Source organism: Kribbella antibiotica (assembly GCF_004349055.1).
Taxonomy (GTDB): domain Bacteria; phylum Actinomycetota; class Actinomycetes; order Propionibacteriales; family Kribbellaceae; genus Kribbella; species Kribbella antibiotica.
The window spans coordinates 1-48740 of record NZ_SMKX01000056.1; the positions used below are offsets into that span (position 1 = coordinate 1).

At 66.9% G+C, this 48740-nt stretch carries 45 protein-coding genes; 18 read left to right on the forward strand and 27 right to left on the reverse strand.

Features of this window, described 5'->3' with window-relative positions:
• Positions 1 to 296 precede the first annotated feature (296 nt).
• From E1263_RS20020 to E1263_RS20055, 8 genes are all read right to left on the reverse strand, one after another.
• Complete coding sequence (locus tag E1263_RS20020; RefSeq protein WP_238161340.1) at positions 297 to 1919, reverse strand: hypothetical protein; 1623 nt, start codon at positions 1917 to 1919, stop codon at positions 297 to 299.
• A 140-nt stretch (positions 1920 to 2059) separates the two neighbouring features.
• A complete protein-coding gene (locus E1263_RS20025) occupies positions 2060 to 2920 on the reverse strand; it encodes a carbohydrate ABC transporter permease (protein WP_420323385.1) in 861 nt (286 codons plus the stop codon).
• 35 nt (positions 2921 to 2955) lie between these two features.
• Entirely contained in the window at positions 2956 to 3855 is a 900-nt protein-coding gene (locus E1263_RS20030) for a carbohydrate ABC transporter permease (protein WP_132169545.1), read from the reverse strand.
• Between the two features lie 43 nt (positions 3856 to 3898).
• Positions 3899 to 5176: an ABC transporter substrate-binding protein gene (locus tag E1263_RS20035; RefSeq protein ID WP_132169547.1), complete on the reverse strand. Its 1278-nt coding sequence runs from the start codon at positions 5174 to 5176 to the stop codon at positions 3899 to 3901.
• Between the two features lie 208 nt (positions 5177 to 5384).
• A complete protein-coding gene (locus tag E1263_RS20040; protein WP_132169549.1) occupies positions 5385 to 6416 on the reverse strand; it encodes a zinc-dependent alcohol dehydrogenase family protein in 1032 nt (343 codons plus the stop codon).
• 9 nt (positions 6417 to 6425) lie between these two features.
• Entirely contained in the window at positions 6426 to 6944 is a 519-nt protein-coding gene (locus tag E1263_RS20045) for a flavin reductase family protein (protein WP_132169551.1), read from the reverse strand.
• 32 nt (positions 6945 to 6976) lie between these two features.
• Positions 6977 to 7180: a DUF397 domain-containing protein gene (locus E1263_RS20050; RefSeq protein ID WP_132169553.1), complete on the reverse strand. Its 204-nt coding sequence runs from the start codon at positions 7178 to 7180 to the stop codon at positions 6977 to 6979.
• Positions 7177 to 8067 carry a helix-turn-helix domain-containing protein gene (locus E1263_RS20055; protein ID WP_132169555.1) on the reverse strand — a complete coding sequence of 297 codons (891 nt, stop codon included), beginning with the start codon at positions 8065 to 8067 and terminating at the stop codon, positions 7177 to 7179. The genes E1263_RS20050 and E1263_RS20055 overlap by 4 nt, the downstream gene beginning before the upstream one ends.
• 172 nt (positions 8068 to 8239) lie before the next feature.
• Between E1263_RS20055 and E1263_RS20060 the strand changes: the two genes are divergently transcribed.
• Together E1263_RS20060 and E1263_RS20065 are read left to right on the forward strand one after the other, a co-directional pair.
• Positions 8240 to 8515, forward strand: a complete 276-nt coding sequence (locus tag E1263_RS20060; RefSeq protein ID WP_132169557.1) for a hypothetical protein — start codon at positions 8240 to 8242, stop codon at positions 8513 to 8515.
• Between the two features lie 110 nt (positions 8516 to 8625).
• Positions 8626 to 8985: an acetate and sugar kinases/Hsc70/actin family protein gene (locus E1263_RS20065; RefSeq protein ID WP_132169559.1), complete on the forward strand. Its 360-nt coding sequence runs from the start codon at positions 8626 to 8628 to the stop codon at positions 8983 to 8985.
• A gap of 23 nt (positions 8986 to 9008) precedes the next feature.
• Here the strand turns inward: E1263_RS20065 and paaN are convergent, their stop codons facing one another.
• Complete coding sequence (gene paaN, locus E1263_RS20070; protein WP_132169561.1) at positions 9009 to 10679, reverse strand: phenylacetic acid degradation protein PaaN; 1671 nt, start codon at positions 10677 to 10679, stop codon at positions 9009 to 9011.
• Between the two features lie 76 nt (positions 10680 to 10755).
• On the opposite strand from paaN, the gene paaI reads away from it, so the two are divergent.
• The 3 genes from paaI to paaK are packed head-to-tail and all read left to right on the forward strand — an operon-like array spanning position 10756 to position 13689.
• Positions 10756 to 11181 carry a hydroxyphenylacetyl-CoA thioesterase PaaI gene (paaI, locus tag E1263_RS20075; RefSeq protein WP_132169563.1) on the forward strand — a complete coding sequence of 142 codons (426 nt, stop codon included), beginning with the start codon at positions 10756 to 10758 and terminating at the stop codon, positions 11179 to 11181.
• Positions 11178 to 12383 carry a 3-oxoadipyl-CoA thiolase gene (gene pcaF / locus E1263_RS20080; protein WP_132169565.1) on the forward strand — a complete coding sequence of 402 codons (1206 nt, stop codon included), beginning with the start codon at positions 11178 to 11180 and terminating at the stop codon, positions 12381 to 12383. Before paaI ends, pcaF begins: the two co-directional genes overlap by 4 nt.
• A gap of 10 nt (positions 12384 to 12393) precedes the next feature.
• Positions 12394 to 13689, forward strand: coding sequence for a phenylacetate--CoA ligase PaaK (gene paaK, locus E1263_RS20085; protein WP_132169567.1), 1296 nt, complete (start codon positions 12394 to 12396; stop codon positions 13687 to 13689).
• 16 nt (positions 13690 to 13705) lie between these two features.
• Here paaK and E1263_RS20090 read toward each other — a convergent pair whose 3' ends face one another.
• On the reverse strand, positions 13706 to 14155 hold the full coding sequence (locus tag E1263_RS20090; protein WP_132169569.1) for an Lrp/AsnC family transcriptional regulator: 450 nt from the start codon (positions 14153 to 14155) through the stop codon (positions 13706 to 13708).
• A 78-nt stretch (positions 14156 to 14233) separates the two neighbouring features.
• Between E1263_RS20090 and E1263_RS20095 the strand changes: the two genes are divergently transcribed.
• The 4 genes from E1263_RS20095 (at position 14234) to E1263_RS20110 (ending at position 16624) form a co-directional block, all read left to right on the forward strand.
• Positions 14234 to 14644 carry a DUF2000 domain-containing protein gene (locus E1263_RS20095; protein ID WP_132169571.1) on the forward strand — a complete coding sequence of 137 codons (411 nt, stop codon included), beginning with the start codon at positions 14234 to 14236 and terminating at the stop codon, positions 14642 to 14644.
• Between the two features lie 186 nt (positions 14645 to 14830).
• The gene (locus E1263_RS20100) at positions 14831 to 15361 is read left to right on the forward strand and encodes a DinB family protein (protein WP_132169573.1); all 531 of its coding nucleotides are present in this window, start codon (positions 14831 to 14833) and stop codon (positions 15359 to 15361) included.
• Entirely contained in the window at positions 15358 to 15870 is a 513-nt protein-coding gene (locus tag E1263_RS20105) for a DinB family protein (protein WP_132169575.1), read from the forward strand. Before E1263_RS20100 ends, E1263_RS20105 begins: the two co-directional genes overlap by 4 nt.
• Positions 15871 to 15997: 127 nt before the next feature.
• A complete protein-coding gene (locus E1263_RS20110; RefSeq protein WP_132169577.1) occupies positions 15998 to 16624 on the forward strand; it encodes a TetR/AcrR family transcriptional regulator in 627 nt (208 codons plus the stop codon).
• Here the strand turns inward: E1263_RS20110 and E1263_RS20115 are convergent.
• Positions 16611 to 19856 (reverse strand): AfsR/SARP family transcriptional regulator, encoded by a 3246-nt coding sequence (locus tag E1263_RS20115; RefSeq protein ID WP_165956687.1) that lies wholly within the window; start codon positions 19854 to 19856, stop codon positions 16611 to 16613. The two genes, E1263_RS20110 and E1263_RS20115, sit on opposite strands and share 14 nt — an antisense overlap.
• A 73-nt stretch (positions 19857 to 19929) precedes the next feature.
• Between E1263_RS20115 and E1263_RS20120 the strand changes: the two genes are divergently transcribed.
• A complete protein-coding gene (locus E1263_RS20120) occupies positions 19930 to 21279 on the forward strand; it encodes a serine hydrolase domain-containing protein (protein ID WP_132169581.1) in 1350 nt (449 codons plus the stop codon).
• Positions 21280 to 21482: 203 nt separating this feature from the next.
• Here the strand turns inward: E1263_RS20120 and E1263_RS20125 are convergent, their stop codons facing one another.
• From E1263_RS20125 to E1263_RS20140, 4 genes are all read right to left on the reverse strand, one after another.
• Positions 21483 to 22292: an ABC transporter permease gene (locus tag E1263_RS20125; protein WP_132169583.1), complete on the reverse strand. Its 810-nt coding sequence runs from the start codon at positions 22290 to 22292 to the stop codon at positions 21483 to 21485.
• Positions 22289 to 23275, reverse strand: a complete 987-nt coding sequence (locus E1263_RS20130; RefSeq protein ID WP_132169585.1) for an ATP-binding cassette domain-containing protein — start codon at positions 23273 to 23275, stop codon at positions 22289 to 22291. Before E1263_RS20130 ends, E1263_RS20125 begins: the two co-directional genes overlap by 4 nt.
• Before the next feature lie 98 nt (positions 23276 to 23373).
• The gene (locus E1263_RS20135) at positions 23374 to 24690 is read right to left on the reverse strand and encodes an MFS transporter (protein WP_132169587.1); all 1317 of its coding nucleotides are present in this window, start codon (positions 24688 to 24690) and stop codon (positions 23374 to 23376) included.
• Entirely contained in the window at positions 24687 to 25388 is a 702-nt protein-coding gene (locus E1263_RS20140; RefSeq protein WP_238161342.1) for a GntR family transcriptional regulator, read from the reverse strand. Before E1263_RS20140 ends, E1263_RS20135 begins: the two co-directional genes overlap by 4 nt.
• 295 nt (positions 25389 to 25683) lie before the next feature.
• On the opposite strand from E1263_RS20140, the gene E1263_RS20145 reads away from it, so the two are divergent.
• Positions 25684 to 27135 carry a S8 family peptidase gene (locus E1263_RS20145; RefSeq protein ID WP_132169589.1) on the forward strand — a complete coding sequence of 484 codons (1452 nt, stop codon included), beginning with the start codon at positions 25684 to 25686 and terminating at the stop codon, positions 27133 to 27135.
• A gap of 45 nt (positions 27136 to 27180) precedes the next feature.
• On the opposite strand, the gene E1263_RS20150 is transcribed toward E1263_RS20145, so the two are convergent.
• The 7 genes from E1263_RS20150 to pdhA all read right to left on the reverse strand — a co-directional run bounded on the left by E1263_RS20150 (position 27181) and on the right by pdhA (position 37699).
• Positions 27181 to 28011 carry an EamA family transporter gene (locus E1263_RS20150; RefSeq protein ID WP_202868970.1) on the reverse strand — a complete coding sequence of 277 codons (831 nt, stop codon included), beginning with the start codon at positions 28009 to 28011 and terminating at the stop codon, positions 27181 to 27183.
• 44 nt (positions 28012 to 28055) lie between these two features.
• Positions 28056 to 28847 carry a hypothetical protein gene (locus E1263_RS42790; protein ID WP_165956688.1) on the reverse strand — a complete coding sequence of 264 codons (792 nt, stop codon included), beginning with the start codon at positions 28845 to 28847 and terminating at the stop codon, positions 28056 to 28058.
• 65 nt (positions 28848 to 28912) lie between these two features.
• On the reverse strand, positions 28913 to 31324 hold the full coding sequence (locus E1263_RS20160; RefSeq protein ID WP_132169591.1) for an NPCBM/NEW2 domain-containing protein: 2412 nt from the start codon (positions 31322 to 31324) through the stop codon (positions 28913 to 28915).
• A gap of 158 nt (positions 31325 to 31482) precedes the next feature.
• Entirely contained in the window at positions 31483 to 33789 is a 2307-nt protein-coding gene (locus E1263_RS20165) for a M4 family metallopeptidase (RefSeq protein WP_132169593.1), read from the reverse strand.
• A 443-nt stretch (positions 33790 to 34232) separates the two neighbouring features.
• Positions 34233 to 35558 carry a dihydrolipoamide acetyltransferase family protein gene (locus E1263_RS20170; protein ID WP_202868971.1) on the reverse strand — a complete coding sequence of 442 codons (1326 nt, stop codon included), beginning with the start codon at positions 35556 to 35558 and terminating at the stop codon, positions 34233 to 34235.
• A complete protein-coding gene (locus E1263_RS20175; protein ID WP_132169595.1) occupies positions 35558 to 36535 on the reverse strand; it encodes an alpha-ketoacid dehydrogenase subunit beta in 978 nt (325 codons plus the stop codon). Before E1263_RS20175 ends, E1263_RS20170 begins: the two co-directional genes overlap by 1 nt.
• 3 nt (positions 36536 to 36538) lie before the next feature.
• The gene (gene pdhA, locus E1263_RS20180) at positions 36539 to 37699 is read right to left on the reverse strand and encodes a pyruvate dehydrogenase (acetyl-transferring) E1 component subunit alpha (RefSeq protein ID WP_238161343.1); all 1161 of its coding nucleotides are present in this window, start codon (positions 37697 to 37699) and stop codon (positions 36539 to 36541) included.
• Positions 37700 to 38084: 385 nt separating this feature from the next.
• Here pdhA and E1263_RS43715 point away from each other — a divergent pair, with 385 nt between their 5' ends.
• The 3 genes from E1263_RS43715 (at position 38085) to E1263_RS20190 (ending at position 40149) form a co-directional block, all read left to right on the forward strand.
• Positions 38085 to 38453, forward strand: a complete 369-nt coding sequence (locus E1263_RS43715) for an EamA family transporter (RefSeq protein ID WP_238161344.1) — start codon at positions 38085 to 38087, stop codon at positions 38451 to 38453.
• A gap of 3 nt (positions 38454 to 38456) precedes the next feature.
• Complete coding sequence (locus E1263_RS43720; RefSeq protein ID WP_238161345.1) at positions 38457 to 39032, forward strand: EamA family transporter; 576 nt, start codon at positions 38457 to 38459, stop codon at positions 39030 to 39032.
• Positions 39033 to 39540: 508 nt separating this feature from the next.
• Positions 39541 to 40149 carry a hypothetical protein gene (locus tag E1263_RS20190; RefSeq protein WP_132169599.1) on the forward strand — a complete coding sequence of 203 codons (609 nt, stop codon included), beginning with the start codon at positions 39541 to 39543 and terminating at the stop codon, positions 40147 to 40149.
• Between the two features lie 185 nt (positions 40150 to 40334).
• On the opposite strand, the gene hisC is transcribed toward E1263_RS20190, so the two are convergent.
• Positions 40335 to 41414, reverse strand: coding sequence for a histidinol-phosphate transaminase (gene hisC, locus E1263_RS20195; protein WP_132169600.1), 1080 nt, complete (start codon positions 41412 to 41414; stop codon positions 40335 to 40337).
• Between the two features lie 133 nt (positions 41415 to 41547).
• Here hisC and E1263_RS20200 point away from each other — a divergent pair, with 133 nt between their 5' ends.
• Entirely contained in the window at positions 41548 to 42420 is an 873-nt protein-coding gene (locus tag E1263_RS20200) for a dimethylarginine dimethylaminohydrolase family protein (RefSeq protein ID WP_132169602.1), read from the forward strand.
• Positions 42421 to 42424: 4 nt separating this feature from the next.
• Here E1263_RS20200 and E1263_RS20205 read toward each other — a convergent pair whose 3' ends face one another.
• Complete coding sequence (locus tag E1263_RS20205; RefSeq protein WP_132169604.1) at positions 42425 to 43039, reverse strand: PEGA domain-containing protein; 615 nt, start codon at positions 43037 to 43039, stop codon at positions 42425 to 42427.
• Positions 43040 to 43052: 13 nt separating this feature from the next.
• The gene (locus tag E1263_RS20210) at positions 43053 to 44690 is read right to left on the reverse strand and encodes a phage tail tip lysozyme (protein ID WP_165956689.1); all 1638 of its coding nucleotides are present in this window, start codon (positions 44688 to 44690) and stop codon (positions 43053 to 43055) included.
• 144 nt (positions 44691 to 44834) lie between these two features.
• On the opposite strand from E1263_RS20210, the gene E1263_RS20215 reads away from it, so the two are divergent.
• Positions 44835 to 45512, forward strand: coding sequence for a GntR family transcriptional regulator (locus E1263_RS20215; RefSeq protein ID WP_132169606.1), 678 nt, complete (start codon positions 44835 to 44837; stop codon positions 45510 to 45512).
• Here E1263_RS20215 and E1263_RS20220 read toward each other — a convergent pair.
• Entirely contained in the window at positions 45509 to 46723 is a 1215-nt protein-coding gene (locus E1263_RS20220; protein WP_132169608.1) for an enolase C-terminal domain-like protein, read from the reverse strand. The two genes, E1263_RS20215 and E1263_RS20220, sit on opposite strands and share 4 nt — an antisense overlap.
• Entirely contained in the window at positions 46710 to 47399 is a 690-nt protein-coding gene (locus tag E1263_RS20225; protein WP_132169610.1) for a FadR/GntR family transcriptional regulator, read from the reverse strand. Before E1263_RS20225 ends, E1263_RS20220 begins: the two co-directional genes overlap by 14 nt.
• A 102-nt stretch (positions 47400 to 47501) precedes the next feature.
• On the opposite strand from E1263_RS20225, the gene E1263_RS20230 reads away from it, so the two are divergent.
• On the forward strand, positions 47502 to 47888 hold the full coding sequence (locus tag E1263_RS20230) for a phage holin family protein (RefSeq protein ID WP_132169612.1): 387 nt from the start codon (positions 47502 to 47504) through the stop codon (positions 47886 to 47888).
• Positions 47889 to 47902: 14 nt separating this feature from the next.
• On the forward strand, positions 47903 to 48325 hold the full coding sequence (locus tag E1263_RS20235; RefSeq protein ID WP_238161346.1) for a low molecular weight protein-tyrosine-phosphatase: 423 nt from the start codon (positions 47903 to 47905) through the stop codon (positions 48323 to 48325).
• Positions 48326 to 48740: the final 415 nt, after the last annotated feature.

A 48740-nucleotide genomic window follows, 5' to 3' on the forward strand; every position in this document is an offset into this window, starting at 1 on the left:
CCATCCGGCCGCCACCTCCGCCCCCCACCATCTCAGGGGCCAACCCCTCAGATGGTGGGTTGCACCAGCAGAATCCGGTGGTGCAACCCACAAGCTCAGGGGTTGACCCCTCAGACGTTCAAGACCCGGCGACCGAACAACGGCCGGATCACGGGAATCCGCACGCCACCCCATGCCTGCTGGTGCAACCCACAAGCCCAGGGGTTGACCCCTCAGATGGTGGGTTGCAGCAGGAGAATCCGGTGGTGCAACCCACAATCTCCGGGGTTGACCCCTGAGACGTTGGCGGGTGCGGGCTAGGTGAGGGTGGGGAGGATTAGCGTGTCGGTCAACAGCTTGGCGGTTTTGCGGAGGGTGGCGGGGGACGACGCCAGGTCCGCGGCCAACGAGTACGGGGTTAGCGTTTCGCCGGGGCCTACTAGGCGATGCCGATGCGCGAGGAGCCAGACGATGGCTCGGGGCCAAGTCGAGAGGCGGGCTTTGGCCAGGAGGTCGGGGGCTTCGCGGACTAGGCGTTCGGCGATGTCGAAGGCGTCGGGGGCGTAGGCGTTGCCTAGGGTTTCGCCGGCCATGAGCCAGGCGTGGGGGGCCAGGACCGAGAGGGTTGCGGCTTGGGACTTGTCCAGGCCTTGGAGGTCTGGCTGGGGTGGGGTGCCTAGGCCGGAGAGGGCTCGGTAGGCGTCTTCCAGGTCGCTGGTGGTGTCGTCGAGGAGGACGCGTTCGCCGACGGGGTCGATGATGGCGGCGGCTTCGAGGGCTGGGCTCCAGACGTCGACGGCGTCGACGGCTTCTTCGACGACGTCGAGGGCCAACTGGGTGCGGTCACCGGCGTAGGCGAGCCAGGCTTTGACGACAACCGGTACGGCGGCGAAGTAGGTGCTGTCGGCAAGGACCTTGCGGGGGAGCCAGTGGGCGAGGAAGAGCTCGACCAGTACGGCGCTCACTCGCAGCGGACCGCCGACAGTGTGGTCGACGGCGTGGTCGATCCAGAGGCGGACGATGTCGGCGGCGTCGTCGGGGAGGCCCGCGGTGGAGTCGAGGAAGTCGTCGACCAGCTTGTCGCGCTGACGCGGGGACAGCAGCGGGCGGATCGGCGGACGGATGGGGCGCTCGGGCAACTGGGTGAGGCGATTCACCAGCAGGGCCGAGAAGAATTCGAAGTCCTCGGTCACCGGTGGGTCGTCGTAGTCGTTGGTTTCGCCGAGGGCCTGCAGGATGATTCCGGCGGCGGTCGGCGGGCGCACGGTCCTGATCGTGACGCGGCCGCCGCGCTGATAGGCGTCGAGCACGCGATCGACGGGCGGGCCGACGAAGACGTCTTTCACGATCGCGCCGATGTTGTTGTCGATGAAGACGACGACGGTGTGCGGATGCTGCTCGTCGTCATAATCCAGTACGACGCTCAGTCCGTCGCCGGTGATGTCCTCGGACACGATGGCGCTGGTGAGCCGGAATCCGGCGATCCGGGTGACCCAGTCCGGCACCTCGTCCTCGGTGCGCAACCGGGACAGGTGGGCCCGCTGCAAGGGCAGTCGGCCGGCCGGACCGACCGTACGGGCCAGGGAAGTCAGCAGGTGGAACGACTCGGGATCACGGCGCTCACCGAGCACGCGGGCGGCGTCGGCCCAGAAAAAACGTTCGACCTCACCGATTTCGTCGGGGCGCCCGGCCGGCCAGAGCTGGTCGGCGAGCATCGCGGCCGACCGCGCCACCGAGGCTTCGGCGATCACCGGGTGCAGGCTGCGCGGAGCGGCGGCGAGGTCGAAGATCAGGGTCTCGAGCAGGGTTTCGAGCACGGCGACACTCGGCGTGGTGTCGACATCGACGCCGGCCGCTGGTGCCTGGGTGGGGTCAGGGTTCGAATCGACGAGGCGCAGGTGATTGCGCCGTCCGTCTCGCCCTCGGGGTGACTTGGTCACCTTCGTGAGGTTACCGCCCGCCGCCAGCCCACCGCAGGCCCCCAGGCGCGTCCTGTGGACAACTGTTTGGACACACCGTGAACAAATAACCACGGCCTGTGCATTCCGGCGCTCCGGGATACACAGGCCGTGACGAACGATCAGCCCTTGAGGGCTCCGGCCATCAGTCCACCGATGAACCAGCGCCCGAGCAGGATGTAGACGAGCAGCGTCGGGAACGACGTGATCAGCGCTCCCGCCATACTGGCCGCGTAGTCGACTTTCTGCCCACCGGACAGTGCCGCGAGCCCGAGTGTCACCGGGCCGTTGTTCTGCTGGGTGAGGAACAGCGCGAACAGGAAGTCGTTCCAGACCGAGGTGAACTGCCAGATCAGCGTCACCACGAAACCGGAGATCGAGACCGGCAGGATGATCCGGAGATAGGTCTGGATCAGCCCGGCGCCGTCCACCCGCGCCGACTCGATGATCTCGGTCGGGATCACCGTCGCGTAGTAGTTGCGGAAGATCAGCGTGCAGATCGGGATGCCGTAGATGCAGTGCGCCAGGATCAGCGTCGGCACTCCGCGGGTGACGTCCAGCGCGGTGAACGTCGTCCGCAGCGGCAGCATCACCGCCTGGTAGGGGATGAACATCCCGAACAGGATGAACGCGAACACCAGGTTCGCGCCGGGGAACCGCCATCGAGCCAGCACGAACCCGTTCGCCGAGCCGATCAGCGAGGCGATGATCGCGGCCGGCACCGCCAGCGTGAGCGAGCGGATCATGTACGGCTGCAGGACCGTCCAGGCCTTCTGCCACGGCTCGATCGTCCACGTCTGCGGCAACGACCACTGCGCGGCGGCGGTCGTGTCCTGCGACGTCTTGAAGCTCGTGATCACGACGACGTACACCGGCGTCAGCACGAACAGGAGGAACAACAACAGCAGGATGTAGCGAACCGTCCGGCTCCTGCGAGTCGACCCGTCCGCGATCACCCCGCGACTCTTCGGCGTACGACGGATTGCCGCCGCGGCCGAACCAGTTGCATCTGCGGCGCTCACTCGTCTGCCTCCTGCCGAACGGTGTAGGCGACATACGGAATCACCAGGACAGCAACAACGGCTAGCAGAACGATCGCGATCCCAGCCGCTTTCGCCTGATCACTCCGTAGCAGCGTGTTCCACATATAGACCGCTGGAACCTCGGTACGGAACTGGTTCGGCCCCGTGATCGCGTAGATCAGGTCGAACAGTTTCAGCGACATGTGCCCCAGGATGATCAGCGCCGAGAGCGCGATCGGGGACAACTGCGGGAACAGCACGTACCGGTACAGCTTGAACTCCGAGGCGCCGTCGACCCGGGCCGCTTCGCGCAGCTCGGCGGGGATACCGCGGAAGCCGGCCAGGAACAGCGCCATGATGTAGCCCGACAGCTGCCAGACCGCAGGGAGTGCGATCGACATCATCGTGGTCCACCGACTGCCGGCGGTCCACCACGGGTTCTCGAGGAAGTTCAGGTGCAGGATCGAGAACAGCCGGTTCAGGCCGCGCGCGTCCTCACCCTGGGACGGGTTCAGCAACCAGCTCCAGACCACACCCGAGGCGATCATCGAGACCGCCATCGGGAACAGGAAGACCGACCGGAAGATGCTCTCCCCCGGGACGCCCTTCTCCAGCAGCAGGGCCCAGAGCAGGCCGAAGATCAGCGTGCCCACGATGAAGGCCACCGTGAGCACGCCGAGGTTCTTCAGCGAGTTGACGAACCGTTCCTCACCGAACAGATTCGCGTAGTTCTCGAAGCCGACGTAATCGACCGGGCCCTTGCGGGCCGTGTGCCGAGCAGTGAGCGACGTGTTGAACGTCCACGCGATCAGCCCGTAGACGAAGTAGCCGAGCAGCAGCACGGTCGGCAACAGCACCAGGGCGCCTGGGCCCCAGGTCCGGATTCTTCCGTGCATGCTCAGCTCACCGCCTCGAAGCCGGTCCCCAACTCGCGCCGCATCAGCTCGTCTTCAGCGCGGTGCCGAGAGCCGTCTGCAGCTTCGCGACGTCCTGCGCACCACTGAACTGGCTCAGCGCGGACAGGATGTCGTTGTTCTGACCGGCGGAGCAGGCCGAGCCGTGGGCGCAGGAGCCCGCGATCTTGTCCTTCTTCCAGTCGGCCATCGCAGCCTGCTGGTACTTCGGGTAGTCCGCCGCAACAGCGTCGGACCGGGCCGGGATCGAGCCCTTCTTGGTGTTGAACGCCTTCTGGCCCTCGGCCGAGCCGACGGTCTTCAGCCAGCACTTGGTGCCTTCGGGGTTCTGCCCGTTGGTCGGCAGCGTGAAGGAGTCCGCCAGGAACTGGAAGGTGCCCGCGGTGCCCGGGGACGGCCAGTAGGTGTAGTCGGCTTCCTTCACACCATCGGCCAACTGCTGCGCGGCGACCCAGTCACCCATCAGCGTGTAGCCGGCCTGGCCCTTGTTCACGTACTGCAGCGCATCCGGCCAGTCGATCGACTCACGGTCGACGTTGGTGAAGCTCAGCAGCGTCTTGTACTTGTTCAGGGCGGCGGTGACATTCGCGCCGGCCCAGTCGGTCTTGCCGTCCCACAGACCGTTGAACGCGTCCGTGCCCAGCTCGCCGAGCAGCACGGCCTCGACCAGCATCTCCTGGGCGAAGCCCTTGGACACGGCCAGCGGTGCCTTGACCCCAGCGTTCTTCAGCTTGGTCAGGTCCGCGATCCAGGCGTCGACGGTGGCCGGAGCCTTGGTGCCGTCGATGCTTGCCTTCTCCAGGACCTTCGGGTTCGCCCACACCACGTTGGCGCGGTGCACGTTGGCCGGGATCGAGTAGATCTTGCCGTCGACGGTCAGCTGGTCGATCAGGTTCTTCGGGAACGCCGTGTCCAGACCGAAGTCCTTGTACAGCGAGCTGACGTCGTCGACCTGACCGGCGTTGATGTAGTCCTTCAGCTCCGCACCCGCGTGCGCCTGGAAGGTGGACGGCGGCTTGCCGGCCTGCAGGTCGTTGGCCAGCACCTGCTTCGCGTTCGCACCGGCACCACCGGCGACCGCGGAGTTGACGAAGTTGTAGTCCTTGCAGTCGGTCTTGAACACCGACACCAGACCGTCCAGACCGGCCTTCTCACCACCGTCGGCCCACCAGGTGAAGACGGTGACGTTCTTGGTGGCGGTGTCCCCACTGCCACCGCCGTCACCGCTGTTACCGCAGGCGCTCACCGCGAGAAGACCCGCTGCGCTCAGCACCGCGAAGGTCTTGCTCAGACCACCACGCATTTTGCACTCTCCGATCAAGCAGTTGTGGCGCCGCCGTTGACAACGATGCCCCCTTGACACCGCCCCACTCTGGGCACGACCGACTCGTGTGTCAACGATGTAAGCAAGCGCGTTGCGCAACCGTCATCGCACCGCGCGGGGGCGATGAGAGCGCGCACATTCGATCGGTTATGAGCGTTTATGTGTGTTACGGACCGCCCACTCAGCGTTACGGACGGAGCATGACCTTGATCGCCCGGCGCTCGTGCATGGCCTTGTAGCCGTCGGCCACCTCGGCCAGTGGCAGGTCCAGATCGAAGACCTTCCCGGGGTTGATCTCCCCGGCCAGTACGGCGTCCATCAGCTCCGGGACGTAGGCCCGGACCGGCGCCATCCCACCGGCCAGCCCGACGTTGCGCCGGAACATCTTCCCGATCGGAACCTCGACCCCGTGCGGTACGCCGACGAACCCGACCGTCGCACCGGGCCGTGCAACGTCGAACGCGGTCTCCATCGACTGCCCGGTCCCGACACACTCCAGTACGGCGTCCGCCCCGACCCCACCGGTCAGTTCCAGTACGGCCTCCCGCGCCTCTTCACCGCGTTCGGAGACGATGTCCGTGGCGCCGAACTCGACGGCCAGCTTCTGCCGCGACTCGTGCCGCGACAGCGCGATGACCCGCTCGGCGCCCATTCGCGCCGCAGCCAGTACGCCGGACAGCCCGACCGCACCGTCACCGACCACAACCACCGTGTCGCCGGCCTTCACCCGCGCGGACCGAGCGGCGTGCCAGCCGGTCCCCATCACGTCGGACAGCGTCAGCAGCGACGGGATCATTGCCTCGTCCGGCAGCTCCGGAGTCGCGACCAGCGTGCCATCGGCGTACGGGAGTTTCACGTACTCGCCCTGGCCGCCGTCGGCGCGGCTGCTGCCGTAACCGACCAGGTTGTCGCAGGCGGTCTGGAACCCGGCCCGGCAATGCGGACAGGTCCCGTCACTGACCACGAACGGCGCGATCACGAAGTCACCCGGCTTGACCGTGCGGACGTCGGCGCCGATCTCCTCGACGATCCCGACGAACTCGTGCCCGATCCGGCTGCCCGGCTTGATCTTGTTCTCACCCCGGTAGGGCCACAGGTCCGACCCACAGATGCACGAGGCAACAACCCGCACCAGGGCGTCGGTCGGCCCGTCGATCTTCGGATCCGGAACGTCACTCAGCTGAATGTCGTACGGCGCGTGAATCGTGGTTGCTCGCATAAACCCACCTTAGATCGTGCTGTACCGCCCACGGCGATGAACCAGCGCCGGTACGTCGTCCGTTCCGAGCTCCACGTGGGCGATCTCCAGCTGGACTTGCAGGGCCCAGCCAACTTCGGGCGGGTCGGGGGTGACGAGGGTGCAGCCGGCCCACGTGCTCACCCCGACCGGAGCTGGGCCCCAGTCGGTGTCGGTCCAGTCGAGCATCCGGAACGGACCGCCGGGCGCAGGCGCGACGTAGCCGAAGGCGTCGGCCAACTGCTGGTGCGGTTGGCCGAGCAGGGCGACGACAGCGGTCTTTGCCTTGTGCAACGTTTCCCAGAGGTCCGAGTCCGGGTCGATCAGCCCGATCACGAACCCGGGCTCCCCGTCGGCCACGAGCATCGACGAAACGGTCAGGCCGGCCCGCTTACCGCCGCACGACGTGGTCCACAGGCCGACAGGCGATGGCAGTCGCCCGCGCAGCCGGCGTACCGGACTGCGCTCGGACTCGGGCGGCAAGAACGGATGATCGCCATGGATCGTCATACCTGCACGGTACTTATTCCACCGGCTTGGGCCTAACGGTCGAACTCTCCATCCTTCACACCCAGGATGAAGGCATTCCACTCGCCAGGCGTGAACCGCAGAACCGGGCCGGTTCCGCTGTCCTTGGTGTCGCGGACAGCCACGCGTCCGTCGTCAAGGAACGCGACCTCGATGCAGTTCCCGCCGCCGTTGCTCCGGATGCTCTTGCGCCACGCTGCTGCGTCCAGGTCACTCATGCCAGTTCCTTGCCTATCTTCGTGATGAAGTTCTGTGAGCTCTTCACATCGAGGGCGGCCGCCCAGATGTCCGTCCAGGCTGCTTCATACCGCTCGATCTCCTGCGGCTTATCCAAATAGAGCATCCCGAGAAACCCTTCGACATAGACGGTCGGTGGTTCAGCCAGCCGTCCGCTCCCGTTCGATGGATAGCACAAGATCGAGAACGAGCCCGACCCCACTCCACGGTGATTGCTCGCCTCGAGTGGCACGACTCTGATCTCCACGTTGGACAGCTCACTCAGTTCTAGCAGGTGATCGAGCTGCTCGGCCATCGCCTTTCTCCCGCCGATCGGACGACGAAGCGCAGCCTCACCGAGCACCGCCCTGACCGCCAGCGGCGCCGTGGGACGGGTCAGGAGAATCCGGCGTGCGAGCCGCATTTCGGTGATCCGATCGATCCTCTCAGCGGTCAGCAACTCGGCCTCTGGGTGGCTGGCAGCGATGACCGCGCGAGCATAGGCCTCGGTCTGGAACAGACCGTCAATCAGGTCGGTCTGGTATGCCGACAGATCCGAAGCGGCCGACTCAAGGCCAACATAGACAGCGGCGTTCTCGCTGACTACATCCAAGTAGGAATGCCACCAGCCCTTGGATTTCGTCTCGCGAGCGAGAGCGGCCATCGCCTGGGTGAGATCGTCCGGGGCACCGTAGATCTGACACATACGTTCAACTTCGAGGGAACGCATCGGCACATCGCCGGCTTCCATCCTGAACAGCTTTGCCTCAGAGAAATCCATGGCCTGGGCCGCGGCCTTTGCCGTCATCCGGGCTTGGTTCCGCAACTCCCGCAGTTGCCGTCCAAGTTGTCGCCTCGGGACCGTGGAACCGCTTCTGGCCTGGGTCATGCCGTCGCCACCTCTCTTGATGCGCGGACTTTAACACTCACCGTGCGAGTGCCACTCGCCCATCGTCGCATTAGGCAAGTTCACTTGGGGATATGAGGCGTCGTGCGAGCTTGCTTCTTGCGATGACGCATGTTTCACTCTCTCGTATTCCACTTCGAGGAGTGATGGCGTCGTGACTGAACTGACCAGTGGGGCGGGGTTCCTGGGTCTGCACGCGGGGATCGACCGCGTCGTACGCCTCAAACCAGTGACGGGCGGAACAGGAATGTCGGAACCTCCGTCGCTGACCGAGCGAGAGATCCGGATCTACGTGGAGCGGTGCCCTGAGCCGCAGCAGCCGGCATTCGAGGGGTGGCTGCGCGGGACGCACCACCTGGACGGCGAGCTCATCGCCGCGGAGGTCCCGCCGCGCGATGGATCGCAGCAGAAGAGAGATCGCACCATTTGAGCCAGTGGGCGGGCGTACCGGTTTCCCTGCGCCTGCGCCCGCCCGCTGATCCACATCGCAGCTCAGCAGATGCGAGCCGACTCCCCGGCTGGCGTGAAAAGGAGGCACCGATGCCAGAGGAACCGCTTCACCTGCCGCGGTTGCGGATTTACGGATACCTGCTCGAATCGCTCCTGAAGACTGCAGACGCGTTCGATGTGCCGATGCACTTTGCCGAGTTCGCCGAGCAGCGTGGATACGACTTGAGCTGTATCTATCTAGAGCGACCAGCCACGATGCCGGCGGCGATCAATGCATTGCTCGACGAACTCGACGGGCTGCCATCGGGTACCGCGGTCGTCGCTGTGCCGACCTTCAGCCATCTGGCTCTGCCAGGCTGGGACCACCGCCACCTCGCCGAGCAACTACGCGAGGCGACGGGACTGCCTGTCATTCTCGCCGGATACGCATCATCCGCCGCGATGACCTGACAGTTGCGGCAATCTAGAGAACGTCAGGCATGACGCCTAGATTGGATGACCCGGAAGCGACTCGCAACGTATGCGCCGTCGGTATAGGTCGAATTCGCCGCCGGATTGGCGCCAGTGCCGTGAAAATCACTGAACGCAGCCGACTGGTTCACAAAAACGGGTCCGGTCAGGTTCTCCGACAGCGCGACCCCGGCGTCGAGCGCGGCGTCGCGGGTCTGGTCGACGACACCGGCATCGGTCGAGTAAAGGCCCGCGGTCATCGCGCCGCCCTCGATCACGGTCTGCTGGAACAGCGCGATCGACTCCGCGGTGCCGGCGGTCTTGATCAGGAACGAGACCGGCCCGAAGCACTCCCGGCCGTACACATCGCTGTCCTTGGCATCGAGCGCGACCAGCAGCGGCGTCCGGACGACAGCCTCCGGGAAGGCCGGGTGCTTGATCTCCCGCGACTCCAGTACGACGTCGCCGTACTCGCCGGCGAGGTCGAGGCGGCTGATCACGGCGTTGTTCACGATGCCGCCGAGGATCTCGACCGCTCGCGCGTCGTCGCCGAGCAGCTTGCTCATCGCACCGGCGATCCCGGCCCCGACCTCGTCGAAGGACTTGTGTCCCTCGTCGGTCTCGATCCCGCCGGCCGGGATGAAGATGTTCTGGGTGGTGGTGCACATCTGGCCCGAGTACAGCGCCAGCGTGAAGGCGAGGTTCCCGGTCAGCGCCTTGAAGGCGTCGGTGGAGTCGATGATGACCGCGTTCACGCCGGCCTTCTCGGTGAAGACCGAGGCCTGCGTCGCATTCTGCTCCAGCCAGTCACCGAACTCGGTGCCGCCGGTGAAGTCGATCAGCTTCACCTCGGGCCGCGTGGCCAGCGGCTTGGCGAGGCCGTCACCGGCCTTCTCGACGGCCAGGGTGACCAGGTTCGGGTCGAAACCGGCCTCGGCGAGCACCTCGCGGAAGACCTCGACGGTCATCGCCAGCGGCAGCACCGCGCCCGGGTGCGGCTTGACGACGACCGCATTGCCGGTCACCAGCGAGGCGAACAGGCCCGGCCAGGAGTTCCAGGTCGGGAAGGTGTTGCAGCCGATCACCAGCGCGACGCCGCGGCCGGTGACGGTGAAGGTCTTCTGCATCCGGATCGGCTCGCCCTTGGCCGGCTTCTCCCACAGCGCGTCGGCCGGGTAGCGGCTCATCTCCTCGTGCGCGTAGGCGACTGCCTCCAGCGCCCGGTCGAGCGCGTGCGCGCCACCGGCCTGGAACGCCATCACGAACGCCTGGCCGCTGGTGTGCTGCACCGCGTTGGCCAGCTCGAACACCCGCTTGTGCAGCCGGTCGAGGATCTCCAGTACGACGCCGGTCCGGCCGTCCACTCCGGCGTTACGCCAGCCGGTCAGCCCCTTGCGTGCCGCCTCGAGCAGTTCGTCCAGACCGGCCTCGACCGTCCGCGGGTACGACACGTCCAGCTTGATGCCGAACGGCGACTCCTCGGTGATGACCGTGCCGCGGGACCCGGGGGTCTCCACGGCGTACGTCGTACCGAGGTGGGCCTCGAACGCGGTCTGGCCGTCAGCGGCCGCCGTCTCGCCGTACACGCGCGGGCTGGGGGACTCCGGGAACGCGGAGTGGTAGCCGCGGGACCGGATCGCGGTCAGTGCGGCGTCGAGACGGTCACGGTGAGCTGCGAGCAGGTCCGAGGTCATGACCCTGATGTTACAGTCATTGTCGTAATCGGGGCTAGAGTGTCACATCACCTCTTCACGAAGGGGCAATTTCGGCATGGGCGACGATCTGGCGAACCGCGTGGCCGCGGCGATGTGGGCGGACGATGCTGCCTCCGCCGCGCTCGGCATGCGCCTAGTGGCCGTCGCGGAAGGTCTGGCCTCCGTCGAGATGACGGTGCGCGACGACATGGTGAACGGGCACGGGATCGCGCACGGCGGCTTTGTCTTCACGCTGGCCGACTCCGCGTTCGCCTTCGCGTGCAACTCGCGGAATCAGGTGACCGTCGCGCAGGCCTGCGACATCGTCTTCGTCGCACCTGCCCAGCGCGGTGACCTGCTGACCGCTACCGCGACGGAGCGCACGACCTTCGGCCGGAACGCGATCTACGACGTGACGGTCCGCCGCGGCGACGACGTGATCGCCGAGTTCCGTGGCCGTAGTCGCCAGTTGTCCGGAAAAATTGTGGAGGAGCACGCATGACGCGCGAGGCGTTCTTGGTTGATGGAGTCCGGACGCCGATCGGCCGGTACGGCGGTGCGCTGGCGACCGTCCGCCCGGATGATCTGGCCGCGCACGCGATCCGCGCGCTGCTCGCTCGGCACGCATCTCTCGACCCGGCGCTGATCGACGACGTCATCCTCGGCTGCGCCAATCAGGCAGGCGAGGACAACCGCAACGTCGCCCGGATGGCCGTGCTGCTGTCCGGTCTCCCGGTCGAGGTCCCCGGTACGACGATCAACCGGCTCTGCGGGTCCGGTCTCGACGCACTCGCGTATGCCGCCCGGTCGATCATTGCTGGGGACAACGACGTACTGATTGCCGGTGGCGTCGAGTCGATGTCGCGAGCACCTTTTGTGATGCCCAAGGCAACTACTGCATTCTCCCGGCAGGCCGAGGTGTTCGACACGACCATCGGCTGGCGATTCGTGAACCCGGCATTGCAGGCGCAGTACGGGATCGACTCGATGCCGGAGACCGCGGAGAACCTGGCCGCCGACTTCAACATCTCCCGCGAAGACCAGGACCTGTTCGCACTGTGCAGTCAGCAGCGCGCCGCCAAGGCTCAGGCGAACGGGCGGCTGGCTGAGGAGATCATTCCGGTCGAGGTCCCGGGGAAGCGCGGTGCCGTGACGGTCGTCGACACCGACGAGCACCCGCGCGAGACGACCCTCGAAGCGCTCGCTGGCTTGCGGACACCGTTCCGCACCCCGGGCACGGTCACCGCAGGCAACGCTTCCGGCGTGAACGACGGCGCAGCCGCCCTGCTCGTGATGAGCGGCGCGATGGTTGAGCGCCTGGGCGTCACGCCGCTGGCTCGGATCGTCGGTACGGCGACTGCCGGCGTACCGCCTCGGATCATGGGGATCGGGCCTGCGCCCGCTACCCGCAAGCTGCTTGACCGTACTGGGGTCGCTTTGGCGGACGTCGGTGCGATCGAGCTGAATGAGGCGTTCGCCTCGCAGTCGTTGGCAGTGCTGCGCGAGCTCGGGCTTCCCGACGACGCGGAGCACGTCAACCCGAACGGCGGCGCCATCGCTCTGGGTCACCCCCTGGGGATGTCCGGCGCCCGTCTCGCTCTCACCGCCGCCTTGGAGCTTCGCCACCGCGATGCCGGGTACGCGCTGGCCACCATGTGTATCGGCGTCGGACAGGGCATCGCGACCCTGCTCGCCAAGCCTTAGGAGTACTTGGATGCTCGGTGATGCGTGCCCCGAGGAGTTGCTGGACGCCGGCGAACGACTGTCGGTGGACGAACTCCGGTCCCGGCAATTGTCGTTGCTGCAGGCAACTGTTGCGACGACGTACGAGAAAGTGCCGCACTATCGGAAGGCGCTGGACGAGGTCGGGTTCGCCCCCGGCGATCTGAAGGAGCTCTCCGACCTGAGCCGGTTGCCGTTCACCGGCAAGAAGGATCTGCGGGACAACTACCCGTTCGGGATGTTCGCCGTACCGCAGTCCGAGGTGTCGCGCGTGCACGCCTCGTCGGGCACGACGGGCCGGCCGACAGTGGTCGGCTACACCAAGCAGGACATCGACACCTGGGCCAACCTGATGGCGCGGTCGATCCGGGCCGCCGGTGGGCGTGCGGGCGATACCTGCCATGTCGCCTATGGCTACGGCCTCTTCACCGGCGGGCTCGGCGCGCACTACGGAGCCGAGCGGCTCGGATGCACCGTCGTACCGATCTCCGGTGGGATGACCGAGCGTCAGGTCGATCTGATCCGCGACTTCGGAGCCCGGATCATCATGGTCACCCCGTCGTACTTCCTCGCCATCATCGACGAGATGGAACGCCGCGGGCTGGACCCGCGCGACACGTCGTTGCGGATCGGCATCTTCGGCGCGGAGCCGTGGACCGAGCAGATGCGCACCGAGGTCGAGCAGCGCACCGGCATGCACGCCGTCGACATCTACGGCCTGTCCGAGGTGATGGGCCCCGGCGTCGCCCAGGAGTGCGTCGAGACCAAGGACGGCCTGCACATCTGGGAGGACCACTTCTACCCGGAGATCATCGACCCGGTCACCGGCGAGGTCCTCCCCGACGGCTCCGAAGGCGAGCTCGTCTTCACCACCCTCACCAAACAAGCCTTCCCCGTCCTCCGCTACCGCACCCGCGACCTGACCCGCCTCCTCCCCGGTACGGCGCGCCCTGGCATGCGCCGGATGGAGAAGATCACCGGCCGCACCGACGACATGATGATCGTCCGCGGCGTCAACGTCTTTCCCACCCAGATCGAAGAACAGATCCTCGGAGTCGAGGGCCTCACCCCGCACTACCTCTGTGTCCTCACCCGCCCCGGCCGCATGGACGAACTCACCGTCCAGGTCGAAGCCGCCCCCGACCTCACCGACCGCCCGACGGCCGCCGCCGCATTGTCCCGCCGCATCAAGGACCGCGTAGGCGTCACCGCCAAGATCGAGATCGTCGACCCGCACGCCCTCGAACGCTCCCTCGGCAAAGCCAAACGCATCAAAGACAACCGCTAGCCCCGCCCCGCCGTGCTCACAGCGGAAGGACGGTTGTGCGGTGCTGGTGCTCGAAGACCACCGAGCTGCGGATATCCGCGATCTCCTGCCGTTTGGCGAGGTCGAGGACCAGGTCTCGCAGTGCCTGGGCATCCTTGACCGCGACGTGGGCCAGGAAGTCGGAGGCGCCGGACACCATGAACATGTCGAGTGTCTGCGGGAGCTGCATCACGTAGTCCTGGAAGGCGGTGGCGACGGCCATCGCCTGGGGGCGCAGTTTGATCGAGATGATCGCCTGCATCGCGCGATCGATCGCCTTCAGGTCGACAGCGGCGTGGTAGCCGCTGATCACCCCACGCTCGCGGAGAGTGCGGATTCGCTCCAGGCAGGTGGACGGCGCGATGCCAAGCTCGGCGGCCATGTCGCGGTTGGTGCGGCGGGCATCGTTCTGCAGAATCCGCAGCAACGCCGTATCAAGTTCGTCCATGTGCACAATTTTCGCAGATCTGCCGAACGATGTTCGGTAGACGACGTGAGGTCTTGTACGTCGGGCTAGGTTTCCGAGGTGCTGACGAACAAGATCGTGGTCGTGATTGCGACCGACGCCCCGATCGGGGTCGCCCTCAACACCGCCGCACTGCTCGGCGTCGGCCTCGGCCACCGGCACGCCGAAACAGTCGGCGCCGACACCGTGGACGCCGGCGGAAATCCGCACACCGGCATGTCGGCGTACCCGATCCCTGTCCTCAAGGCGACGCCGGAACGGCTGCATGAGCTGCGGGCGCAAGCCGCGGCCCGCGACGACGTGATCGTGCACGACATGAATCAGATCGCCCAGCAGGCCAGGACGTACGAGCAGTTCAGCGACACCTTGGCCGGCACCAAGCCGGAGGACGTCGAGTACCTCGGACTCGCGATCCACGGTCCCCGCCAGGCCGTCGACTCCCTGACCGGGGCACTCGCGCTGTACCGCTGACCAAGCCATCTTTGTGCACCCACCAGTCGCATTTCGTCGGCGGAAATGGTTGGTGCGTTCTCAAAGATGCGTAGTACGGTGCTGCTCTACGCGGAAGGAGGTGAGTGCGATGTTGTACCGAACCGTCGTGCTGCCCTTCTGCCGTGCCTGCGGCTGAGGGCAGCTCCCAGCACCAGGAGCTCTCGTATGACCGCAGTACCGCGTCCCGCACTGTCCGCGCCTGAGCGTGAGCAGTTGATCGGATGGCTGGATCACCAGCGATCCTTCGTCCGGATGAAGTGCACCGGACTGTCCGAAGAAGATGCCCACCGCAACGTCGTACCGACGTCGCCGTTGATGACGCCGGCCGGGCTTGTCGCTCACCTGCGCTGGAACGAGTACGGCTGGTTCCAGCAGAGCGTGCTCGGGGTCCCCGACACCGGCCAGACTCCGTGGACCGAAGACGGCCACCCCGATGCCGAGATGCTCGTCGACGACGTACCGATCGCTCAGCTGCTCGACGAGTACGACGCCGAGTGCGCGCGCTCGAATGCGGCGATCGCCGACCTCTCGCTCGACGCACTGGAAAAGGGCACCGGCCAAGGCGAACCCGCCTCGCTGCGCTACGTGCTCTGCCACATGATCGAGGAGACCGCCCGGCACGTCGGGCACCTCGACATCATTCGTGAATTGATCGATGGCCGCACTGGCTACACCAAACTTGAGGAGACTGCATGAGACCATCCCTGACCGGTGACGAGCGTGAGCAGCTTGTCGGCTGGCTCGACCACCTTCGGTCGCTCGTCCGCGTGAAGTGCGAGGGCCTGACCGAGGAGGACGCGCATCGCGTCGTGCTCCCCACCTCGCCGCTCACCAATGTCGCCGGCCTGGTCGCGCATCTGCGCTGGGTGGAGTACAGCTGGTTCCAGCAGAACCTCGCGGGTGTCCCCGACACCGGGCAGACCCCATGGACGGCGGATGGTCATCCGGACGCCGAGATGCTGGTGGACGACGTACCGCTGGCGCAGCTGCTCGACGAGTACGAGGCCGAGAATGCGAGATCGAATGCGGTCGTTGCCGCAATGGACCTCGGGGACCTCGAACAGGCCGTCGTACGGGAGAGTGGGCGGGCCTCCGTGCGGTACGTGCTGTGTCATCTGATCGAGGAAACGGCCCGGCATCTCGGGCACCTCGACATCGTCCGCGAGCTGCTCGACGGCGGGGTCGGCTACGAGTCGATGAGCTGACTGTTTGCGAACCGGCTGGCCGGTTGTCGTGGCGGGTCTCCGTCACGGCGACCGGGCCGGTTCCGGCGCCGCCAAGGGGTGGATAGGATGTCCGGGATCTGGCACGGGGTAGCCGACAAGAGGTGCAATGAGGGAACCCTCCGTACGCCGCTATTCCGGGCGATCGGTCGAGGAGTGGAAGGCTGCGCGCCGGGAACGATTGCTGGCCGCGGCATTGGAGTTGTTCGGGACCGAAGGGTATCCGGCGACATCGGTGGAACGCCTGTGTACACAGGCGAAAGTGTCGACACGGCACTTCTACCACGAGTTTCAGAACAAGGAAGCCGTACTGCTCGCGGTGCACGCGCAGGTGATCGAGCTGACCGTCCGGAACACCGGGGATGCGATCCGGCAGACCGATGGCCGGCCGGTCCGGGAACGCATCGTCGCGGCGGTCGACAGCTACCTGAAAACCATCATGGCCGATCTACGGCTGGCGCGGATCTCGTTCGTCGAGGTCGTCGGCACGAGTCCGGCGGTCGAGGAGCAGCGGCTCGCGTTCCGGGATCTGCTGATCGCAGGGGTGCGCGACCTCGGTGACAAGGCCGCGGCCACGGGGGAGATCGAGCGCCGGGACTTCCGGTTCGTCGGTCTCAGTTTCTTCGGCGCGGTCAACGCGGTCGTCTACGACTGGATGCTCGCCGAGCCGCGGCCGCCCGAGCAGAAGGTGCAGAATTCCCTGCGGGAGCTGGCGGTTCAGCTCATGACGGGCTGAATCGCTTCCGCAGTTCGTCGAGGGCGTCGTCCCGCGTCAGCGCCGCACCAGCGGCGTACGCCGTTTCGAATGCGTCGGCACCGAGTTGCTCTCGTAGCTGCTCGGTGACGGCGCGGACGTCGGCGTCCGGCATGCTGCGCATACCCCGCAACGCGGCCGCGAGACCGAGGGTGCGCGCACCGAGCTCCGCGTCGCCGTCCGCGAGAGCGATCTCGGCCGCGGTCTCCACGATCGTCGCCGTGACCGGCATGTCCGCGCTGGTCATGGCGATCTCGACCGCCTGCCGATTCGCGGTGCGGGCCGAAGTGAGATCGCCGCGCCGCAGGTCGATCCGCCCGGTCTGCGCCAGCAGCATCGCCGTACCGTGCGGTGCAATCCGATCGAACGAGTCACCGAGCATCGACTGGGCGCGTTCGATCAGCTCCTTCGCCTCGTCCAGCCGGCCGGCCCGCAACTCGATGCGGGAGAAGCCGAACAGCGACATCGCCTCGCCCTCGCGGGAGCCGTTCTCCTCGGCGATCCGCAGCGCCTGCTGCTGCGTCGTCCGGGCGCCTTCGAGGTCGCCGAGCTCGAGCTTGCTGACCGCGGCAGCCCCCAGTAGTTGCCCGGCGCCCTCGGTGGTGCCGAGCTCCGCGAACAGCCGCATCGACTCCTCGAGCGAATCCAGCGCGGCCTGGTGCTCACCGCGAGCGGCCTGCAGGCTCGCCATCCCGCGCAGCGCCATCGACGTACCCCAGCGATCGCCAAGCTCCCGGAACCCTTCGAGCGCGACCCCGAGGTCGGCGTCCATCTGGACAGGTTCGCCCTCGTTGTCGCGGAACATCGCGAGCAGTAGCGAAGCCATGTGCCGGGTCCACGGCTCCGGGTGATCCCGCGCGGCCTCGAGCTCGGTGAACGCAGTGACGGTGTCGCGGCGCAGCGCCGCCCACATCGCATTGACGAACCGGCCGACGGCCGAGTCGTGGACGATCTGGTGCTGCCGCGACAACAGCCGAACCTCGGCCAGCAACCGCAACGCTTTGGGGATCATCACCACCGCGTCCTCTTCGGTGGACATGGTGCCGAAGGAAAGCATCATCAGCGTGATCGCCCGCTCGACCGGCACGCTCGGCCCCGGTACGGCGAGCGCTGCGCGCATCCAGCCGACCGCTTCGGACGGGCGGCCGCTCACGTTCCAGAACTCCGCGAGGACTGCGACCATCTGCACCGAGTTCCGCGCCGAGCCGGAGTCGATCGCACTGCGCAGCGCATCGGTCAGGTTGTCGTGATCCGCCTTCAGCCGGGCGATCCATTCGACCTGCGCGCGGGTCCGGAGCTTCGGTGCGGCCTGTCGCAGCAGCCGCCGGAAGTAGGTGGTGTGCGCCTGCCGGACCCGATCCCGCTCACCAGCGGCCGCGAGCTGCTCGGCGCCGTACGCGCGGACTGTCTCGAGCATTCGGTAGCGCACGGACCGCTCGCCGGAAACTGCTTCGACGAGCGATTTGTCGACAAGAGAAGCCAGTACGCCGAGCACCGCCTCGGGCGGCAGGTTGTCGTCACTGCAGACCTGCTCGGCGGCTTCCAAAGTGGCGCCACCAGAGAACAGGGAGAGTCGACGGGCGACTGCCTGCTCGTCGTTGTCGAGGAGATCCCAGCTCCACTCGACGACCGCACGCAGCGTTTGATGCCTGGGAAGTGCGGTCCGCGAACCGCTGGTCAGCAAGCGGAACCGGTCCTTGAGCCGATCGACGATCAGCTCCGGCGTCATCGCCCGCAGCCGCGCGGCGGCGAGCTCGATGGCCAGTGGCATTCCGTCGAGCCGGCGGCAGATCTCGGCGACAGCGATCCGGTTCGAGTCGGTCAGCTCGAAGTCGGGCCGAACCGCGCGGGCCCGGTCGACGAACAGCTGGACCGCGGCGTACTCATCGCTCGACGCGTCTTCAGGCGGCAGGCCGAGCGGCCCGACCGGATGGAGGTGCTCCCCCGGAATGCTCAGCGGCTCGCGACTCGTCGTCAGCACCCGCAGCCTTGGGCACACCGCGAGCAGCGAGTCGACCAACCCGGCGACCTCGTGGACCAAGTGCTCACAGTTGTCGAGCACCAGCAGGACCCGCCTGTCGGCGATCACCTCGACCAGGCGCTCAGTCGCCGCCCGACTTGCCCGCAACTGCTTGGGCACGAGACTCGACGGTGGCACCACATCGACGTACTCGCTCGCACCGAGAGCAGACAGTACGGCGGGGGCCACCTCGGCCGCGTCGCCGAGCGGCGCGAGTTCGACGAGCCAGATGCCGTCACCGCTCTGCTCGACCAGTGTCCGACCGGTCTCGGTCGCCAGGCGGGTCTTCCCGGCGCCACCAGGACCGACCATCGTGACCAGGCGAGTGCCGTTGCTCAGCAGGCGGGTCAGCTCGGCGACATCCTCATGGCGGCCGACGAAGCTCGTCATCGGGGCGCGCAGATTGCTCTTCGGCTCGGCCGGCATCGGCGCCGGCGTGGTGACCGCGACCGGGTCGACGATCTCACCGCGCAGAACCGCGACATGGACGTCGCGCAACCGCGCGCCCGGATCCGCACCGAGCTCCTCGGCGAGCGTCGTACGGACTCGCTCGTACGCCGACAGTGCCTCGGCTTGGCGGCCGTCGGCGTAGAGGGCTCGGATCAGGAGCTCGTGGAGGCGTTCGCGGAGCGGATGCGTGGCGGCGAGGTGTTCGAGCTCGGTGATGAGGTCGCGGGCCCGGCCGCAGGTGACGGCGGCCTCGGCGAGATCCTCGGCGGCACCGAGCCGGAGCTCGGTCAGCCGATCCGCCTCGATCTGCGCGAACGGGAGGTCGCGCAGGTCCGCGAAAGCGTCACCGCGCCAGAGCTTCTCGGCCTGCGAAAGCAGCGAGTGTGCTTGCTCCGGATCGGAGCCAAGCAGCGCGCGACCGCGCCGTACGAGGTCTTCGAACTGCTGGGCGTCGACGCAGTCCGGACCGATCGTCAGCGTGTAGCCGGCCGGGCCGGACTGGATCGAAATACTCGACTCGGTCGCGGGCAGACTCGACCGCAACCGCGAGACGAGCGACTGCAGCGCGTTGGCGCTGGGCGCTCCGGTGCCCCACAGACCGTCGACCAAAGTGTCGACGCTGACCGGCTTCCCGGCATTCAGCGCGAGCCGCGCCAGCAACCCGCGCAGGCGGACGCCGCGGACGTCGAGCGGAGTTCCGTCGGCCGCCCACATCGCGAGAGGACCGAGCACCGCTATGCGCACTGCACCAGCCTCGCACATACGGGTTCCCCACGGCTCTGCCTTTTGTCATCTCCCTCGCTTATTGTCGACTGTCGTGACCGAACTCGCTGCGCAGACGCAGACCGCCCTCACCCGACTCGTCGCCGACCGCCAGGCCACCGGCCGCGTCCCCTCCGTGGTCGGCGCCGTCGCCCGCGCCGGATCGCTGACCTGGTCGCATGGCGCCGGCTCCGCCGACCTGGCCAACCCCGGAGTACCGCCGACCGCGGACTCGCAGTTCCTGATCGCCTCGCAGAGCAAGACGCTGACGGCGGTCGCCATCCTGGCGCTGCGCGACGAGGGCAAGCTCAGCCTGGACGATTCGCTGGAGACGCACGTCCCGGAGAGCAAACACGGCAACGTCACCATCCGGCAGATGCTCAGCCACGCGAGCGGCATGCAGCGCGAACCCGTCGGCGACGTCTGGGACCTGATGAAGTTCCCGGACCGTGACGAGCTCGTCGCCGGCTGGAACGACGCCGACCGCGTCGGCAAACCGCACCACCGCTTCCACTACTCGAACCTCGTCTACTCACTCCTCGGCGAGGTCGTCGCCAGGCTCGACGGCAAACCCTGGTACGACGCCATCAAGGCGCGCATCCTCGATCCGCTGGAGATGCGCCGTACGACGGTCGGCATGGACGGCGGACCCGCCGCGACCGGCTACTACGTGCCGCCGTTCTCCGACGTACCGGTCGTGGAGCCGTTGCTCGACATCAAGGCGATGGCGGCCTGCGGCGGTCTCGCCAGTACGGCGGCAGACCTGGCCAAGTGGGCCATGTTCGTCGCGAACCCGGTCTCCGAGGTGCTGTCGAAGGACACCCTCGAGGAGATGTGCCAGGTCCAGATCATGGCCGACACCGCCCGCTGGCAACTCGCCTTCGGCCTCGGCTTCATGCTCTTCCGCCGCGGCAACGACCTGTACGTCGGCCACGACGGCGGCATGCCCGGTCACATCACCTCGACCTTCGTCCACCGCGCCTCCGGCACCGCCGGCATCTGCCTCCAGGCGTCCACCTCGGCCCCGGCCCCGTCGGCGCTGGCCATCGACCTGATCACCACGGTCCTGGAGCAGGACCCGCTCCCCACCGACCCCTGGTTGCCCGGCACCCCGGTCCCCGTCGAACTGACCGGCGTACTGGGGCCGTGGTGGACCGAGGGCTCCCCCTTCAACTTCACCGTGAAGGGCGGGGTGTTGCAGGCCAAGTCCCCCGCCGCCGCCGATTGGCAGGCCCCCGCCGTCTTCGAGCGCATCGCTGACGACACCTACCGCACGATCTCCGGCCGCGAGGTCGGCGAGCTCCTCACGATCACGAGAGACGCCACCGGCACCCCCATGAAGTTGCACTGGGCAACTTATCTCTGCACCCGCGAACCCCTGGCCTTCGCCGACATCCCCCACTGACCCAACACCCCCTTCGCGCCCAAAGAGCAGCCCGCCACTCGACAACCGGCGGACTGCTCTTTGTGCGTCTTCCCCAACCTTGGGGGCCCACCAACCATTCTGAGGCCGCAAAAATGGTTGATGCGTGCCCAAAGATGGACCTCGTGCCCAAAGAGAAGGCGACCCACCTTTGGGTACGTCGTGGGGGCGGGGCGGGGTAGCGGTCAGGTGCGGCGGCGGTAGGCGCGGATGGCCAAGGGAGCGAAGACTGCTACCAAGCCGACCATCCAGGCCAGGGTGACCAGCAGGGGCTTCTGGATGGGGCCGCCGCCCATCAGGGCTCGTTCGAGGTTGACCAGGTACGGGATGGGGCTGTACTTGGCGAACTCCTGGAGGAAGCCAGGCATGGTGCTGGTGGGGGCGAAGATGTTGCTGCCGAAGGTGAGCGGGAACATCACCAGGAAGGCGATGCCCTGGACGCCTTGGGCGGTCTTCATGGTGAGGCCCAGCCAGACCCAGATCCAGCACATGGACAGGGCGAAGCCGAGGACGATCACGAGTCCCAGCAGGCCGTAGCCGACGCCGTTGTCGAAGCGGAAGCCGAGGGCGAAGCCGGTGGCCATCAGAATCACGATCGAAAGCATGTAGCGGACGGCGTCGCCGAGGACGGCGCCGATCAGCGGGGAGATGCGAGCGATCGGGAGACTGCGGAAGCGGTCGAAGACGCCTTTGGCGAAGTCGTCGTTCAGGCCGACGCCGGTGCCCATGGTGGAGAAGACCACCGTCTGGACGAGCAGGCCGGGCAGCAGGAACGGCAAGTAGCCGCGCCAGCCGCCGCTCGTGGAGATCGCGCCGCCGAAGACGAACAGGAACAGCGTCAGGAAGATGATCGGCTGGAACGTCACGTCCGCCAGGGCTTCGGGGTTCTGCCGGATCCGCACAATGTTGCGCCAGGCAAGCGTCAGGCTCTGCTGCACCCAGGCGAAGGGCCGGGACCTGTACGCCGGTACGTTCTCGATAGTTGCCGTGGTCATCGGCCTACTCCTTCCAGGATGTCGACGGGACGCTCTTCGGCGGCGTGACCGGTGAGGGCGAGGAAGACCTCGTCCAGACTGGGCAGGCGGAGCGCCAGTTCGGTGACTGCGATACCGGCTTCGTCGAGACGGCGGACGACGACCGGCAGCGACGTACCGTCGGTGACCGGTGCGCTGACCAGTGCGTTCACGACGTCGACGCTCGGGCGGACGCCGACTGCTTCGGCGACGATCGCGGCGACGCGTTCGAGGTGGGCAGGCTCAGCCGGCCGTACGTCGAGAGTCTGCTTACCTGCTTGGGCCTTCAGCTCGGCGGGTCGGCCGGATGCGACCACGCGCCCCTTGTCGAACACCATCAGGGAGTCGGCCAGTGCATCGGCCTCCTCCAGGTACTGCGTGGTGAGCAGCACCGTGGTTCCGTCCAGGACGAGGTCGCGGATGGTTTCCCACACGCCGTTGCGGGCATGCGGATCCAGACCCGTGGTGGGCTCGTCGAGGTACAGGATGCTGGGGTTGCCGACCAGGCTCGCGGCCAGGTCGAGCCGGCGCCGCATACCGCCGGAGTAGGTCTTAGCGATCCGGTCACCGGCATCGGTCAGCTCGAACCGATCAAGCAGCTGCGCGGCCTTGCTCCGGGAGTCCGCCCGGGACATCCCGAGCAGCCGGCCGATCATGACCAGGTTGCGGCGGCCGGACATGTCCTCGTCGACCGAGGCGTACTGCCCGGTCAGCCCGATGATGCTGCGGACCTTGGCCGCCTCCCGGACGACGTCGTACCCGCCGACTGTGGCGTGGCCGGCGTCGGGACGCAGCAGGGTGCCGAGGATCCGGACCGCTGTCGTCTTCCCGGCGCCGTTCGGGCCGAGCACTCCGAGCACTGTCCCGGTCGGGACAGTCAGGTCCACCCCGGCCAGCGCAGTCGTGTTGCCGTACTTCTTGACCAAGCCGACCGCCTCGATGGCGACCTGGTTCGATGTAGTCATCGAGTTCCTCCCAGTTGACTCACTTCACTGGGATTACCGTCGCGCACTGCGCTGGCACGGGCCTGTCACTGCGCTGGCAGGCCCGCAACAGCAGGTGTTCAGCCCTTAAGCGGGACGACCTTGTTGGCCAACAGCGCCTGGTACGCCTCCGGGTTGTAGCGGGCCAGGTGGCCACGCGCCCGACGGCGGTACTTGAGGATCTGCCGGAGACCGATCGCCCACAGCACGTACTGGAAGGCCAGCGCGTACTTGAAGTCACCGATCGTCTGCGGAGCGCCACCGGACGAGACATCCAGCAGGATGCCGACCATGCCGATGCAGATCAGCGTGGCGATGAAGCCGCCGGTGTTCACCATCCCGTTGGCCGCACCGAACCGGTTGCTGGGGTTGAAGGTTCGGGCGTAGTCCAGCCCGAGCATCGAGCCAGGTCCACCAGCCGCCTGTACGACGATCAGCAGCAGGAGCACGGGCATCGGAGCCTGACCCGGCCAGAGCAGCACGACGGTCCACATCAGCACCGAGCCCGCGATCACGGCCAGCACGATCCAGGATCGGTAGAACGGGAACTTCGCGGCCCACCGGCCGACCAGCGGCGCGTAACAAAGGCCAGCGAGCACAGGGAGGATCAGCATCGCCGCTGCGGTTCCGGGAGCGACCCCCTGGCCCTGCACGAGGAACGGATAGCCCCAGAGCAGACCGAAGGTGCTGCCGGAGAAGCTGGTGGTGAAGTGTGTCCACATGCCCAGCCGCGTGCCCGGCTCCTTCCAGGACCGGCGGAGGTTCTTGCGGACCTCGGTGACTGACTGCTTCGCCCGGTGGAGCGGCTCGTCGTACGGGGTGTTCTTCATCAGCAGCAGTACGGCGACGCCGGCCACCAGGCTGAGCACACTGGCTCCAAGGAACGTCGGCGTCCAGCCGAAGGCGTGGAAGGCAGCGGCCATCGGAGCGGTCGAGACGATCGCACCGATGCCGCCGAGCATTCCGGTCGCCTGTGACATCACTGGCTGCCGCAGTGCGGGGAACCAGGACATGACTACGCGCAGCACGCTGATGAAGACCAGTGCGTCGCCCACACCCAGTACGGCGCGCGCAGCGAGCGCAGCGGGATACGAGTCGACCATGCTGAACGCAGACTGCGCCACGAACAGCAGACCGGACGCAGCGATCAGCAACCGCTTGGAGCCATACCGATCCAGCAGGACACCAACCGGCACCTGCATAGCGGCGTACACAGTCAGCTGCACGACGGTGAAGCTGGCCAGCGCGGATGCGGAGATGTCGAAGCGCTCTGCGGCCTGCAGTCCCGCGACGCTCATCGAACCGCGGTGCAGCACAGTCACCAGGTAGGTGAAGACAGCAGTTGCCCACACCGCCCAGGCACGCCGTCCGCCCAGGGGGAAGAGGAGCTCGGTCACCGAATGCCCCGCAGATCCGCCGCAGCGGAATCGATGTGGGCGACGACCAGCTCGCGGAAGCGCTTGACGCTGTTCCCGCCGAGCGCTTCGATCAGCTCCTGGTGATCCGTGATCGACCGGTCCATCCGGGCCGGCTCCATCTCGATGCCGGGCACCCCCATCCGCACCTGCCGGTCGCGGAGGCTGTTGTAGAGCTTCGCCAGAATCTCGTTGCCGGCGGCACCGACAATGGCTTCGTGGAAGGCCCGGTCGGCCTCCAGGAAGAGCTTCGCGTCACCGGTCTTGCGGTGCGCGCGCATCTCGTCGACGCGCTCGGACAAACGCTCGATCAACTGCTTGCGCCGCGGCCAGACCTTGGCAGCCGCGTGCGACTCGATCAGCTCCCGCGCCTCGAGGACGTCGTTGATCTCCTGCGGCAGCACCGGCAGCACCAGCGCGCCCTTCTTCGGGTACAGCTTGACCAGGCCGGACTCCTCCAGCCGCAGCAACGCCTCCCGGACCGGAGTGCGCGAAACGCCGACCGCCGTGGCCAGCTCGCCCTCCGTCAGCAGCTCCCCGCCGGGGTAGACCCGGTCCAGAATCGCTGCCTTCACATACGCGTACACCCGCTCAGCGGCCGGGATCTTCTCTACTCCCGGCGCTGCCTCGACGACCACCCGAGCGATCTCGGCGGTTTCTTCCCCCAGTTCGAACTGCAACTACCTCACCCTGAAAAATCGGAACAGCCTCAAAAACGCACCTGGTATCTCTGTTGTATCTATCCTACACCCACAGGCAATCCACTGGCTGGCCCCAACTTCTCCACGAGTTATCCACAGGCTGGTCCACATGGTGTGGGTAACTGAGCGTGAATTGATGAGCAATCGGTAGTGACCAACGCAGGGTTTCCCGTGAGTTGTGGATAAACCCATCCACCGGTGGCCGATCCGCTTTAGAGTCTCGGGAGATGAGCCTGGGCCCGTCCTGCCCTGGCCACGCCCTTCTGGAGGCAGCGTGACCCGATCGACCCGACCCCGCCGGTTGTCCGCCGGCCTGGCCGCCACCGCTCTCGTGCTGACGACACTCGGTGCAGCTACCGCTGCGAGCGCCGTACCGGCTGCTCCGGCCGCTGCCGAGCCCGGTCCGCTGATGAACTACGTGGTCAACACCAAGGCCTCCCCTGGTCACGTCCGGAAGGTCGAGAAGGCCGTCAAGGCCGCCGGCGGCAAGGTTCTGGTCTCGTACCAGCAGATCGGCGTCGTCGTCGCGCAGTCGACCAACCCCGACTTCAAGGTTGCGGTCCGGACCGGTCGCGACGGCCGTGAGGTCCAGTCGGTCGGCGCCACCCGTACGGCGCCTGTCGCCGACGGCATCCCCGCGGCGCCGGCAGCGGCTGCGGCGGCCGGAGTCACCTCCTCGGATCTGGAGGCCGCGACGGCTCCGGTTCCGGACCCGCGCGAGAGCGAGCAATGGGACAACGCCCAGATCAAGGCTGACCAGGCGCACGCCATCACCGATGGCTCCCGCAAGGTCCTGGTCGGCATCAACGACAGCGGTGTGGACGACGCACACCCGGACCTGGCGCCGAACTTCGACGCCAAGGACTCGGTCAACTGCACCACGAACGGTGTCGCGGACCAGACCCCCGGCGGCTGGCGCCCGACCACCAGCGACCACGGCACGCACGTGGCCGGCACGGTGGCCGCAGCGCGCAACGGCGTCGGCATCGTCGGCGTCGCGCCCGGCGTCCGGATCGCCTCGGTGAAGGTCGTCAACGACGGCGGCTACATCTTCCCGGAGTACGCGATCTGCGGCTTCATCTGGTCGGCCGAGAAGCACATGGACGTCACCAACCACAGCTACTTCATCGACCCGTTCCAGTACTGGTGCAAGGACGGTGCCGACCAGGGCGCCGTACAGGAAGCCGTACGGCGCGCGGTCGCCTACTCGACGGATCGCGGCGTGCTCGCGGTCGCGGCGGCCGGGAACGCGAACTACGACCTGGCCAACAAGACCACCGACAACAGCAGCCCGAACGACGGGACTCCCGTCCCGCGGACGATCGACGCGAACTGCCTGAACATGCCGACCGAGCTCCCGCACGTGATCACGGTGGCCTCCACCGTTCAGGGCGGCGCCCGCAGCGGCTTCTCGAACTTCGGTCTGAACAAGATCGATGTCGCGGCACCGGGTAGCTCGATCCTGTCCACCATCCCGGGCGGTGGCTACGGCAAGAAGAGCGGTACGTCGATGGCGTCGCCGCACGTCGCCGGCGTCGCAGCGCTGGTCAAGTCGGCCCACCCGTGGTTCGGCCCGCTGCAGATCGAGGCCGCCCTGCGCAAGCAGGCCGACGACACCGCGTGCCCGGCCGTCGTCGACGCCCGCTGCACCGGTACGACGAAGAACAACGCGTTCTTCGGTGAAGGCAACGTCGACGCACTGGACGCTGTCAAGCGCGGCTGGTAACTCCCTGATCGGAGTGGGGGTCTCCCGCCCGGGACCCCCACTCACTCATTCCAGACTGATCAGAACGATGCCGGCCACGACTACCGCGGCCGCGATGGCGCGCTTCGGTCCGAAGCGCTCGCCGAAGAACACGGCGCCGATGATCGCGCCGAAGATGATGCTGGTCTCGCGCAGTGCGGCCACCTCTGCCAGCGTGCCCCGGGTCTGTGCCCACAACACCAGCCCGTACGCCGCCATCGACACGACGCCCCCGGTGAGCCCGGACAGCACAGCCCGCCGTGGCTGGCGCATGACGGCGGTCCCCCGCCAGGCGATCACAATCAAGGGCAGGACGAACCCCTGCACCATGAAGCCCCAGCCCAGGTAGGTCAGCACCGGCATCCGGTGCACGGCCAGCCCGTCGACCACCGTGTAGGCCGCAATCGTCAGCCCGGTGCCGGTCGCCGCCGCGAGTGCGGGCACCTGGCGCCGACCGGGCCGCCCGATGAAGACCAGCGCGATCAGCCCGGCCGACACCAGCAGAACGCCGATCAGGACACCCACGGCCAGCGTCTGGTGCAGCACCACGACTGACACCACGGCAACGACCCAGGGCGACGTACCGCGGGCCAGTGGATACATCTGACTGAACTGCCCTAGCTGGTACGACGCCAGCAGTCCGCCGAAGTACGTGATGTGCAGAACCGCCGACGCTGCGATGAACCCCCAGGTGTCAGCCGGCGGCAAACCCTGCACGAGCACCAGCACGGCCCCGATGACTCCGGTGGCCAGCGCCAGCCACGCCATCCCAGCCGCCCGGTCGGCGGCACCATGCGCCATCGCGTTCCACGTCGCGTGCAACACCGCCGCGCCCAGCACCACCAGGATGACCACCACGGCTCTACCTTCTCACAAGGCCGGGATTGGTCCGGACCAATATCTCAGTACCCGCCACCGCCGGCGTCTCCACCACCGCCACCATCGTGCCCACCGCCACCGTGGCCGCCGCCATCGTGCCCGCCACCGAAGTCGCCGCCGCTGTGCCCGCCACTCCAGCCCCCGCCCCACGCGGCACCGCTGGAATCCGCCTGGGCATCGAACGACCCCAACGCGATGTAGCTGGCCCCGGCGCCGGCCGCGAAGTACCCACGCCCGTACGGCGCGATCGCAGCGCCGGCTTCCCAGTACGGAACGCGCCGGCTGCCGATCATCACGTACCGGACCTCGGGCTCGTCGCCCGCCTTCAGCCGAGCCGCGTCCTGTGCACACGCCGGAACCTTGCGTGTCCCACGGGCCGGCTGGTTCCACAGCACATCAGTCGTCGACGGCCCATGCTGCGGATTGAAGAAGCACGGCACCCGCCGCTCCGGCACAGGCTCACCCGCGACCCGTGCGCGAACGCAGACGATCGCATAGCGCCCGGTCGCCAACGCATCGGTGACCGCGCTGATCCCATCGGCTCCCTTGACACCACCGACCGCCCGCTGCGCGGCCTCATAAGCGTCGAGCCCACGCTGGTAGTCGAGCCGCGTCTCCGCATCCAACTCCCGCCCCTCCACCACGGCGCCGAGCCGCGTGAGCTCCTCGCCGAGCAGCGTCACATCCTCGTCCGCCAGCTTCTTGACCTGCTCCAGCTCAGCAGCATCACCCCGCTGAGCCGCCCGCCGATCCCACAGGTACCGGCCGGCAACGGCCAGTCCGCCCCCACCAAGCAACGCCAGCAACCAGGTCATGAACCGACGATACGGTTCGGCGGAGTCAGCGCGATCGGGATGACCTAACCCTGCAATCCGGTGAACTACTTCAGGCAGGTGACCTCGGGGGTGAGCCAGTCGGCGTGGTCGTAGTCGACTGAGCCGGCGGAGTCGAGGCGGAGCTCGAGGGTGGTGACGTTGGTGAGGTTGGCGGTAAGAGGGATGGCTCCGCCTGCACCGGTGGCGTCGGCTTGAGCCAGGCGGGTGTTGTCACCCCAGACTTCGAAGTGGACCTGACCGCGGTCACCGACCTCGTCGTCAATACCGACGGCGACAGCGAGGCTTGAGCAGCGCTTGCCCAGGTGGAAGGTGATGGAACCATTGGCGTGCGCGCCTAGACCGGACCGGTAGATAGTGCCGGCCACGGTGAGGGGCTTGCCGTCTCCAGCGGGCTGCTCACCGTTGGAGCGGTTGCGCTCGACTGGGCCCCAGCCGTTGGTCATGGCGGTCCAGGGGCGGTCAGCCAGCTTGGACTTACCTGCGGGCGGCGGTGTGCCGACACAGGTGAGCTCCGGCGCGAGCCAGTCGGCATGGTCGAAGTCAGGCGAGCCCTTCGGGTCCACAACCAGCTCCACAACCTGTACGCCGGTCAGGTCGGCGTTGAGCGTGATGGCGCCACCTGCTCCGGTTGCGGTGGCTTGAGCGAGCCGGGTGCCGTCAGCCCAGATCTCGAACTGCACCTCACCCTTGTCGCCGACCTCATCGTCGATACCGGCCTTAGTGGTCAGCGTGGTGCACTGCGCGTCCAGGAAGTAGCCGATGCGCCCAGGTGCGTGCGTACCAAGGCCTTTCGGGTACACCGTCCCTGCGACGGTCAACGGCTTGCCGTCACCGGCCGCCTGCTCACCAACACTCATGTTGCGCTCAGCAGGTCCCCAGCCGTTGTCTGCGTAGACCCAGGTCCCGTCGGAGAGCGTCGTACGGCCTATTGCTGGTGGGTTGGCCACTACGAACCGGCCGGCGCCAGAGCCAGTCTGCGCGTTGCCGCTCCACGTCCAGCTCGCACTGGTGCTCAGAGCGACCGGTCCGAGTGCTGGCTGGTTCGCTGCGAGATGCCAGGTCACCGATCCGGTCTGGCCGGCACCAACAGTGCCCAGCTGCGTCGGGCCGTCCGGAGTGGCCGTCCACGCGGCCGGTGCGGTCAGGGAAATCTGCGCGCCGGTCACAGCGCTTGCGCCGTCGTTGTGCAGCTGGGTTTTGACGTCGACGCGACCTGCTGTCGACACGTAAGCCTTCGTCGGTACCGCCTCGACCACAATCATCGGAGCGACATCCGCTGCAGCACCAGGAGTCACCCGGAACATCGCCGCGTCATGCGCGCCGACCTGCGCACGCACATTGCCCGTCGAAGACCGAACCGCGTTACTCCACAACTCTTTCACCGTGTACGCCGATGATGCGGGCAACCCGAGCGCAGATGCCGTCGTACCGATGGTGGCGACGTTCGGCGACCGGTTGAACAGGACGACCGCGGCCGAGCCGTCGGAGAGCTTCTTCGACCACACCTCGATGTCACCGTCATCGCGGAGCTTGGCACCCTGCCGACCGGCCCAGTCCTGGTTGACCGCCACCACATCGGGGTCGGTGAGCAGGTCGCGAGTCGACGCAGGCATCGAGCGAATATCGTTACCTGCAACGAGCGGCGAGTTCATGATCGACCACAAGCTCATGTGCGCGCGACTCTCGGCGTACGTGAGGCCGCTGTTGCCGACCTCCAGCATGTCGGGGTCGTTCCACGCATTCGGGCCCGAGTACTGCTCCAGTCCGACCTGCTGGTCGAGCAGCGACATCACGCTCGACCAGTTGTTGGCGATGTCGCCAGTGGTGCGCCACATGTGACCACCCGCGTTGGCACCCCACAGCCACGGCTGGTTCTGACCCCACTCGCAGATGCTGTAGAGGATCGGTCGGCCGGTGGCCTGCAGTGCGTCGGCCATGGTCTTGTAGCGCGTGGTGGCCGGGATGCCGTTCTGCTCACCGCAGTTGTCGTACTTGAGGAGGTCGACGCCCCAGCTTGCCCACGATTGCGCATCTGCCGTCTCGTGCCCCAGGCTGGCCGGCAGCCCTTGGCACGTGTGCGAACCAGCCGACGAGTAGATGCCGAGCTTGAGACCGCGCGCATGCACGTAGTCGGCAATAGCCTTGATACCGCTCGGGAAACGCACTGGGTCAGCCTGCAGACGGCCGTTCCCATCACGTTGCGGCGCCATCCAGCAGTCGTCGATGTTCACGTACTTGTACCCGGCGGCCGCCATCCCGGACGACACCATCGCGTCAGCGGTATCGCGGATCAGTGACTCGTTGATGTCACAGGCGAACGTGTTCCAGCTGTTCCAGCCCATCGGCGGGGTGGGCGCGAGATCCGGCTTCGCCTCGGCGTGGGCCTGCGCGGTCGTCGGAACGACCACGGCACACAACACCAGGCTGAGGAAGGACGCGAGCAGGCGGCGGCGCATGACGAACTCCATCCGTGGGTGGGGCGGCACTCACTGCGATGGAACGTACACCTGGCGTGACCGGCAGACAAGACATGAAGCGCCAGAAACCAACAACGTCCGACAACGGCCAGGGCTCCGGCAACCGAGCAAGCGGTTGCCGGAGCCTGGCTCTCAACTCAGCTCAGGTTCAGGCTCGTGTCGTCGACGACGAACGAGGTCTGCAGGGAGCTGTCTTCGGTACCGGTGAAGGTGATGGTGAACGTCGAGCCCGCGAGGGCCGAGACGTCGAGGGACCGCAGGGTGTACCCGACGGCCTTGTTGAGGTTGGAGTAGGTGGCCAAGGTGGTGGAGCCCGCCTTCACCGTCAGCTTGTCGTACTGGACCGTGGTGGTGGTCTCAGCCGAGTCGATGTGCAGGTAGAAGGACAGGGTTCCGTGACAGCCGGCCGCGATGGTGACGGACTGGCTCAGCGTGTCGGTGTGAGTCGTCCCGTAGCCATCGAGCCACGCCTTCTTCGTACCGCCGTGAGCCGGCTGACCGGAGGAGGTGGTGATCACTCCGGACGTGGCCGTCCACGGTGGCGCGGTGGCGGACTCGAAGCCCGGGTTGCCGAGCAGCTGACCGGTGCAGCCTCCGCCGCCACCGGTGACGGTGAACGTGAAGGAGGTGCTGCCGGAACCGCCGGCACTCGCAGTCGCCGTCGCGGTGACATTGAAGGTTCCTGCGGCGGTCGGCGTACCGGAGATGGTTCCGGTCGAGGAGCCGATCGTCACGCCACCCGGCAGGCCGGTGGCCGACCAGGTGTACGGCGCAGTGCCGCCGGTGGCCGACAGCGTGAACGACGCGATCGCCGTACCAACGACGCCGGACTTGTTGCCCGGGTTGCCGACTGTGACTCCACCAGTGCTGCCACAGGTCGGGTCAGCCGTCTGCGCCGGAACGCTCACCGCGTCCCACGCCGCCTTGACGGTGTTGAACTCGGTGCAGCTACCCGGGTAGAGGTTCTTGGCCGCGGTCAGCGTCCAGGTGCGGTACTTCAGGTACGAGCTGCTGCTCGTCTTCATCAGCATCGCGTTGTACATGATCTTCATGGCCTTCTGGATGCCCAGGCCGGTCACCGTCGAGCTGTTGCAGGTCGGCACGCTCGGGCTGCCGCCACTGCCCTGGGACAGCAGGGTGAACCAGTGGTTGCCCGGTCCGGCCGCCGCGTGCACCTCGGTGCCAGGGATCGAGCTCGAGTAGCAGTTGGGGTCGCCGAGCGCCGACGGGTTGTACATGTTCCGGATCGGCCCACTGCCGACCAGGTTGACCTCTTCGCCTACCAGGAAGTCCGGCGGGTCGTACGACGCGCCCTGGTTGCTGTAGAACTCGGTGGCCGCACCGAACGTATCGGCGACGAACTCCTGCGTGCCCGCTCCCGAGATGCCGCCCGGGGTGTGGTCGTCGATGCCGTGGCCCATCTCGTGTGCCAGGACGTCGATCGAGCCGATCCAGGCACCGGCGGTGTTCTTGCCGATCTGGACCTGCGTGCCGTCGTAGTACGCGTTCTGGTCGTTCAGGCCGACGCGGATCGGCCAGGCGCCACCGTTACCGTCCATGCCGTTGCGGCCGAGCCAGTCGGTGAGCATCTTCTTCTCGGTCTGCGCGGCGAAGAGCGCGTCGACGCAGCCGGTCTCCTTGCTGGTCCCGACGCCGTTGCCCCAGACGTCGTCCGGACCGCTGAAGGTCTGGTTGTTCGCCGCGTCCTGGCAGGACAGGTTCGTCGTACCGGGGTCCTTCATGGTGAAGGTGCTGCCGGACTGCGTCGTCGCCAGGGGCAGCGGCGCAGGCCCGCTGTAGGCACCCGTACCGGTGCCGGCCATCACGTGCTCCTTGGTACCGAGCACCTTGCCGCTGGCAGCGTCGACGTACACGGACAGACTCGACGGCTGCTTGCCATTGCTGCCGGTGACGCGAGACTGCCACGCCAGCTTGGGCGTACTTCCGAGTGCGTACACGGCAAGCGTCGGCGTCGTGCTGGAGGTGACCGTCTTCAGCTGCTTGGTGGCGGTCACCTTGGCAGCCGCGGCGCTGATGCCGGCCTTGGTCGCGAGTTCGGGAATCGTTGTGGTCTGCGCGACCGAGGTCGCCTTCACGGTGCCCTGCGCGTCGGTGACGACGACGAAGTCACCGCCGATGACGGGCAGGCCCTTGAACGTGCGCTCGTACGGGACGTACTGCAGCCCGGACGGCTCGGAGATGACTGGCCGGACGACGAAGCCGTCGCTCTTGCCGGCGTGAATTCCGGCGGGACGGTCCGCCACCAACGACGCCGCGGACTGGGCCGCGAACGTCTTCGACTGGGCCTGTGACGGCCGCGGCGGTGGCGCCGCACTCGGCACGGCACTGGAGGCCGTGGTCCCCAACGCGGCAGCTGTAGCTACCGAGAGGCTGAGGATCGCAAGAACGGTGGCGGGCTTACGGGAACGCTGAAACAAGACCATCGGGTGTGGTCCCTTCGCGAAAATGGTGCTGGGCGAAATCGCGCCGTGCCGGGCCTGCAGGCAGGTGCACCACCTCCGCCTGGACCGCTCCGGCTCCCCACCCCGGCGTACCGCCTCTCCCCTTTTCCATTCATCGCCGATGGAGCGCGCAGACGGACACTAGGCCCGGGAAAATTCCCCGGCAAGGCGCGGAAATGCCGCTGACACCAACACGCCAAGTGGCCACGTTGTCACCCTCCGGACACCGTTTTCCCGTGCCCCTAGGACAGGACAAACCAGCCGGCCTTGAGCACGATTCAGTCGTTTGCACGGCCGGTTCATGACTGACGGGTGCTCAAAGCAGGGTCGGGCTAGCCCTCAGATGACGATCGGCGCGACCGCGTGGGCGGCCGCGCCGAAGGCGCACAAGGAAGAGTCGCCGCCGGAGGCGGTGTCCTTTGTGTTCAGAACATCAAAGCTCGGGCGGGGTCTTCGAGGATGCCGGCTACGTCGGCGAGGAAGATGGAGCCCTTTTCGCCGTCGATGAGGCGGTGGTCGAAGGAGAGGGCCAGGGTGGTGACCCAGCGGGGGACGATCTCGTCGTTGACTACCCAGGGCATCTTGCGGACGGCGCCGAAAGCGAGGATCGCGGCTTCGCCGGGATTGATGATCGGGGTACCCGCGTCGACGCCGAAGACGCCGACGTTGGTGATCGTGAACGAACCGCCGGCCTGGTCGGCCGGTGAGGTCTTGCCCTCGCGGGCGGTGGCGACCAGGTTGCCCAGCGCGGCACACAGCTCCGGCAGGGTCAGGGTGTCGGCGTTCTTGATGTTCGGGACGATCAAGCCACGCGGGGTGGCCGCCGCGATGCCGAGGTTGAAGGCACCCTTGTAGACGATCTCCTGGGCTGCCTCGTCCCAGGCTGCGTTGATGATCGGCGTACGGCGAGCCGCGAGCGTGACAGCCTTGGCGACGAGCAGCAATGGCGAGACCCGCAGATCGCGGAACGCCTTGTCCTTCTTGAGTCGCTCGACCAGGTCCATCGTGGCGCTGACGTCCACGGTGATCCACTCGGTCACGTGCGGCGCACTGAAAGCACTGGCCACCATCGCCTGTGCCATCACCTTCTGCACACCCTTGACCGGCACCCGAGTGTCCTCGCGCCCACTAACCACAGGCGCAGCCGCGTACGACGGAGCTGCCGGAGCCGCAGTCGTATGCCCCTCGACGTCCGAACGCGTGACGATTCCGCCGGGACCAGACGCCGTCACCGTGGCGATGTCGATGCCCAGATCCTTGGCCAGCTTGCGAACCGGAGGCTTGGCCAAGACATGCACCGAAACTCCGTTGCTCACAGCAACAACTGGTGCAGCAGGAGCCGGAGCGACCACAACCGGAGCAGGAGCAGGCTGAACCGCGACTGGAGCAGCCGGAGCACCACCCTTGCGGGGGCGGCGCTTGGCTTCGGTAGCTCGCGGGCCATAGCCGACAAGGTTCGCCGTACGGCCGCTGTCCGCAGGCTCGTCCGCCACGGCGGCCGGCTCCGGCGCATCAGTCAGTACGGCGATGATCGGCGTACCGACGTCGACCGTCTGCCCCTCCGGCACCAGCAACTCGTGAACGGTGCCGGCGAACGGGACCGGGAGCTCCACCAGGGACTTCGCGGTCTCGATCTCGACGATGGTCTCGTTGAGTTTGACCGTATCGCCGGGTTTGACCTTCCAGCTGACGATCTCGGCCTCGACGAGGCCTTCGCCGACGTCGGGGAGGTTGAAGCGTTGGATGGCCATCAGTACCCCATCACCCGGTCGACACCATCGAGGACCCGGTCCAGATCCGGCAGGTACTCCTCCTCCATCCGCGACGGCGGGTAGGGGGTGTCGTAGCCGGTGACGCGCAGGACCGGCGCCTCCAGGTGGTAGAAGCACTCCTCGGTCACCCGCGCGGCAATCTCCGAGCCGGCGCCGAACGAGAGCGTGGCCTCGTGCACCACGACCGCGCGCCGGGTCTTCTTCACCGAAGCAAAGATCGTCTCCAGGTCGAACGGCGAGATGCTCCGCAGGTCGACGACCTCGAGGTTGCGACCGTCCTGAGCCGCGACCTCGGCGGCCTGCAGGCAGGTCTTCACCATCGGGCCGTAACAGAAGATGGTCGCGTCGGTGCCTTCGCGAAGCACCTTCGCCTGGTGCAGCTTGAGCGCCGGCGGGACGGACTCGTCCAGCTCGGCCTTCTCGTGGTAGCGCCGCTTCGGCTCGAAGAAGATCACCGGGTCGTCGGAGGAGATCGCCTGCTGGATCATCCAGTACGCGTCGACCGGGTCGCCACAGGTGACGACCTTCAGCCCGTTGACGTGCGCGAACAGCGTCTCCGGGGACTCCGAGTGGTGCTCGACCGCGCCGATGCCACCGCCGTACGGGATGCGGATCACGACGGGCATCTTGATCTTGCCCATGGAGCGGTAGTGCATCTTCGCGACCTGGTTGATGATCTGGTCGTACGCCGGGAAGACGAACCCGTCGAACTGGATCTCGCAGACGGGCCGGTAGCCGCGCATCGCGAGACCGACCGCCGTACCGATGATGCCGGACTCGGCCAGCGGGGTGTCGATCACCCGGTCCTCACCGAAGTCCTTCTGCAGACCTTCGGTAATTCGGAAAACCCCACCGAGCTTGCCGATGTCCTCGCCCATCATGATGACCTTGGGGTCGGCCTCCATCGCGGCCCGCAGACCGGCGTTGATGGCCTTGCCGAGAGTGGTCTTCGCCATCGCTCAGCCCTCCCCTTCGAACGACGCCGCGTAGGCGGCGTACTGGTCACGCTGCTGGGCCAGCTGCGGCGTCTCCTCGACGTACACGTGCTGGAAGAAGTCGGTCATCTGCGGCTCCGGCAGCGCCAGGCAGCCGGCCCGGAGCTCGGCCGCGATCTTGTCGGCCTCGGCCTCGACCTCTTCGAAGAAGTCATGGTCGACCCCGGCATGCCGGGTCAGGTAGGCGTGCACCCGCTCGATCGGGTCCTTGAGCTTCCAGTGCTCGAGGTCCTCGGACAGCCGGTACTTCGTCGGGTCGTCAGAGGTGGTGTGCGCACCCATCCGGTACGTGTAGGCCTCGACCAGCGTCGGGCCACTGCCCTCGCGAGCCCGCTTCAGCGCCTGCTGAGTGACCGCATAAGTTGCCAGTACGTCGTTGCCGTCGACGCGGACACCGGGGAATCCGAACCCGGCGGCGCGCTGGTACAGCGGGATCCGGGTCTGCCGTTCGATCGGCTCCGAGATCGCCCACTGGTTGTTCTGGCAGAAGAAGACGACGGGTGCGTTGAAGACCGAGGCGTAGATGAAGGCCTCGTTCACGTCGCCCTGGCTGCTGGCGCCGTCGCCGAAGTAGGCGATCGTCGCCTCGCCTGTGTCCGCATCACCAACTGCATGATCTCGCTGCTGGCCCATCGCATACCCGGTCGCGTGCAGCGTCTGGGCGCCGATCACGATCGTGTAGAGCGCGAAGTTGTTGTCCTTCGGGTCCCAGGCACCCTGGTCGACACCGCGGAACAGACCGAGCAGGTTCAGCGGGTTGACGCCCTGACAGAAGGCGACACCGTGCTCGCGGTAGGTCGGGAAGACCATGTCCTTCTTGTTCAGTGCACGGCCGGAGCCGATCTGCGCGGCCTCCTGGCCGAGCAGGGACGCCCACAACCCGAGCTCACCCTGACGCTGCAGGGCGGTCGCCTCGGTGTCGATCCGGCGCACCAGAGTCATGTCCCGGTAGAAGCCCTTGATCGCTTCGTCGTCGAGCTCGAACGAGTAGTCCGGGTTGTCGACGCGCTCACCTTCGGGCGTCAGCAGCTGGACGTACTCCACCTCTTCGGGTGGCTGGGACGGACTGGGCACCTCGACGGGTGCGAAAACTTCCGGGGGAGTCCCCGGCACCGACTCACTCAACATGCACTCCTCGGGTTCGAGCGCGGGATCGCCGCGACCGCAACGTTGCACGGGCCCGGCCTTTCCGCCGGGTGAGGCTTCGCAGGCAGGACCGCATGGATCCAGGGGTTGATGCACACCACTTGCGGCACACCGTACCGAGCAGTTGCCTGATGCGCTAACAGTCTGGACGCTCGCGGGTACGGCCGTACCGAAATCGGTCTCGACACGAGACACCAGTCCACCCACTGGTACGGTTTTTCGCCTCCTTGCGCCGTACCTGAGCGCGAACTGCGCCAATGTGACATGCGCCACCCGTCGTTTGACCCCTGGCAGGAAAACCCTTGTCTCTCGTACTGTAAGCACCATCAACTACAGATGCCCCTGACATCTTGAAGGAGACCCGATGGCCGCTCCGGCTGCTGCGCCGATCACCGAAGGCCGTACGGCGTCGAGCGCGATGATCTGGTCGGCGCTCGCGATCGTGTACGTCGTCTGGGGCTCGACGTACCTGGGGATCCGGGTCGTGGTCGAGGCGGAGATGCCGCCGATGCTGAGCATGGCGGCTCGCTTCCTGGTGGCCGGCACTCTCCTGGCCCTGATCCTCGGACTGAAGTCGGGCTGGCGCCGGCTGCGGATCACCCGCCGCGAGGCGTTCGGTGCCGCCGTCGTCGGTCTCCTCTTACTTGCCTTCGGCAATGGCGCGGTCGCGATCGCGGAACAGACAGTGCCTTCCGGGCTCGCTGCGCTACTCGTTGCCGCGACGCCGCTGTGATTGATGGCACTCCGCGTCGGCGGCGGCGAACGGCCGCGCGCGCTGACCTGGGTCGGCGTCCTGATCGGGTTCGCCGGCGTCGCCGTACTGGCGTTGTCCGGTGGTGACACGACGGCGAAGCCGCTGTCGATCGCGCTGATTATCTTCGGCACGATCTCGTGGGCGACGGGCTCCCGCTTCTCGCCGCGGCTCGGGCTCCCGAAGGATCCGCTGGTCACTGCTCTGTACGAGATGCTCTTCGGCGGTACGGCGATGGTCCTGCTCGGGGTCATCCGCGGCGAACCCGGCCGCCTGCACCTGGACCGGATCCACGGCAGCGGGTGGATCGCGCTCGCCTATCTCGTGGTCTTCGGGTCGCTGCTGGCCTACTCGGCGTACTCGTTCCTGCTCGCCAACGCGCCGATCTCGCTGATCGGGACCTATGCGTACGTGAACCCGGCGGTCGCCGTACTGCTCGGGTGGCTGATCCTCAGCGAGCCGCTGACCTGGCGACTGCTGGCCGGGGGCGCGGTGATCATCAGCGGCGTCGCGCTGGTCGTCACGGCCGAGCGCCGGCCGCGAGCCTCGCAACGCTCCTAGAGGACAGCGCTTCTAGGGAGAAAGGAAGAACCCGGGCCCCTAAGGACCCGGGTCTCCCACCGCTGCCGATGCGCGCGGCAGCGGGCCAAAGTGCCGGGTCGTCGCGCCCTGCCCCGAAAAAACACGGCGCGAAACTCCGGCAATAGTTCCGACGATTCCGATTCATCGTGGTATTGCCCATTCGACGGCCACCGAGCCCATCGACAACAATCTTCCGAATCACCGAATGTTTCCGTCACCCGCGCTGACTCAACGATGAAGACAGGGGCCGGTTACGGCCGACCCCGATACAACTTCCGCACGGTCCTGCAACCTGACGATCTCTCATGAATTGCCTGGTCAGGGGCGGATTAGCTGTTGCGTCAAGGAACTCATCACCTAGCCCCTATGGGTTTCGGGGATATTTCAGGCGGGATGTCAATAGCTGACAAAAAAGTTTGTAACCGGGCCTGTCAGGTGTCGTTACCTCTAAGACGATCCCGTCAAACCCGAAAGGAATACCGGCACAATGCAGGTAACTCGTAAGATCGCCGCCGCCGCGGCCGTGGCGACTGTCGCCACCCTCGGCCTCGCCACCGTCGTCAGCGCCAACATGCTCGACGGCGCGTCGCAGGGCACCGACCTGGCCAACCAGGTCTCCTCTGTCTCCAAGGGCGGCGACGTTGCCAAGGGCTACGGCCACGGTGGCGACAAGGTCTGGTACTTCGTGAAGCGTGACGGCGGCCTCGTCGGCGTCAAGGGCAACTCGGTCGGCCCGTTCCAGGCCTGCGACAACAAGGCCGCCCTGAACGGCATCGGCGTCGCCGCTGTTGGTGACGACGTCCTGGCCCTCATCGGCATTGGCCACAACTCGCAGACCATCACCGCTGTCAAGACCTGCGAGCAGGACACCACGCAGAGCAACGGCAAGTGGTACCGCGTGAGCGACGACGTCGTCGGCGTCTCCGGGAACAGCGTTGGCCCGTTCCAGGCGTGCCACAACGACCTGGCCTTCTCCGGAATCGGCGTTGCCGGCGCCGTTGACACCATCGGTGCGGCCCTGGGCCTCGGCAGCAACCAGGCAGCCATCGACTCGCTGAAGACCTGCGAGCAGAGCACCACGCAGAGCAACGGCTGATCTTCACCGATCAGCTATGCAACAACTGACCCTCCCTGGTCAGTGATGCAGGACCCGAACGAGTCCCCTCGGTGGGGTGACTGATTCGGAAAGCAGTATCAGCGGCGCCGGGAGAAAGCCTCACTCCTCCCGGCGCCGCACTTTTGTTCCCGGCCCTTGTCCCAGCGAGGGCCGGTTTTCTTTGTCTACTTCTTCCAGTTGCAGGCGACGCCGAGGAACAGGTCGTTCGCCTCGCGCTCACCGATGCTGACCCGGACGCCCTCACCGGGAAACGGACGAATCGACACTCCCTCGGCCTGAACCGCGGCCGTGAAGTCGAGCGTCTCCTCGCCCAGATCCATCCAGACGAAGTTCGTCTGCGTCTCCGGCACCCGCCAGCCTGCGGCGCGCAGCGCCTCCACGACCCGGGTCCGCTCGACAACGAGCTCCTCGACCCGCGCCAGCAGCTCATCCTCAGCCTGCAGCGAGGCCAGCGCAGCAGCCTGCGCGATGGAGCTGACCCCGAACGGCAGCGCACACTTGCGGATCGCGGTCACCACCGACTCATGGCCGATCGCGTACCCGATCCGGAAGCCGGCCAGTCCGTAAGCCTTCGAGAACGTCCGCAGTACGACGACGTTCGGGTGATCGCGGTAGACGTCGACCCCGTCGACCACCTCCGGGTCCCGGACGAACTCCCGGTACGCCTCGTCGAGCACGATCAGCACGTTGGACGGGACCGCTTCGACAAACGCGAGCAACTCGTCGCGATGAACCACGAGGCCGGTCGGATTGTTCGGCGTACAGACGATGACGACCTTCGTCCGGTCGGTGATCGCCGCTTCCATCGCCTTGAAGTCGAGCCGGGCATCGTCGGTCAGCGGGACCTGAACGGACGTCGCGCCGGTCAGCTGGACGGCGATCGGGTACGCCTCGAACGAGCGCCAGGCGTAGACAACCTCATCACCATGGGTGACCACAGCCTGCAGCAAGTGGTAGAGCAGCGCGACCGAGCCGGTGGCGAGGGCGAAGTCTTCGACCGGCACCTTGAACCGCTCCGACAGCGTCTCCAGCAGGTCGACCGCACCCATGTCCGGGTAGCGATTCATGTGCTGCGCCGCATCGGTCGCGGCCGCCAGCACGCCCGGCAACGGCGGGTACGGGTTCTCGTTACTGGACAACTTGTACGACGGTTTGCCGTCGGAGGCCGCGGGCGGACGGCCGGGCGTGTAAGCCGCAACGTCGTCCAGGCAGCCGCGGAAGCGCACGCTATTGTCAGGAGTCATAGCCGCAGGTTAGTCCTGGCACTCGCCTCCGGCCAGACCCTGATCAGGAGTGTGACGAGAGCCGTATTGCGCACCGGAAGACTTCCCTGCACACTGACTGATTGTCGGACAATCAGTCATTCTGGGAGGGTTCATGGGTCAGCCGCTGGAGTGGGGTCGTCGCTATCTGATGGTCCGCCCGGACCACTTCCGGATCGACTACGTCATCAATCCGTACATGTCGACCCAGGACCAGCCGGACCCTGAGCTCGCGCTGAAGCAGTGGGACGCGCTGCAGCAGGCGATCGTCGACGCCGGCGGCGAGGTCGAGGTGCTGGCCCAGCGGCCGGACTCCCCCGACATGGTCTACGCGATGAACCTCGGCCTGGCCACGGCCGAAGGCCGCGCGATGCTCTCGCACATGCGCTTCGAGCCGCGGCGCAAGGAGTCCCTGACTGCCGCCGACTGGTTCGTCGGCCACGGCTTCGACCTCGACCGGACCGGCAGCGACGACGTCGGGCCCCACTTCGAGTCCGGTGACGCGTTCGTCTTCGGCGACAGTCTGGTCGTCGGGTACGGACCGCGCTCCGAGGCCGAGGCGCTCAAGCACCTGGCGACCCAGTGGGACATCCGGGTCCGCGGCCTGCGGATCGCGCACGAAGGCATGTACCACCTCGACCTGCCGTTCTGCCCGGTCGACAGTACGACGGCGATGATCTACCCGCCGGCGTTCGATGCCGCGAGCCAGACCGAGCTGGCCGGCATCGTGCCGAACCCGATCGTGCTCACCGACGAAGAGGCGTTCGCCTTCAGCGGCAACTCGCTCGTCGTCAACGAGACGATCATCATGCCGGCCTGCTCACCGCGGCTGCACGACATCTTCACCGGGATGGGCCTGCGCGTCGTACTGGTCGATCTGAGTGAGTTCCACAAGGGCGGCGGCTCGGCCCGCTGCATGACCAACCCGCTCGACTTCCCGCTGACCGCGATCACCGCGGCCGGCGGCGAGCTGCACCTGCCGGTCTGAGCTACTACTTCGTGACGCTGTAGATGATGTCCAGGGTGGCGGGATCCGTCCCGTCCTCCTGGATCCATTGCAGCGCCTTGTCCTTCCCGTCGGCCGTCCAGGTCTCCACGGTGACCGAGATGGCCTCCGGGTTCTTCGGGTCGGACTTCGAGTTGGTGTAGTTCACCTCGTAGCCGGCACCGATGTAGGGCAGCCGCAGCAGGATGGGATACCGCTGCACCAGCCGGTCCTGGGTCTGGTCGTACTGGCGGCCGGCCTCGGCCTCCAGCTCGAGCTCCTGGTCCGGGTTGTTCCGGGCCCAGTCGCGCCCTTCGGAGCTGTTCGCGTAGAGGTACATCTTGATCGCGAGCTCGTCGCCACTCCCGCCCTTGATGGTTGTGGAGTAGGTCTGGAAGCCACGCCGCTCGCCGGTCAGGGTGTGGGTACCCGACTTGATCTTGACCTCGCCGTTGGCGTTCACCGGCTGACCGTCCACGGTCAGCGTCAGGTCGTTCGGGATCGAGGTGACAGTGACGGTGACTCCCTTGTCCCGGAACAGCAGGAAGCCGCCGAACAGCACGATGACGACGCCGAGCACGACGGCGCCGATCAGCATGGTCCGCCCGTTCTGGTTCTCCATGTGCTGCTTCTCCTCAAGCCTTCGGTTCGGCCGGCGGGCCCGCTGGGGTCGGCGGCGCCTTCAGCCGGAAGACCCAGAACTGGCCACCGACGGCGTACAGGTGCCCGGCCTCCGGCACGTGGCCGTAGAGCGAGGCTGCGGCCGCGTTGTAGCCCTTACCCTCGGCTCCCCACGGACCGACGTACAGATAGGTGTGGCCAGGCCCGTTCAGGATGTCACCCGGCTTCATCCCGCCAGGCGGCACGGCGTGCCAGAAGTCGTACTTGCCGGAGTTCTGCATGTAGTCGAACTGCACGCCGGTCGAGACCTTCGGGAATTTCGGGTCCGCGCCGCTCATGTGCATCACGGTCGCGACGAACCGGCCGCAGTCGGTGTAGGCGCGCAGACCGCCCGGGTCGTTGTACTGCTTCATCGCGGCGACATACTCGGGCTTCGCCACCGTCGCGTCCGACGCGTTCGTGCCGAGGCCGTCGTGCCCGTCGGTGGGCCAGGCCAGCTTCATCGCGACCGCGGCGATGTTGCCGCTGCCCGCCGAACAGCTGGTGGCCGGGCCGGACCCAGGCACGCCGGTGCCGCCCTTGTACAGCTCGAACACCTTGCGGGCCGAGGTCTTCCGCACCCCGTACGTCGGTGCGTTCGGGTTCTCGTGACCGGCGAAGCGCTCGTACAAATGGCCGAACGCGTAGGCCGCGTCCTCCGGCGTGGTGGCCGCGTGCAGGCCCTGACCTGCGGCCTTCTCCGGTGAGACGGTCTCGCCGGCGAGCTGCCGGCGCAGGAAGTCGAGCTGGTAGGCGAGCGTCTCGATCTGCTCGTAGGGCACGCCACCCTTGCGCGAGTTCGAGATGATCTTGCTGGCCGGTGTCCACTGGACGATGCCCCAGCCGAGCGAGTTGCCCTCGGCGTCCTTGGCCTTGGTCTGCACGGTCTCGGCGGTGTTCTGCAGCCGCATCGGCTTCACCGCGGACTCGTGGATCATGTTGCCGACGATGCCGGCGGCCTGCTCCTTGGTGTATCCGCTGGAGACGAAGTAGTTGAACGCCTGCTGCTGCTCGTTACTGCCGACCAGAGGCCCGCCGGCACCACAGCCACAGTCGCCGCTGTCGCCACTGGGACCGGTGGCCTCGTCGCCGAAGGAGTCCACCCCGGGGTCGATGGCAACGAGCTTGCCTTCGCCCTTTTCGTTCCCCTCCGCGACCCAGAGCGCGAAATGCAGGTGCGGGCCTTTGGCGCCGTCCGCCTCGTCGCCGGAGCCGGAGGTGCCGATCTGGTCGCCGCGGGCCACCTTGGTGCCGACCTTGGCGGTCAGATCGGTGAAGTACTGGTAGCGGTACTGGACACCCTTCTCGTGCTCGATCCAGATCTCGTTGTCGGCGTTCTTGATCACCGTCCCGGAGTCCACCGCGACCACCGGGGACTTCAGCGGGACGTTGAAGTCGAGGCCCTCGTGCTTGTCCTTCTTGAAGGGCACGTCGACCTTCTGCGAGGTCGTCGGCCAGGAGAACGCCTTGCCGCCGCCACTCGGCGGGCCACAGTCGCTGGCGTCGGCCGGGAGACTCATCAGGCTGCCGACCATCAGCGCCACGACGATGATCAGTGGCAGAAAGACCGTCACCAGCACACCGCCCAGGATCAGCGGACCTTTGTTCTCCATCCTGGTCTCCTCGCGGTGTCGGGGCGGCAACTACACCGCAGATCCTCCCCTAAATCGAGGTCATCGTGTCGTGAGTTATCCACAGGTTGCCGCATCCACCGTGCCGCACGCGACAATGGCGGCGGATTGGAAGAGAATCTACCTATGTACGAACGGCTGCGGGTAGACCGCTCGACCACCGTGGACCGGGTGGTCGACGCGCTGCGCTCCGCGCTGTTCGCCGGCGACCTCGAGCCCGGTACGCCGCTGCGCGAGCAGCCGCTGGCCGAGGCACTGGGCGTCGCCCGCAGTACTGTCCGCGAGGCGATGACGATGCTGGTCACCGAGGGGCTCGCGATCCGCGAGCCGAACAAGGGTGTCAGCGTCGCGATCCTGCACCCGGCCGCGGTGGCCGATATCTGCAACGCCCGGTTCGTCCTCGAATCGGCCGGGGTTCGGGCCTGGTTCGACGCCGACGACCTGGCCCGCGAGCGCGTCCGCAAGGCGATGCGGACCTTCGCCGCGACCGCCCAGGACGGCGCCGACCCCGAAGCGATGACCGAGACCCACCTGGCCATCCACCGCAGCCTGGTCGCACTGACCGGCAGCGAGCGCCTGATCGCCACCCAGGACTCGATCACCGGTGAAGCCCGGCTCGCCCTGGCCCGGGTCGATGCCCTCCGCCAGGACGCCCGGCAGCAGGTCGCCTCGCACCGCAAGCTGATCCGGCTGCTGGAGCGCGGCGACCTCGACGAGTGCGTCGAGGAGCTCCGCCGCCACCTGGCCGGCGCCGAAGAGTCCCTGCTCGAGGCCATCGCCACCCCTTCACGCGACGCTACTTAAGCGGGATCGGCCCAGTCGGTGTTGGGGAGCAGCGGATACCAACCCGGGCGGGCCGGATCCCGGTCGTACGGATAGTTGCCGAGTTCGCGGTAGAGAGCGGCGTACTCGGCGAGTTTGTCCCGGTCGAGCTCGACGCCGAGCCCGGGCCCGGCTGGTACGGCGATCGCCCCGTCGACGTACGGAAGCTTGCCTCCGGCAATGATGTCGTCGCGCAGATGGTGATAGTGCGCGTCGGCCGCGAAGGAAAGATTCGGTACGACGGCGCCCAGCTGCAGCATCGTTGCCAGCTGGATGCCGAGTTCGCCGGACGAGTGCACGGCGATGCCGAGCTGGAAGGTCTCGCAGACACCGGCCGCTTTCACACACGCACGAATACCGCCCCAGAAGGTGGTGTCCAGCAGAATGACATCGACCGCCGGGTCGCGGACGTTGGCGGCCAGCTGCTCGAAGTTGACCACAACCGTGTTGGTAGCAAGGGGAATCCGGGTCTTCTCGCGGACGCGGCGCATCCCGTTGAGGCCCCAGGTCGGGTCCTCGAGGTAGTCGTTGTCGAGGTCTTCGATCGCGCGGGCGAAGCGGATCGCCTCCTCGACGCTGAACGCACCGTTCGGGTCGAAGCGGACTCTGTGCCCGGGGAACGCTTCGGCCAGCGCGCGGAAGCAATCCCGCTCGTAGTCCGGTGGGAACACTCCGCCCTTGAGCTTGTGCACGCTGAAGCCGTGCTGATCGACCAGCTGTTTTGCATGGGCGACCAACTGGTCAGCAGTGCGGATCTCACCGGTGCCGTCCTCGTTGGCATGCCTGAAGAACAGGTAGCTCGCGAACGGCACCCGGTCGCGCACTTTGCCGCCCAGCAACTCATGCACCGGTACGCCGAGTGCCCGGCCCTGCAGGTCGAGACAAGCGAACTCGATCGCCGCCAGCAGTTGCGTGCGGTTGTTATAGAGGCTCGCCGTCGGGTTGGCGAGCATCCAGCGCAACGCCTCGGTCCTGGCAGGGTCATGGCCGACCAGGTAGGGCTTGAGCCCTTGGATGGCATCCTCGGCGCTCTGGCCGCCGCCACCCAGTTCACCTAGGCCGATCAGACCGTTGTCAGCCTCAACCTCGACCACCGTCCGGACGAACCGCCCCCAGTGCGCGCCGTTGCTGTGCCGCAGCGGCGCCTCCAGCGGGACAGTCACCGTGGTCGCCCGGATATCAACGATTTTCATTGAGCACCTTCAGAACGCCGTCCAGGTGCGCACGGGTCAACTGCTCAGCCAGTACGGCGTCGCCAGCCCGGACCGCGGCCAGAATCGCCCGATGCTCGGCCAGGTCGGTCTCCCGGTCACCGTGGATGATTTGGATCTCCAACTGCTCGCGGACGTTCACTACTGTCACCGACTCGACCACCTCGGCCAGCGTCGCGTTCCCGGACGCCTGCGCCAGGGCGCGATGGAAGTCCATGTTTGTCGCTGTCAGCCGGTCGTGGTCGCCTGCTGCGATCAGCTCCGCGGCTTTGGCGAGATGTTCGTCCAGCCGAGCCAGTGCGGCTTCACTGCGCATTTGAGCAGCCAGTGCGGCGATCGGCGGCTCCAGCAGCGCCCTGGCCTGCACCAACTCGACCAGTCGCTCGGCTGTCGGCTTGAGCGCGAGCGGGTTCGCCAGAACGAGCCTTCCGACGTTAGGACCGACGTACACGCCGGAACCGTGCCGGAGCGCGACCGCACCGGTCGCCTCGAGCCGGCGCAACGCTTCCCGCACCGTCGGTACGGCGACCTGGAACCGCGCGGCGAGCGCCCGCACCGACTCGAACGGGTCGCCGGGCGCGAGCTTCCGATCGGCGATCAACTCCAGCATCGATGAGGCGAGATCGTCAAGCAGACTGCGGCGGATGACGGCTGGCATGTAATTGATCTGATCACTTGGTCATTTTCGTGTCAATACTTCAGGGTCGACTCAGGGCGTGTACGGAGCGTGCGGCAACCAGGTGAGTGGAAGGATCAAGACATGAAGAATCTGATCATCCGGCTGCTCGCCAACGCGGTCGCCCTGGCCATCGCCGCCTGGCTCGTCGGCGGCATCACCCTCGAGGGTGCGACCAGGAGCAAGCAGATCGTGACGCTGCTGATCGTCGCCGCGATCTTCGGCATCGTGAACGCGATCGTGAAGCCGATCGTCAAGCTGGTGTCCCTGCCGCTGCTGATCCTGACGCTGGGGCTGCTCACCTTCGTCATCAACGCCGCGATGCTGGCGCTCACCTCGTGGATCACCGGCAAGCTCGACGTCCAGTTCCACGTCGCCGGCTTCTGGCCCGCACTCTGGGGCGCCCTGATCATCAGCGTCGTCGGCATGATCATCAACGCCGTCCTGCCCGACAAGGCCGAACTGCGCTGAGGTTCGTAGAGGTCGTGTGCACCGGCAACATCTGCCGGTCACCGATCGGCGAAGTCGTGCTGCGCGCGAAACTCGCCGAGGCCGGGATCGACGACGTCACCGTCACCAGCTCCGGTACCGGCGGCTGGCACGAAGGCGACCCGATGGACTCCCGCGCTCGGGCTGCCTTACGACGACACGGGTACGACGGCCGGTCGCACCGTGCGCGTGAGTTTCGGCGCGAGTGGTTCGGGGATCGCGATCTCGTTCTCGCGATGGATTCCGGTCATCTGGCTGCGCTGAACCGCCAGGCTCGCGGGCTTGGCGACGTACCGATCGAGCTGTTCGCGGAGGCCGACGTACCGGATCCGTATTACGGCGAGGATGCCGGTTTCGATGCTGTGCTGCTGCAGATCGAAACCGCCGCTGATGGGTGGGTTGCTCGCCTTCGTGCGTGATGGTTGCTCGCCGCTCCGGACAGGCCGGGCACGTTGTCTGTGGCTGGTCGCCGCGGCGGCCGCGTTACATAAAGAGCTTGGCTGAGCCCGGCGCAGGGTTGAGGTACTGGCGAGGCCGGTGATCGCGCTCGCGCCGATTGAGGTGCTCGCTATGGTTGCGGCCGGTAGTGGGGATGCCTTGAACGTGACCCTCCGCTGTGGTGAAAAGCGCTGGCAAGGAGGCGTGAGGTGCTGCCGCGCCCGGCTGGACTCGCCGACCCTCACTACGCGTGAACTTTTCGGCGTATAGAGGCTGTTGCAGAATCGGCGTGGTGTTGGACTGTAACCCGGTGGGTGTTCGATTATTGGGTATGGCGAATGCGTATCGGCTGGTTGATCGTGGTCAGGGGTTCTTGTTGCCGCCGGACATGTCTGA

Bases quoted from the DNA above. Each gene is read 5' to 3' on its own strand.
- E1263_RS20030 (WP_132169545.1), bottom strand. From the start codon at position 3,855: ATGCACGGAAGAATCCGGACCTGGGGCCCAGGCGCCCTGGTGCTGTTG.
- E1263_RS20035 (WP_132169547.1), bottom strand. From the start codon at position 5,176: ATGCGTGGTGGTCTGAGCAAGACCTTCGCGGTGCTGAGCGCAGCGGGT.
- E1263_RS20040 (WP_132169549.1), bottom strand. From the start codon at position 6,416: ATGCGAGCAACCACGATTCACGCGCCGTACGACATTCAGCTGAGTGAC.
- E1263_RS20045 (WP_132169551.1), bottom strand. From the start codon at position 6,944: ATGACGATCCATGGCGATCATCCGTTCTTGCCGCCCGAGTCCGAGCGC.
- E1263_RS20050 (WP_132169553.1), bottom strand. From the start codon at position 7,180: ATGAGTGACCTGGACGCAGCAGCGTGGCGCAAGAGCATCCGGAGCAAC.
- E1263_RS20055 (WP_132169555.1), bottom strand. From the start codon at position 8,067: ATGACCCAGGCCAGAAGCGGTTCCACGGTCCCGAGGCGACAACTTGGA.
- E1263_RS20065 (WP_132169559.1), top strand. From the start codon at position 8,626: ATGCCAGAGGAACCGCTTCACCTGCCGCGGTTGCGGATTTACGGATAC.
- paaN (WP_132169561.1), bottom strand. From the start codon at position 10,679: ATGACCTCGGACCTGCTCGCAGCTCACCGTGACCGTCTCGACGCCGCA.
- paaI (WP_132169563.1), top strand. From the start codon at position 10,756: ATGGGCGACGATCTGGCGAACCGCGTGGCCGCGGCGATGTGGGCGGAC.
- pcaF (WP_132169565.1), top strand. From the start codon at position 11,178: ATGACGCGCGAGGCGTTCTTGGTTGATGGAGTCCGGACGCCGATCGGC.
- paaK (WP_132169567.1), top strand. From the start codon at position 12,394: ATGCTCGGTGATGCGTGCCCCGAGGAGTTGCTGGACGCCGGCGAACGA.
- E1263_RS20090 (WP_132169569.1), bottom strand. From the start codon at position 14,155: ATGGACGAACTTGATACGGCGTTGCTGCGGATTCTGCAGAACGATGCC.
- E1263_RS20100 (WP_132169573.1), top strand. From the start codon at position 14,831: ATGACCGCAGTACCGCGTCCCGCACTGTCCGCGCCTGAGCGTGAGCAG.
- E1263_RS20105 (WP_132169575.1), top strand. From the start codon at position 15,358: ATGAGACCATCCCTGACCGGTGACGAGCGTGAGCAGCTTGTCGGCTGG.
- E1263_RS20110 (WP_132169577.1), top strand. From the start codon at position 15,998: ATGAGGGAACCCTCCGTACGCCGCTATTCCGGGCGATCGGTCGAGGAG.
- E1263_RS20125 (WP_132169583.1), bottom strand. From the start codon at position 22,292: ATGACCACGGCAACTATCGAGAACGTACCGGCGTACAGGTCCCGGCCC.
- E1263_RS20130 (WP_132169585.1), bottom strand. From the start codon at position 23,275: ATGACTACATCGAACCAGGTCGCCATCGAGGCGGTCGGCTTGGTCAAG.
- E1263_RS42790 (WP_165956688.1), bottom strand. From the start codon at position 28,847: ATGACCTGGTTGCTGGCGTTGCTTGGTGGGGGCGGACTGGCCGTTGCC.
- E1263_RS20160 (WP_132169591.1), bottom strand. From the start codon at position 31,324: ATGCGCCGCCGCCTGCTCGCGTCCTTCCTCAGCCTGGTGTTGTGTGCC.
- E1263_RS20165 (WP_132169593.1), bottom strand. From the start codon at position 33,789: ATGGTCTTGTTTCAGCGTTCCCGTAAGCCCGCCACCGTTCTTGCGATC.
- E1263_RS20170 (WP_202868971.1), bottom strand. From the start codon at position 35,558: ATGGCCATCCAACGCTTCAACCTCCCCGACGTCGGCGAAGGCCTCGTC.
- E1263_RS20175 (WP_132169595.1), bottom strand. From the start codon at position 36,535: ATGGCGAAGACCACTCTCGGCAAGGCCATCAACGCCGGTCTGCGGGCC.
- E1263_RS43715 (WP_238161344.1), top strand. From the start codon at position 38,085: ATGGCCGCTCCGGCTGCTGCGCCGATCACCGAAGGCCGTACGGCGTCG.
- E1263_RS43720 (WP_238161345.1), top strand. From the start codon at position 38,457: ATGGCACTCCGCGTCGGCGGCGGCGAACGGCCGCGCGCGCTGACCTGG.
- E1263_RS20190 (WP_132169599.1), top strand. From the start codon at position 39,541: ATGCAGGTAACTCGTAAGATCGCCGCCGCCGCGGCCGTGGCGACTGTC.
- hisC (WP_132169600.1), bottom strand. From the start codon at position 41,414: ATGACTCCTGACAATAGCGTGCGCTTCCGCGGCTGCCTGGACGACGTT.
- E1263_RS20200 (WP_132169602.1), top strand. From the start codon at position 41,548: ATGGGTCAGCCGCTGGAGTGGGGTCGTCGCTATCTGATGGTCCGCCCG.
- E1263_RS20205 (WP_132169604.1), bottom strand. From the start codon at position 43,039: ATGGAGAACCAGAACGGGCGGACCATGCTGATCGGCGCCGTCGTGCTC.
- E1263_RS20210 (WP_165956689.1), bottom strand. From the start codon at position 44,690: ATGGAGAACAAAGGTCCGCTGATCCTGGGCGGTGTGCTGGTGACGGTC.
- E1263_RS20215 (WP_132169606.1), top strand. From the start codon at position 44,835: ATGTACGAACGGCTGCGGGTAGACCGCTCGACCACCGTGGACCGGGTG.
- E1263_RS20220 (WP_132169608.1), bottom strand. From the start codon at position 46,723: ATGAAAATCGTTGATATCCGGGCGACCACGGTGACTGTCCCGCTGGAG.
- E1263_RS20225 (WP_132169610.1), bottom strand. From the start codon at position 47,399: ATGCCAGCCGTCATCCGCCGCAGTCTGCTTGACGATCTCGCCTCATCG.
- E1263_RS20230 (WP_132169612.1), top strand. From the start codon at position 47,502: ATGAAGAATCTGATCATCCGGCTGCTCGCCAACGCGGTCGCCCTGGCC.